General features: G+C 59.1%; 54 protein-coding genes and 2 pseudogenes (2 of these 56 running past the window's edge). 22 read left to right on the plus strand and 34 right to left on the minus strand.

Going from position 1 to position 56,642, the window contains the following annotated elements:
• Nucleotides 1-1,107 carry the 3' portion of an LLM class flavin-dependent oxidoreductase gene (locus IB248_RS11840; RefSeq protein WP_192240844.1) on the plus strand. Its footprint begins 249 nt before the window's first position, so only the last 1,107 of its 1,356 coding nucleotides appear in the window; its start codon lies off the left edge, out of view; it ends in the stop codon at nucleotides 1,105-1,107.
• Here IB248_RS11840 and IB248_RS11845 read toward each other — a convergent pair whose 3' ends face one another.
• From IB248_RS11845 to IB248_RS11855, 3 genes are all read right to left on the minus strand, one after another.
• The gene (locus IB248_RS11845; protein ID WP_025660810.1) at nucleotides 1,108-1,761 is read right to left on the minus strand and encodes a methionine ABC transporter permease; all 654 of its coding nucleotides are present in this window, start codon (nucleotides 1,759-1,761) and stop codon (nucleotides 1,108-1,110) included. It lies immediately after the preceding gene.
• A complete protein-coding gene (locus IB248_RS11850; RefSeq protein WP_192240845.1) occupies nucleotides 1,742-2,824 on the minus strand; it encodes a methionine ABC transporter ATP-binding protein in 1,083 nt (360 codons plus the stop codon). The genes IB248_RS11845 and IB248_RS11850 overlap by 20 nt, the downstream gene beginning before the upstream one ends.
• Before the next feature lie 93 nt (nucleotides 2,825-2,917).
• Nucleotides 2,918-3,751 carry a MetQ/NlpA family lipoprotein gene (locus IB248_RS11855; protein ID WP_192240846.1) on the minus strand — a complete coding sequence of 278 codons (834 nt, stop codon included), beginning with the start codon at nucleotides 3,749-3,751 and terminating at the stop codon, nucleotides 2,918-2,920.
• A 283-nt stretch (nucleotides 3,752-4,034) separates the two neighbouring features.
• Here IB248_RS11855 and IB248_RS11865 point away from each other — a divergent pair, with 283 nt between their 5' ends.
• A complete protein-coding gene (locus IB248_RS11865) occupies nucleotides 4,035-5,462 on the plus strand; it encodes an FAD/NAD(P)-binding protein (protein ID WP_192240848.1) in 1,428 nt (475 codons plus the stop codon).
• A 30-nt stretch (nucleotides 5,463-5,492) separates the two neighbouring features.
• Here the strand turns inward: IB248_RS11865 and IB248_RS11870 are convergent, their stop codons facing one another.
• Nucleotides 5,493-6,029, minus strand: coding sequence for a hypothetical protein (locus IB248_RS11870; protein WP_192240849.1), 537 nt, complete (start codon nucleotides 6,027-6,029; stop codon nucleotides 5,493-5,495).
• Between the two features lie 213 nt (nucleotides 6,030-6,242).
• On the opposite strand from IB248_RS11870, the gene IB248_RS11875 reads away from it, so the two are divergent.
• From IB248_RS11875 to IB248_RS11895, 5 genes are read left to right on the plus strand one after another with little or no spacing between them, the layout of a single operon-like run.
• Nucleotides 6,243-6,914, plus strand: coding sequence for an amino acid ABC transporter permease (locus IB248_RS11875; RefSeq protein ID WP_192240850.1), 672 nt, complete (start codon nucleotides 6,243-6,245; stop codon nucleotides 6,912-6,914).
• A complete protein-coding gene (locus IB248_RS11880) occupies nucleotides 6,914-7,585 on the plus strand; it encodes an amino acid ABC transporter permease (RefSeq protein WP_192240851.1) in 672 nt (223 codons plus the stop codon). Before IB248_RS11875 ends, IB248_RS11880 begins: the two co-directional genes overlap by 1 nt.
• A 1-nt stretch (nucleotide 7,586) precedes the next feature.
• Complete coding sequence (locus IB248_RS11885; RefSeq protein WP_018856164.1) at nucleotides 7,587-8,321, plus strand: amino acid ABC transporter ATP-binding protein; 735 nt, start codon at nucleotides 7,587-7,589, stop codon at nucleotides 8,319-8,321.
• Nucleotides 8,322-8,330: 9 nt separating this feature from the next.
• Complete coding sequence (locus IB248_RS11890; protein ID WP_169680352.1) at nucleotides 8,331-9,248, plus strand: N(4)-(beta-N-acetylglucosaminyl)-L-asparaginase; 918 nt, start codon at nucleotides 8,331-8,333, stop codon at nucleotides 9,246-9,248.
• Nucleotides 9,249-9,268: 20 nt separating this feature from the next.
• Nucleotides 9,269-10,060 (plus strand): transporter substrate-binding domain-containing protein, encoded by a 792-nt coding sequence (locus IB248_RS11895; RefSeq protein WP_192240852.1) that lies wholly within the window; start codon nucleotides 9,269-9,271, stop codon nucleotides 10,058-10,060.
• 38 nt (nucleotides 10,061-10,098) lie between these two features.
• On the opposite strand, the gene IB248_RS11900 is transcribed toward IB248_RS11895, so the two are convergent.
• Nucleotides 10,099-11,100 (minus strand): LacI family DNA-binding transcriptional regulator, encoded by a 1,002-nt coding sequence (locus IB248_RS11900; protein WP_192240853.1) that lies wholly within the window; start codon nucleotides 11,098-11,100, stop codon nucleotides 10,099-10,101.
• A 153-nt stretch (nucleotides 11,101-11,253) separates the two neighbouring features.
• Between IB248_RS11900 and IB248_RS11905 the strand changes: the two genes are divergently transcribed.
• Complete coding sequence (locus tag IB248_RS11905; RefSeq protein ID WP_192240854.1) at nucleotides 11,254-12,618, plus strand: M24 family metallopeptidase; 1,365 nt, start codon at nucleotides 11,254-11,256, stop codon at nucleotides 12,616-12,618.
• Nucleotides 12,619-12,666: 48 nt separating this feature from the next.
• On the opposite strand, the gene IB248_RS11910 is transcribed toward IB248_RS11905, so the two are convergent.
• The 9 genes from IB248_RS11910 to dgoD form a co-directional block, all read right to left on the minus strand.
• Nucleotides 12,667-12,921 (minus strand): DUF2934 domain-containing protein, encoded by a 255-nt coding sequence (locus tag IB248_RS11910; protein WP_192240855.1) that lies wholly within the window; start codon nucleotides 12,919-12,921, stop codon nucleotides 12,667-12,669.
• A 111-nt stretch (nucleotides 12,922-13,032) separates the two neighbouring features.
• Nucleotides 13,033-13,446: a VOC family protein gene (locus IB248_RS11915; RefSeq protein ID WP_192240856.1), complete on the minus strand. Its 414-nt coding sequence runs from the start codon at nucleotides 13,444-13,446 to the stop codon at nucleotides 13,033-13,035.
• Between the two features lie 3 nt (nucleotides 13,447-13,449).
• Nucleotides 13,450-14,547 carry a Gfo/Idh/MocA family oxidoreductase gene (locus IB248_RS11920; protein ID WP_192240857.1) on the minus strand — a complete coding sequence of 366 codons (1,098 nt, stop codon included), beginning with the start codon at nucleotides 14,545-14,547 and terminating at the stop codon, nucleotides 13,450-13,452.
• 10 nt (nucleotides 14,548-14,557) lie between these two features.
• On the minus strand, nucleotides 14,558-15,568 hold the full coding sequence (locus tag IB248_RS11925) for a Gfo/Idh/MocA family oxidoreductase (RefSeq protein WP_018856156.1): 1,011 nt from the start codon (nucleotides 15,566-15,568) through the stop codon (nucleotides 14,558-14,560).
• A gap of 329 nt (nucleotides 15,569-15,897) precedes the next feature.
• Nucleotides 15,898-16,968: an Abi family protein gene (locus IB248_RS11930; RefSeq protein ID WP_192240858.1), complete on the minus strand. Its 1,071-nt coding sequence runs from the start codon at nucleotides 16,966-16,968 to the stop codon at nucleotides 15,898-15,900.
• A gap of 314 nt (nucleotides 16,969-17,282) precedes the next feature.
• Nucleotides 17,283-18,044 carry a FadR/GntR family transcriptional regulator gene (locus IB248_RS11935; RefSeq protein ID WP_062368296.1) on the minus strand — a complete coding sequence of 254 codons (762 nt, stop codon included), beginning with the start codon at nucleotides 18,042-18,044 and terminating at the stop codon, nucleotides 17,283-17,285.
• A 110-nt stretch (nucleotides 18,045-18,154) separates the two neighbouring features.
• Nucleotides 18,155-18,934 (minus strand): SDR family oxidoreductase, encoded by a 780-nt coding sequence (locus IB248_RS11940; protein ID WP_192240859.1) that lies wholly within the window; start codon nucleotides 18,932-18,934, stop codon nucleotides 18,155-18,157.
• A 93-nt stretch (nucleotides 18,935-19,027) separates the two neighbouring features.
• The gene (locus tag IB248_RS11945) at nucleotides 19,028-19,918 is read right to left on the minus strand and encodes an aldose 1-epimerase (protein WP_192240860.1); all 891 of its coding nucleotides are present in this window, start codon (nucleotides 19,916-19,918) and stop codon (nucleotides 19,028-19,030) included.
• A gap of 76 nt (nucleotides 19,919-19,994) precedes the next feature.
• On the minus strand, nucleotides 19,995-21,143 hold the full coding sequence (gene dgoD, locus IB248_RS11950; protein WP_192240861.1) for a galactonate dehydratase: 1,149 nt from the start codon (nucleotides 21,141-21,143) through the stop codon (nucleotides 19,995-19,997).
• Between the two features lie 188 nt (nucleotides 21,144-21,331).
• On the opposite strand from dgoD, the gene IB248_RS11955 reads away from it, so the two are divergent.
• The 10 genes and pseudogenes from IB248_RS11955 to IB248_RS12000 all read left to right on the plus strand — a co-directional run bounded on the left by IB248_RS11955 (nucleotide 21,332) and on the right by IB248_RS12000 (nucleotide 30,672).
• On the plus strand, nucleotides 21,332-22,315 hold the full coding sequence (locus tag IB248_RS11955) for an arabinose ABC transporter substrate-binding protein (protein WP_192240862.1): 984 nt from the start codon (nucleotides 21,332-21,334) through the stop codon (nucleotides 22,313-22,315).
• A gap of 65 nt (nucleotides 22,316-22,380) precedes the next feature.
• On the plus strand, nucleotides 22,381-23,913 hold the full coding sequence (gene araG / locus IB248_RS11960) for an L-arabinose ABC transporter ATP-binding protein AraG (protein ID WP_192240863.1): 1,533 nt from the start codon (nucleotides 22,381-22,383) through the stop codon (nucleotides 23,911-23,913).
• A complete protein-coding gene (gene araH, locus IB248_RS11965) occupies nucleotides 23,910-24,860 on the plus strand; it encodes an L-arabinose ABC transporter permease AraH (protein WP_018856148.1) in 951 nt (316 codons plus the stop codon). Before araG ends, araH begins: the two co-directional genes overlap by 4 nt.
• 670 nt (nucleotides 24,861-25,530) lie before the next feature.
• The gene (locus IB248_RS11970) at nucleotides 25,531-26,403 is read left to right on the plus strand and encodes an LssY C-terminal domain-containing protein (protein ID WP_192240864.1); all 873 of its coding nucleotides are present in this window, start codon (nucleotides 25,531-25,533) and stop codon (nucleotides 26,401-26,403) included.
• A gap of 161 nt (nucleotides 26,404-26,564) precedes the next feature.
• Nucleotides 26,565-26,891, plus strand: a complete 327-nt coding sequence (locus tag IB248_RS11975) for a hypothetical protein (protein WP_192240865.1) — start codon at nucleotides 26,565-26,567, stop codon at nucleotides 26,889-26,891.
• Between the two features lie 441 nt (nucleotides 26,892-27,332).
• Nucleotides 27,333-27,616: pseudogene (locus IB248_RS11980) on the plus strand (helix-turn-helix domain-containing protein).
• A pseudogene (locus IB248_RS11985) lies at nucleotides 27,606-27,764 on the plus strand (type II toxin-antitoxin system HipA family toxin); the annotation flags it as partial. The pseudogenes IB248_RS11980 and IB248_RS11985, both read left to right, overlap by 11 nt.
• A gap of 350 nt (nucleotides 27,765-28,114) precedes the next feature.
• Nucleotides 28,115-28,681 carry a pilus assembly protein gene (locus tag IB248_RS11990; protein ID WP_312867213.1) on the plus strand — a complete coding sequence of 189 codons (567 nt, stop codon included), beginning with the start codon at nucleotides 28,115-28,117 and terminating at the stop codon, nucleotides 28,679-28,681.
• The gene (locus IB248_RS11995) at nucleotides 28,668-29,261 is read left to right on the plus strand and encodes a TadE/TadG family type IV pilus assembly protein (protein WP_192240866.1); all 594 of its coding nucleotides are present in this window, start codon (nucleotides 28,668-28,670) and stop codon (nucleotides 29,259-29,261) included. The genes IB248_RS11990 and IB248_RS11995 overlap by 14 nt, the downstream gene beginning before the upstream one ends.
• Before the next feature lie 22 nt (nucleotides 29,262-29,283).
• On the plus strand, nucleotides 29,284-30,672 hold the full coding sequence (locus IB248_RS12000; RefSeq protein WP_192240867.1) for a Tad domain-containing protein: 1,389 nt from the start codon (nucleotides 29,284-29,286) through the stop codon (nucleotides 30,670-30,672).
• Nucleotides 30,673-30,953: 281 nt separating this feature from the next.
• On the opposite strand, the gene IB248_RS12005 is transcribed toward IB248_RS12000, so the two are convergent.
• The 6 genes from IB248_RS12005 to IB248_RS12030 all read right to left on the minus strand — a co-directional run bounded on the left by IB248_RS12005 (nucleotide 30,954) and on the right by IB248_RS12030 (nucleotide 37,832).
• Entirely contained in the window at nucleotides 30,954-31,247 is a 294-nt protein-coding gene (locus IB248_RS12005) for a type II toxin-antitoxin system RelE/ParE family toxin (protein ID WP_192240868.1), read from the minus strand.
• Nucleotides 31,247-31,501, minus strand: coding sequence for a type II toxin-antitoxin system ParD family antitoxin (locus IB248_RS12010; protein ID WP_025660847.1), 255 nt, complete (start codon nucleotides 31,499-31,501; stop codon nucleotides 31,247-31,249). Before IB248_RS12010 ends, IB248_RS12005 begins: the two co-directional genes overlap by 1 nt.
• Before the next feature lie 102 nt (nucleotides 31,502-31,603).
• Nucleotides 31,604-33,085 (minus strand): caspase domain-containing protein, encoded by a 1,482-nt coding sequence (locus IB248_RS12015; protein ID WP_348648594.1) that lies wholly within the window; start codon nucleotides 33,083-33,085, stop codon nucleotides 31,604-31,606.
• Between the two features lie 286 nt (nucleotides 33,086-33,371).
• On the minus strand, nucleotides 33,372-34,643 hold the full coding sequence (locus tag IB248_RS12020; protein WP_192240870.1) for a hypothetical protein: 1,272 nt from the start codon (nucleotides 34,641-34,643) through the stop codon (nucleotides 33,372-33,374).
• A complete protein-coding gene (locus tag IB248_RS12025; RefSeq protein ID WP_192240871.1) occupies nucleotides 34,640-36,778 on the minus strand; it encodes a caspase family protein in 2,139 nt (712 codons plus the stop codon). Before IB248_RS12025 ends, IB248_RS12020 begins: the two co-directional genes overlap by 4 nt.
• A 601-nt stretch (nucleotides 36,779-37,379) precedes the next feature.
• A complete protein-coding gene (locus tag IB248_RS12030) occupies nucleotides 37,380-37,832 on the minus strand; it encodes an MEKHLA domain-containing protein (protein WP_192240935.1) in 453 nt (150 codons plus the stop codon).
• Between the two features lie 209 nt (nucleotides 37,833-38,041).
• Between IB248_RS12030 and IB248_RS12035 the strand changes: the two genes are divergently transcribed.
• Entirely contained in the window at nucleotides 38,042-38,329 is a 288-nt protein-coding gene (locus IB248_RS12035; RefSeq protein ID WP_246733601.1) for a hypothetical protein, read from the plus strand.
• Between the two features lie 236 nt (nucleotides 38,330-38,565).
• Here the strand turns inward: IB248_RS12035 and IB248_RS12040 are convergent, their stop codons facing one another.
• From IB248_RS12040 to IB248_RS12105, 14 genes are all read right to left on the minus strand, one after another.
• Complete coding sequence (locus IB248_RS12040) at nucleotides 38,566-39,306, minus strand: MOSC N-terminal beta barrel domain-containing protein (RefSeq protein ID WP_192240872.1); 741 nt, start codon at nucleotides 39,304-39,306, stop codon at nucleotides 38,566-38,568.
• Complete coding sequence (locus IB248_RS12045) at nucleotides 39,307-40,320, minus strand: GlxA family transcriptional regulator (RefSeq protein ID WP_192240873.1); 1,014 nt, start codon at nucleotides 40,318-40,320, stop codon at nucleotides 39,307-39,309.
• A 16-nt stretch (nucleotides 40,321-40,336) separates the two neighbouring features.
• Nucleotides 40,337-41,188 carry an ABC transporter permease subunit gene (locus tag IB248_RS12050; RefSeq protein ID WP_192240874.1) on the minus strand — a complete coding sequence of 284 codons (852 nt, stop codon included), beginning with the start codon at nucleotides 41,186-41,188 and terminating at the stop codon, nucleotides 40,337-40,339.
• Nucleotides 41,185-42,033, minus strand: a complete 849-nt coding sequence (locus IB248_RS12055) for a proline/glycine betaine ABC transporter permease (RefSeq protein ID WP_192240875.1) — start codon at nucleotides 42,031-42,033, stop codon at nucleotides 41,185-41,187. The genes IB248_RS12050 and IB248_RS12055 overlap by 4 nt, the downstream gene beginning before the upstream one ends.
• 23 nt (nucleotides 42,034-42,056) lie before the next feature.
• Nucleotides 42,057-43,148 (minus strand): glycine betaine/L-proline ABC transporter ATP-binding protein, encoded by a 1,092-nt coding sequence (locus tag IB248_RS12060; protein ID WP_192240876.1) that lies wholly within the window; start codon nucleotides 43,146-43,148, stop codon nucleotides 42,057-42,059.
• Nucleotides 43,149-43,231: 83 nt separating this feature from the next.
• Entirely contained in the window at nucleotides 43,232-44,083 is an 852-nt protein-coding gene (locus tag IB248_RS12065; protein WP_062368316.1) for a glycine betaine ABC transporter substrate-binding protein, read from the minus strand.
• Between the two features lie 81 nt (nucleotides 44,084-44,164).
• Nucleotides 44,165-45,511, minus strand: coding sequence for an FAD-binding oxidoreductase (locus IB248_RS12070; protein WP_192240877.1), 1,347 nt, complete (start codon nucleotides 45,509-45,511; stop codon nucleotides 44,165-44,167).
• Nucleotides 45,508-47,025, minus strand: a complete 1,518-nt coding sequence (locus tag IB248_RS12075; RefSeq protein ID WP_192240878.1) for an aldehyde dehydrogenase — start codon at nucleotides 47,023-47,025, stop codon at nucleotides 45,508-45,510. The genes IB248_RS12070 and IB248_RS12075 overlap by 4 nt, the downstream gene beginning before the upstream one ends.
• On the minus strand, nucleotides 47,018-47,932 hold the full coding sequence (locus tag IB248_RS12080; protein ID WP_192240879.1) for a dihydrodipicolinate synthase family protein: 915 nt from the start codon (nucleotides 47,930-47,932) through the stop codon (nucleotides 47,018-47,020). Before IB248_RS12080 ends, IB248_RS12075 begins: the two co-directional genes overlap by 8 nt.
• Nucleotides 47,929-48,645, minus strand: a complete 717-nt coding sequence (locus tag IB248_RS12085; protein ID WP_169680419.1) for a GntR family transcriptional regulator — start codon at nucleotides 48,643-48,645, stop codon at nucleotides 47,929-47,931. Before IB248_RS12085 ends, IB248_RS12080 begins: the two co-directional genes overlap by 4 nt.
• 387 nt (nucleotides 48,646-49,032) lie before the next feature.
• Nucleotides 49,033-50,379: an FAD-binding oxidoreductase gene (locus IB248_RS12090; protein WP_192240880.1), complete on the minus strand. Its 1,347-nt coding sequence runs from the start codon at nucleotides 50,377-50,379 to the stop codon at nucleotides 49,033-49,035.
• Between the two features lies 1 nt (nucleotide 50,380).
• Complete coding sequence (locus IB248_RS12095) at nucleotides 50,381-51,268, minus strand: dihydrodipicolinate synthase family protein (protein ID WP_192240881.1); 888 nt, start codon at nucleotides 51,266-51,268, stop codon at nucleotides 50,381-50,383.
• Nucleotides 51,269-51,422: 154 nt separating this feature from the next.
• Nucleotides 51,423-52,130, minus strand: coding sequence for a GntR family transcriptional regulator (locus tag IB248_RS12100; protein ID WP_169680423.1), 708 nt, complete (start codon nucleotides 52,128-52,130; stop codon nucleotides 51,423-51,425).
• Between the two features lie 243 nt (nucleotides 52,131-52,373).
• Nucleotides 52,374-53,261: a LysR substrate-binding domain-containing protein gene (locus IB248_RS12105; protein ID WP_192240882.1), complete on the minus strand. Its 888-nt coding sequence runs from the start codon at nucleotides 53,259-53,261 to the stop codon at nucleotides 52,374-52,376.
• A gap of 108 nt (nucleotides 53,262-53,369) precedes the next feature.
• Here IB248_RS12105 and IB248_RS12110 point away from each other — a divergent pair, with 108 nt between their 5' ends.
• The 3 genes in view from IB248_RS12110 to IB248_RS12120 are tightly spaced (at most 51 nt apart) and all read left to right on the plus strand, a layout consistent with a single transcriptional unit that may run on beyond the window.
• A complete protein-coding gene (locus IB248_RS12110; RefSeq protein WP_192240883.1) occupies nucleotides 53,370-54,623 on the plus strand; it encodes an aromatic ring-hydroxylating dioxygenase subunit alpha in 1,254 nt (417 codons plus the stop codon).
• On the plus strand, nucleotides 54,613-55,701 hold the full coding sequence (locus IB248_RS12115; RefSeq protein WP_192240884.1) for an FAD-binding oxidoreductase: 1,089 nt from the start codon (nucleotides 54,613-54,615) through the stop codon (nucleotides 55,699-55,701). Before IB248_RS12110 ends, IB248_RS12115 begins: the two co-directional genes overlap by 11 nt.
• Nucleotides 55,702-55,752: 51 nt before the next feature.
• Nucleotides 55,753-56,642: the 5' portion of a Xaa-Pro peptidase family protein gene (locus tag IB248_RS12120; protein ID WP_192240885.1), read on the plus strand. Its footprint extends 385 nt past the window's final position; 890 of the gene's 1,275 nt are visible here — the first part of the coding sequence; the start codon lies at nucleotides 55,753-55,755; its stop codon lies off the right edge, out of view.

The raw sequence follows: 56,642 nt of genomic DNA on the forward strand, positions 1-56,642 counted from the left end.
CCGCTGATGCCGATCTCGGCAATGGCCTATGTCACCAGGCATCTCGGCTTCGGGGTAACGGTCAACACGACCTACGAGCCGCCGTACCTATTGGCGCGGCGCATGTCGACGCTCGACCACCTGACAAAGGGTCGCATCGGATGGAACATCGTCACCGGCTATCTCGACAGTGCTGCGCGCGCGATGGGTTTCGACAAACTGCCGGAACACGACGCGCGCTACGACGCGGCCGAGGAATATCTCGAAATCCTCTACAAGCTCTGGGAGGGCAGCTGGGACGACGATGCGGTACTTGGCGACAAGGCGCGAGCCGTCTTCGCCGACCCGTCCAAAGTCCGAGCCGTCAAGCACGACGGCCAATACTACAAGATGGAGGGCATTCATCTCTCGCAGCCTTCGCCACAGCGCACGCCGCTGCTCTTCCAGGCAGGCGCGTCGACGCGCGGGCAGGATTTCGCGGCCCGACACGCCGAATGCGTCTTCATCGCGTCGCCGACCCCGCAGGCGGCAAGGCCGACCGTGGCGGCCCTGAAGCACAAGGCGGCGGCATCAGGGCGCGGGGCGGATGCCTTGCGCGTTCTCGGCCTTGTGACGGTTGTCGTTGGTCGCACCGAAAAGGAGGCATTCGACAAGCTCGAAGACTACCGCCGCCATGCGAGTGTCGAAGCTTCCCTGGCGCACTATTCGGCCTCGACAGGCATTGATTTCTCCAAATACCGCCTCGACGATCCGATCGAGCAGAAATCCACCAATGCCAATCAGTCTGCGCTCGCCGCAATCACCAGGGAAGCGCCAAAGCCGGTGACGCTGCGCCAGATCATTGATCAAATGGTACTCGGCAGCCGTATGAAACCGATTGTCGGCTCGGCCGAGCAAGTGGCGGACCGCCTGGCGGCATGGGTTTCCGATGGCGGTGTGGACGGCTTCAACCTGGCGCGCACGGTGGCGCCGGAAAGCCTGCGCGACTTCGTCGATCTCGTCGTTCCGGTGCTGCAGGAGCGCGGGCTGTTCAAGGCGGACTACACCGAAGGACCTCTCAGGCAGAAGCTGTTTGGCGGCAGCGGCAGGCTGCCATCCTCGCACCCTGCCGCTGCGTTTCGCCGCTGACTACCTGTGGTCAAGCCTTTCGACCAGTCGATCGCCGAGCCACTGTATGCCGCAGACAAGCACGATCAGGACGGCAACGACTGCCACCATGACGGTTGTCTCGAAGCGCTGGTAGCCATAGCGGATGGCAAGGTCGCCGAGACCGCCAGCGCCGATCGCACCGGCCATTGCCGAGGCCCCGATCAGGGTCACCAAAGTGACCGTGAAGCCGGCCACGATGCCGGGTAAAGCTTCCGGTACCAATACTTCGCGAATGATCGTCCAGCGATTGCCGCCCATGGCGCGCACCGCATCGATCAGTCCGCGATCGACCTCGCGCAGCGACACTTCCGCGATACGTGCATAATAGGGCGTTGCGGCAATGGCGAGCGGGACGATGGCCGCCCAGGTGCCAAGCGCAGTGCCGACGATCAGGCGCGTCACCGGGATCAGGGCCACCAGCAGGATGATGAACGGCACGGAACGGAACCCGTTGATGATGGCCCCAAGGATGCCGTTTATCCAGGCGTTCTCGGCCATGCCGCCTTTGTTCGTGAGAACGAGCGCGAGACCGAGCGGCAGGCCGAAGACCAGCGAAATCAGTCCCGATGCACCCGTCATCAGGATCGTTTCCCAGAGGGAACGAAGCAGAAGATCAAACATGATCGGTGTCATAGCCAAGGACCTCCACCCGCGCAGCGCGAGCCTTCAGAAACTGCAGAACCTTGTCCTTGAGCGCAGGGTCGCGCATCGGGACAGCAATGAAGAACCGCGCCACCGGCTGATTCTGGATATGGTCGATACCGCCGTGGACGAGCCGGAAAGATTGCGGCAGCGCCGCAGACAGGTCGGCAAAGACCGCGCCCTGTGCGGCGAGGCCCGCCATGTCGATGCTTATGATCGCTTCCTCCCCTGATGTCGGCGAAAGGCGGGCGGCGATATGCTCCGGCAATTGCGGGCGGCTGCCGGACAGCAGACTCTGGGTGATCGGCGCTTTTGGGTCAGCGAACACCGACCAAACCTGTCCTTCCTCCACGATCCGGCCGGCATCGATGACGGCGACGCGATCGGCAATGCTGCGGACGACTTCCATCTCATGCGTGATGAGGATGATGGTGAGGCCGAGCTTGCGGTTGATGTCCTTCAGAAGAGCCAGGATCGACCGTGTGGTCTCGGGATCGAGCGCCGATGTCGCCTCGTCGGACAAGAGCAAGGCAGGGCGTGCGGCAAGCGCGCGCGCAATGCCCACCCGCTGCTTCTGGCCACCGGACAGGGACGATGGATAAGCCTTCGCCTTACCCGCGAGACCGACAAGCTCCAGCAATTCATGTGCGCGCCTCAGGCGCTCGGTCCTTGCCACGCCGGCGATCTTCAGCGGCAGTGCGACATTCTCCTCGACCGTCCTGGAGGCCAGCAGGTTGAAATGCTGGAAGATCATTCCGACGCGGCGGCGAAGCGGCTGCAACTCATTTTCGTCGAGACCAACGATGCTGCGCCCCTCGATTTCGATTAAGCCGCGATCCGGACGCTCCAGGCCGTTGAGGCAGCGGATCAATGTGGATTTGCCGGCTCCACTGCGCCCGATTACACCCAGGATTTCTCCCTTGTGGACGGTGAGCGCTACGCCATCGAGGGCCGGGGTGGTGCCGAAATGCCGATGTACGTCGACCAGGCGGACCACCGCCTCAGCAGTTGCTTGCGGCGTCTCGATTACAGAGGCCGTTACGATTGAATTCATAGTCTTTCCCTTCGGAAACGCCCAAGGCGGCCCGGACAAGGAACGCCCGGGCCGCCTTGTTCAACGCGCCTAACCCCTCGGCGCGAATGTCGATCAGTAGGCGCTGAGGCCGGTTCCCTTATACACCTTGTCGAACTCCGCCTTGACCGCATCGTTCTGGTAGGACGAGACCAGCGTCTTCACCCAGTCTTCGTTCTCGCTGCCCTGCTTGACAGCGATGAAGTTGCGGTACGGATTGTCAGCGATAGGTTCCTGCGCAATGCGGTCGGCCGCCGAGAGGCCGGCCTTCAGGGCCCAGTCGGTGTTCACCACTGCCGCATCCAGATCATCGATGGCACGGCCGACCACACCGGCATCAAGCTCCTTGATCTCGACGTTCTTCGGGTTCTCGGTAATGTCGGTAACGGTCGCGAGGATGCCGGTACCGTCCTTGAGCTTGATGATGCCTTCGTTTTGAAGAACGCGGAGCGCACGACCTTCGTTCGATGGGTCGTTCGGAACGCCGATCGTCGCACCTTCGGCGAACTCGGCGATGGTCTTGTGCTTCTTCGAATAAAGGCCGATCGGCCAGACGCCGGTGTATCCGACCGGGACGATATGATAGCTATGCTGCTTTATCTGGTTGTCGAGATAGGGCTTGTGCTGGAAGGCGTTGGCGTCGATTTCGCCGCGCTCCAGCGCCTCGTTCGGCTGCGTATAATCGTTGAAGACGATCGCTTCGATCGTCAGGCCCTTCTTGGCGGCTTCGGCGGCCACAACGCGCCAGACGTCTTCGTCCTCGCCACTCATGATGCCAACCTTGATCGATTTGTCTTCGGCGAAGGAAGCGACAGGCGATGCAAATGCGATCAGGACGATCGTGGAGGCGGCGATCGCGGCAAGGCTTGCGCGACGCGTCAAGCTGGATTTGGACATCTTCTTGTTCATTGTGGTGTTTCCCGTCTTGAATTGATGAGGCAAGCCTCGAACGGCCAGATAATTTCAAAATCGCCGAGGATAAACCAAGCAAGCCCATCTCTATTGCGCTGCAGCACGGAAAAACTCTTCGGTGCTTTGGCGGGATAGCGGGATAAAAATTCTACTAATTTTGTAGAATATTGAAGTTGCTGTCCTGGCTGTGAGCCTTTAAATTGAACCATCGGGGCGCGAGGGACAAAACGCGCCTAACAAGGAAGGCGATCTGGGTCGCGGTCAAGTGAAGCAGGGCAGCGTGACAACTCGACAGGACACCCGTGGCAAGACGTGTCGCCCCGCAGTGGCGATTATCGGCGGAGGCATTTCTGGTGCGGGCGTTGCGTACCATCTGGCATCCTCCACATGCAGCCCGCCACCAACAATCGTGGTTTTCGAGCCACGAGAAGAGCTTGGCAGAGGGCTCGCCTACGACACCACCGATCCAACACATCGGATCAATGTTCCCGCCGCCCGCATGAGCCTGTTGCCGGATCGGCCGGAGGACTTCCTCGAATGGATGGCCCGCAACGATGCTGTCGCGGACGACCCGGACGCGTCCCGGCCGGATGGCAACCTCTTCCCCCGACGCCATGTCTTCGGCGCCTATATTGCTTCGGCGCTCGCTCCCCTGGTGCAAAGCGGGACCGTGCATCATCGCCGTGCGGCCGTTGTCGAGGTACGCCGGGACGGCAGGCGCTGGGAGATCTTCGATGACGAGGGCGGACGAACGGTTGCCGATTTCCTGGTGATCGCCACCAGCCATCCCGCGCCGTCAGCCCCTCGTGCTCTCAGCGTTCTCGAAGGACACCCCCGCTTTGTCGCCAACTCCACGGTTGCGGGCGCGCTCGAGGTTGTCCGTCCGGCGGACCGGGTGCTGGTCGTCGGCAACGGCCTGACCGCAGCCGACATCGTCGCTTCGCTGACGCGTACCGGCCATCGCGGACAGATCACATCGATTTCGCGCCGCGGATTGAGATCGAGAGGGCATGCTCCGTATCCACAGGAGCCATTCGGCGAGTTTAAGACCGCCCCGCCTCATAGCGCGACGGCGCTGCTGCGGGGGATCCGGCGGACCATTGCAGAAGCCACAGCCGCGGGATTGACGTGGCACGCCGTGATCGACCAGGTTCGCGGTCACGGCCACGCGATCTGGCAGAGCCTGCCGATTGCCGAACGCTGCAGGATCGTACGCCATATCAGGCCATATTGGGACGCTCACCGGTTCCGCATCGCTCCGCAGGTGGAAGAGGTGCTGGAGCGAGCGATTGCAGAAGGAAGGATGGAAGTATTGGCGGCCTCCGTCGCTCGGGTGCAACGTGACGGCGAGGCAATCCATGTGGAACTGAGACGGCGGTACGGCGCACCCCTACAGAAGACCTTTGATGCCGTCGTTGTCACAACCGGTCCCGCGCATGGGAGCATTTTGGAAAGCCAGGCGTGGCTCGCTCGCCTGCGCGATCAATCATGCTTGCAGCTCGATCCGACCGGCCTCGGCATTGCATGTACCGAACGATCGGAGGCGATAGGTGCCGATGGCCGTCCTGATCCGACCTTGCTGATTTCCGGCCCCCTGGCCCGTGGGACGTTTGGGGAGTTGATGGGACTGCCACAGATTACAGAACATGCCGTCCTTGTGGCCCGTGAGTTGGCCACAAAGGTGACGGAAGCCGGCGAATACGCTTAGGCTCGCCTGACCTCGACAGGATGCGGTCCGTCAGGACGCCGTTCGGCCGGTTGCGGCGAAGGGCTCGAGCTCTGGATCGAAGTCAACCTCCACGACATTGTTGAAGACCGCTGTTGCGAGCATGATGCCGGCAAAGGCCACGAGATCGACCAGCGTCTTGGCATCGTAGCGCCCTTTCAGCTGCGTCCAGATCTCGGCGGGAACCGCGTTGGAATTGGCAACGATCGCCGTGCCGAAGGCATCGAGCAGCGCCTCTTCCTCGGAAAGTACCAAGGCCTCCGGGTCGAAACCTGCATTGATCAGTGCCCGGCGAAAGAAAGTGATTGCGATCCTTGAGTTCGCAGCTTTTGAAATGGAATGCGAGAAGATCCAGATCGGTCGATCCGCGATTGCAGAAAGCTCTGCGCGCAGCGTGAACCATTCGGCATAGATGCGGTGGGCGGCGGGCGAATGCAGCAAGGTACGCTTCATGTTCGTCATGCGCCCCCGTACCCTCATCTCCTCGTCATGCGCGGCCCGAATCTCTTCAGAGGCTGTGGTGTAGTCGATCTGCGGAATATGGCTCATGGCGGTGCTCGTTCGGTGGGTAAATCTAAATGACGCTTGAAAAATCGGAAAGGCCGGTGCTGCCCAGCAGCTTCAAGCACGGTGCAAATCCGCCCGACGAGACGAATCTCTCCGTTCGCGCTGGATATAGCAGGAAATCTCCAGGGCGTTCTTGACAATGTTCGGCCATCGAGACACGATGAAACCGGTTTCACTCGTGCTCATGGAGAGATCGTGCGGCTCGACCTGTCGATTCTCTTGCCCCATCTTGGCTTTCTCGCACAAGGCGCGCTGCTGACAGCAGAAGCGTGTGTTCTCGCGCTCGTCGGCAGCGTCATCATGGGCGCCTTCGTGGCAATCGCGCGCACATCCTCGTCAGCGGCGCTGCGGCGGACTGCGTTCGTCTATGTCGATATCTTCCGCAACGTGCCATTCATCGTGCAGCTGTTTTTCTTCTACTACGGCCTGCCCGAGATCGGTCTTTACATCGATGCGTTCACGACAGGCGTGATTGCGCTGTCGATCGCAGGCGGCGCATACGCGTCCGATATAATCCGCGCCGGTATCCTGGCGATCGATCAGGGCATCATCGAAGCAGCAGAGGTGAGCGGCTTGTCACGCAGGGTAATCTTCACCCGCATTGTCCTGCCGATCGCACTCAGGACATCCGTGCGCCCGCTCGGATCGGTTCTGATCAACATGATCCTCACCTCTTCGATCCTGTCCACGATCACGCTCAACGAACTGACCGGCTCGGCGCAGATCGTGGTGTCGCAGACCTACCGGCCGTTCGAAGTCTATGTTGTGCTTCTCGTCGTCTATGCGGCTTTGACCTATCTCGTATCGCTCGCGATTGCGATCCTCCATCGCCGTCTCAACCGTGACATGATGGAGGCGGTTGCCTGATGCGCTTTGCCGATTTTACAGCCTTTGATCTGGTTCTTCTCGCACAAGGGCTCGGGGTCAATATCGCGCTTTTTCTCGCGACCTCGCTGATCGGCCTGGTGATCGGCATTGCCTGGGCAATTGTGCGCTACTACCGTGTGCCCGTCCTCAGCGAAGTGATCACCTTCGTTTCTGAACTCCTGAAGAATTCGCCGGTGCTGGTGCAGCTGTTTCTGGTGTTCTTCGGTCTGCCGGGGCTATTCCATATCCGGGTCACGCCGGTTACCGCGGCGACGATCACGCTGTCGGCCAATACAGCCGCCTTCATCTATGTCATCGCGGTTTCGGCAATCGAGTCCATCGGCCGTGATCAGATCGAGGCGGCGCGAGTCTTCGGGCTTACACGATGGCAGGTCCTTCGACATGTGCTCGGCCCGCAGGCTGCCGCCTTCGCGGTCGGGCCACTGATTGCACTTCTCGTCAACCAGTTGCAGGTCACATCGCTGATCTCGGTGATCGGCGTGGTCGACCTTACCAAGATCGGCAACATCCTCAACATGCGAACGCTGAAGCCGTTTGTTGTATGGACGGCCGTTGGCTTGCTCTATTACGCCGCCGCCAAGCTGGTTGCCTTGCTTGGGACGCGCTTCGAAAATCGCCTTCGCGCCCACAGCGCCTGGAGAGGGCTCTGACATGATCAAAGTTGAAAACGTAAAAAAGGCCTTCGGCCAGACCACCGTGCTCGATGGTATCGATCTGACGATCGAGCTGGGCGAGGTCGTCTCGATCCTCGGCTCCTCCGGCTCGGGAAAGTCGACGCTGATCCGGTGCATCAATGGCCTGGAGAAGCTGAACGGCGGCCAGATCACGGTCGATGAGTTCGATGTCGGCAAACCCCGGGAACTGGCGGAGGCCCGCAAGCGGTCAGGTACGGTCTTCCAGCTCTTCAACCTCTATCCGCATATGACGGTGCTCGGCAACATCACGCTGGCGCCGATCGAGGTGTTGAAGAAACCGCGCGCTGAGGCGGAGGCGACGGCGCGAGCACTGCTCGAGTCGGTTGGTCTCGGGAGCCGGGCTGATGCCTATCCGGCGCAGCTTTCGGGCGGTCAGCGCCAGCGTGTCGGAATATGCCGGGCGCTTGCCATGCAGCCGCGCTATCTGCTGCTCGACGAAGTGACCAGCGCGCTTGATCCGGAGATGACGGCAGAAGTGCTGGCGATCCTTGCAAAGCTCGCCCAGGAAGGCACGACGATGCTGTTCGTGACGCACGAGGTCGAGTTCGCCAGGCAGATTTCGGATCGTATCGTGTTCCTCGACAAGGGCCGTCTGCTGGTCGACCTGCCGACCAAAGAGTTTTTCGCCGCCGACGGCGGCATGGCACAGCCGCGCGTCGCCCAGTTCCTTTCCAAGATGCGCAAAGATTAGAGGTTCAAGATGCTGCTTTTGGCCAATAAAGAAGCGTGGCCGGGTTTCCCGACCTCCGTGGAGATGCTGCGGGACGGTGCAATCAGTCTTGATGCAATGGTCGCCGGGATCAGCAAGGTGGAGAGCGAAGTCAAGGTCCGCAGCGTCGGCTATGGCGGCTGGCCCAACATGCTCGGCAACATGGAGCTGGACGCTGCGGTGATGGACGGCAACACACGTGATGTCGGGACAGTCGGTGCCGTGCCGAATACGCTGCCGGTGGCGCGTCTTGCCTATGAGGTGATGAAACGCCTTCCGCACGTCATGCTGACCGGCGACGGCGCTCGGCGCTTTGCAACTGAAATCGGTTTCGCAGAGGACGACGTGTTGTTCGAGGACAGCAGGCGGGTCTGGTGGGAACGATTGGAAAGGGAACTTTCGCCGGAGGATCTCGCGAAGTTTCCCAATATTCCGCTCGCGCCGTTGAGCCGCGCCATCACTGATCCGGAGCGTGTGCGCGATACGACCGTCTTCCTGTCGGCTGATTCAGCGCGCGGCATTCACGCGGCAACGTCCACCTCCGGCTGGGCGTGGAAATATCCAGGCCGCCTTGGCGATAGTCCGATCCCCGGCGCCGGCTTTTATGCCGACAGTCGCTATGGCGCGGCTGCCTGCACCCACACGGGCGAGATGACGATGCGCTGCTCGACAGCGCGCACCGTTGTTCTTGCAATGAAGCTTGGCTATTCGCTCTCCGACGCGGTGAAGCTCGCCGTCGATGAGCTCGATGAACTCTCCACCGGATTTCTCGCCGGCGTCGTGATCCATGCAGTCGACGCCGAGGGAAACCATGAGGTCGTGAATTTCAGATGCGAGGGCGAAATTCGCTACTGGCTCTGGGAGGAATCGATGCCCGAACCGGAACTGCGGGCAGCGAAACTGGCATAATCAAAAGAGGGAATGAAACCATGAAGCGTATTCTGACTACCCTTGCCGCCCTCGCCATCGCGGCCGGCTCGGCATTTCCGTCCTTTGCGGGAATGATCGATGACATCCGCTCGCGCGGCACCGTTCGGATCGGCGTATCGCTCGGCGGCGAGCCGATCGGCTTCCGTGACGCGCAGAACAATCCTGTTGGTTACGATGTCGACGTTGCGACGCTGCTGGCCCAGAAGCTCGGCGTACCCGTCGAATTCGTCGACGTTTCGGGTGACGCCCGGATCTCGATGCTCGTTTCGGGCCAGATCGACGTTGCCGTTGCCAATACCTCGGCAACGCTCGAGCGCGCCAAGACGGTGAATTTCACTATTCCCTACAATCGTGCTGGCTTGCGCATCATCGTTCAGAAGGATGCGGCTATCAAGGAGTTGAAGGACCTGGCCGGCAAGAAGGTTGTCGTCGGACGCGGCACGACGGGCGAGAGCTTCCTGAAGACTGCCGTTCCCGATGCCCAACTCGTCTACGTCGATCAGTTTGCTCCCGATGGCGTTCTGCAGCTGCAGCAGAAGCGCGTCGATGCGGCCATCGAAGATTCATCGCTGCTCGATTATCTGGCTACCAAGAATCCGTCGCTCGTGACGCTGCCTGGCCTCTATTCCAACGATCCGATCGGTATTGCCGTTGCCAAGGGCGACCCGGAATTCGTGCGCTGGCTCGACATGTTCGTTTCCGACTACATCCAGTCGGGTTCTTATGCAGCGAACTACAAGAAGTGGTGGGGTCCTGAATCCAATCCCCCTGCCCTGAACCCCCTGTGGTAACTTGAACTTCGGGCTGCCTCCTGGCAGCCCGTTTTCGTTTAAGCGGTGAGGCGGGGCACAAAACGTGTGGGCACCGTGACCGGCGGTTGCCCCGGCGTGAAATTGCCGGGGTTGGCAACGGATTCAACGATATGGCGAACATAGAGCAGCTTGTCGTAGCCAATGGACGAGATCGGATAGGCGTCGAAATCGGTCAGCGACAGATTGTCGAAACCGTAGAGCCGGAACCGCGATGGCCGACCAGCAGGAAAATCGGTCCGACAGACGTCAAGGATGCCCATCGCCATGGCATCGGATGTACAGAAGACCGCATCAGGACAATCGGCGCCGGCCAATGTGTTGGCCGCGGCATGCCCGCTCTCATAGGAATAGTCGCCCTGGACCGTCCGGGTGAGATTGATGCCGGAGCGCGAAAACGCCTCGTGGTAAGAGCGAATGCGTGCCTGCTCCACGGGAGAGGAGGCGCGGCCGGTGACGAGCCCGGCTGTGCGCACCATCTTCGACGCAGCGTCGGCCACAGCTTCCGCGATGCCGGCATCTTCGTCCGGGATGATTGCGGGGGAGAACTCGTCGTGCAGACCGTTCAGCATGATAACGCTGTCGGAACGGAACAAGCGACGGACAGTCGGGGCGTCAGCAAAGTCGGAGAAGACCAGCGCTGCGTCAACATGGTAGGCGACGCCGTTGCGCAGGAACTCGTCCACGCGCGCCACCGAGCCGATCCGGATCAATATGACCTGCTTGCCAATCGACTGGACCTGATCAATCAGCCGGTCGAACAGGTCGAGATCCGACAGATCGTGGATGTGGTTGACGACGACGGCGACCAGGTTGACGGTTTTGGTGGTCAGGCTCTGCGCCAGGAGGTTCGGCTTGTAGCCAAGGTTTGCGGCGGCGGCGATTACGCGCTCACGCTTCTCGGACGATACCGGCCGCGGTTCGTTCGACAGCGCCCGGCTCGCGACGGCGCGCGAGACACCCGCCAAGCGCGCGACATCGGCAATCGTGGGAGGGGCGTCGCGGCTATTGTCGTGATTCATGATCGAGAGCTTTCCACCTTTGATAGGGTGATATCGCAACGTTGCGTGCTTCGGCTATGCTAATCTTTTGCTGCTTGGCGGTCGGGCCGCCGCTGTACACGTTTTTGCGCCTTTTATCTTTGACGGGTTTTGATTTTCGCTTGGAGGAACTTGATGTCGATTAGTCTAGCACCTGTTGCATTGCCAAATTTCGGACCACTTGGAGTGCAGCCGAAAATCCCGTCGACGACCTACGCCGCGCGCGCGGACGCAGCCCTTGAGGCCGCTGGCACCGATTGGCTGGTCGTTTATGCTGATCGCGAGCATTTCGGAAACATCATGCATCTTTCCGGCTTCGAGCCCCGTTTCGAGGAGGCGCTGCTACTCCTCGGTCCTGGTGGGCGCCGCATCATCATCACCGGAAACGAATCCGAGAGCTATACGGCGATTGCCGGTCTTCCAGGTGTCGACGTATTGCGCGCGCAAACCTTCAGCCTCCTGGGACAGGACCGCAGTCAAAACCCGCGGCTCAGCGATCGACTGCGCGAGGCAGGGATCAAGAGCGGAGATTCCATTGGACTGGTCGGCTGGAAATATCTCGCGGCCGAGGAGGACGAAGAATATGGGCAGAGTTTCTTCGTTCCCCATTTCATCGTGAATGCGCTGCGCCGGGCGATCGGTCATTCGGCGCGACTGGTCGATGCGACGCCTGTGCTCATGCACCCGGAAACCGGCCATCGCGCGATCATCGATGTCGATCAGCTCGCGGCCTTCGAATGGGCCGCCGTGCGGTGCTCGGACGCGCTCTTCAGGGTCGTTTCCGGCGCAAGGGAGGGAGATACGGAATTCGAGGCTCTTGGCCGCCTCGGCTACGAGGGGGACCCTGTAAACGTCCACACCATGTTTGCTTCCGTCAGTGCCGGCGAGAGCATCATTGGTTTGCGAAGCCCGACGACCCGCCGCCTGAAGAAGGGAGATGGCGTAACGACCGCACTCGGTTACTGGGGGGCGTTGTCTTCGCGCGCCGGCCTGCTCACCGACCATGACGAGGCATTCCTGAAGCCCTCGAAGGCCTATTTCGAAGCCTTGATCACATGGTATGAGACCGCAGATATCGGCGTGACCGGCGGTGATCTGTTCTCCGCGGTCACCGAAAAGCTCAAATCCGCGGGACTCAACTCAGCGCTGAATCCCGGTCACCTTGGAAGTCACGAGGAGTGGCTTCATTCACCCGTACGCCCCGGCTCGACCGAGCGCTTGCGATCCGGCATGCCGTTCCAGGTCGACGTGATACCGGTGCCGATGCCTGCCGGTTGGGCTCTCAATTGCGAAGACATGGTGGCCTTCGCGGACGTTGGGCTGCGCGAAGAGATACGCCAGCGCTATCCTGACATGCATGCCCGCATTGCCGCACGACGCACTTTCATGGAAGATCAGCTCGGCGTGACACTTTCCGACAATATTCTGCCGTTCTCTTCGACGCCGCTCTATCTGCCGCCATTCTGGCTGCGGTCGGGCAACGTCCTCGTGCGGAAATGACGGAGGCTGGCGCGGCGCCTGAGCGGTGATCGGGCGCCGGTTGGTTGCTCACGCAGATGCCTTTTGTTCCTCAGCGCGGACACCGACGCCGTTTTCAACCTCGCCCGAGTGCATCAACCGGCGCATGGTCCGCAGCCGCTCGATGAGGTCGCTGCCGTCGACCGAGGCGCGGGTCAGTTCGAGCTGCTGATACTCGCGTGCCGCCTGCCGCCAATGTTCGCCACCGCGCCCCTCCGGCCGTCCTTCGGCTTCCCAGAGTGCGTAAGCGCGCTGATTGATCCAGTCGTCTTTGCTGCGTGACATACCAAGCCCAGCCGTGAAGGAACCTATTGTTGCCTTCAGGCTGACAAACGAGCATTACGGAGTCGTTACCGCAGTGCAAAAAATACGCTTCGGGGGCCTTCTCGTTTGCGATCAGTCGAGCTTCGGTTCATGACGGCGTTCGGCGAGCTCGACGATGATACCGTCGGGGTCGCGAAGGAATGCCACCCGGTCCAGCACCTCCGAATTGACGGCTGGACGCGGTCGCTCCTTGATTGCCACTCCGGCAGCCTCCAGCTTCGCGAAGCTTTCATCGACGTTATCGACAAGGAAGGTAATGTGCAGCACGCCCGATGTTGCGGCTGGAAGATCAGAGGCAGGCCCCGCGCCGCCGGGCGGCGCAAAAATCTCAAGCATGCCATTGCCACTATCCAGGAATGCCACTTCAGTGCCGTTTGCCATCGTTTTCCGTAAATGAAGGCGCAGACCCAGGAGGTCGCGGTAAAAGGCCAGTGACCTGTCCATGTCGCCGGTGACCATGCCGACATGCTCGAAGCTCTTGATCATGGATCAGGCCCCGGCCGCCAGACGCCGCTCTTCTTCCGGCAGCCAGGAATGGTAGAGCGGATGATCGGAAAGGATCGGCAGCGGTGTCGGCTTGCCGGTGCGCTGCGAATGATAGGCCGCCGTGACGAGCTCCAGTGAGTTGCGAGCATCCTCCAACGTCACCGGCGGCTCGCCTCCCGATGTCAGCGCATGGTGGAGCAGTTCGAACTGTCTGGTATAGCCGTCTTCCTTGACCGCATAACCGGCCAGCGCCTCATCGACACGCTGCTGATGCTCCTCGGTCCCGGCAACGAAGCTCCAGGGGTCCCGGCCCATCGTGTAGGGCTCGAGAATGCTTTCCGCGACGAGATTTGAAAAGCAGAACCGCAGACGCGAGATTTCTTTCCGTGAGCCCAGTGTCATCGACAGCGTCGCCAGCGAGCCGTTCTTCATCATCACCGAAAGGGCTGCCGTATCCTCGACCTGGATCGGGTTTACGAGTGTCGCCCCATAGGAAAAGATTTCCGCGCAAGCGCCGTGAACATAGTTCAGCATGTCATGCGCATGGATCGCGTGACCAAGCAGACCGCCGCCCAGCTCGGTCACCCATTTTCCGCGCCACGGGACGGCATAGTAGTCGGGGCCGCGCCACCAATGTGTTTCGATCGTGGTGAGGAACGGCGTCCCGGTCAGGCCGAGGTCGATCAGCATTTTCAGCTTCTGAAGTCCCGAGCCATACCGGTACTGAAATATCGGCATCAGTTGCGGACCTTCGGCTCGCGCTACGATCCTAGCCATCTCGTCCACTTCGGCGATAGAACCGAAAAGCGGCTTCTCGCAAATGACATGTTTTCCCGCCTCGATTGCCTTGCGGCAGAGCTCGAAATGCGAACTTGGCGGGGTGCAGATATCGATGATGTCAAGATCCGCACGAGCGATCATCGTCTCGGCATCCTGGGTATATTCGGGAATGCCAAACTCCCCGCAAAGCGCTTGGCCGCGTTCCTCGTCCAGCGAACAAAGGACCGCAACCTCAAACAGATCCTTGTTCCAGGCAAAGCCTGTCAGGTGGCGCGAGGCGATCCCCGCTCCGATGATGCCGACACGAAACTTCTTGGACATGGCGGATTCCTCAACGATGACCCAGGCGCGCTGCCCTTGATTGTGCTTCCAGCGAAAGGCGGCAGACTTCGTAAACATGAGCCTGGGACATCGCCGTCTCCGTACGGTCGCGCACGTCGGCGGCGAAGGCATCGAAATAGTCGAGCTTTTCACCGCTGCAATCGATGTGCGTCATCTCCGTGCCGTTGACGAGGAAGAGGTGGTCCTTGCCGGGCCGTCCGGCGATATCGATGTATTTGCGCAGTTCGATGTAGCCTTCGGTGCCAAGGATGGTCAGGCGACCATCACCCCAGGTCGGCAGCGCCTCCGGGGTGAACCAGTCGACCCGCACATAGCCTGAGGCTTTCTCGGAGCGAAGCAGTACCTCGCCGAAGTCCTGAAAGGCCGGCTTGTCGGACATGCCGAAGTTTCCGACCGAGCTTGCGACAACCTCGCCGCTGGTCGAGCCCGTATAGAAGAGAAACTGGTCGACCTGATGCGAAGCAATATCCACGATGATGCCGCCGAACTGCTCCGGATCGAAGAACCAGGCGGGGCGTGTGGGCAACTGCAGCCTGTGCGGCCCCATGCCGAGCGTCTGGATCACCGTGCCGATCGCCCCCTCCTTGACGAGCTTGCCCGCCTTGACAGCGGATCGCACGCAATGGCGCTCGGAAAAGCAGATCGAAAAGATGCGACCGGTGTCGGCGACGGTGCGCTTGACTTCCTCGAGTTGGGCAAAAGTCGTCACGCCTGGCTTGTCGGTCATGACATCCTTGCCGGCCTTCATCGCACGGACGGCCAATCCGGCGCGGTCGCGCGGGATTGCGGCGATGCAGATCACGTCGATCGAAGGATCAGCGAAGATCCTATCGCGATCGATCTGCGGCGTATCCGGATAGGTCTTCTTGAAGTTTTCCAAGAGCGCTGGCACTGAGGTCTGCGGGCAGTATCCAACGAACTCGGCACCGGCCGCAAGCAGGCCCTTCACATGATCAAACGTGTGCCCATGATCGATCCCGACGACGGCAAATCTCAACATAACAGCAATGTCCTCCTGGAAATTTCTAGCGTGCAGTCTTGAGCCCTACGCGGTCTCCTCTGGTCGAAGCAGACAGCGAAACTCAGAGGCTGTCAAGCTTGGACAGGCAGTGGAATTTCAGCGAAATCAGGCTAACATTAGGAAAATAAACGATAAAATTTTGTATCTAAATAGTTATTTAATTGATTGAGGTGAGGTAAGGCATGTCGGCAGCGGCGGCTCGCTCGTATCAGGTATCTCCACACGCCATCGATGCTAAAGATTCTCGGAAAAATCCGACCGCGGCGCAAATGCCACTTATCGGACTGAGCAGGCACTCGCTTTTGAGATTAGTATCGCCGGTGGGATCGAACGATGGTACCGGTCGGGGCGCCTAGCGAATCAACGCCGACAACCAAGCGAACCAGCGGCTCTTGAAGCACCTTTATTGAGTCCGCGAGGGAGTGAGCTTCGTTCAGGATCCGCCAGCCGTCCGGCTTAACGTGAGACTTGATCACATCCCGAACATTGTACGCTGTCAGCAAAAGCAGGCTTTCCTCCGCTTTCGACCTCTCGCTAACAAATCTTATGACGTCAAATATAGTGAATGCGGCCTGGGGAACGCCCTCGGCATCTACATATACGATCGCAGGATGAGCGTAGTCTATCTTGTGGAATATCTCATCGATTGTCGTCGTCGCATCCACTCGCAAAAACGTCCTATCGAGCTTCGAACTCAATCTCGTGCCGCCCGTGCCCGACCGGGTGGGACGCGTCCGGAGTACCTCGCCGACGGTGGTGTGATGACGCATCCACTCCCTTACAACGGGATTACAATAGCCAACGAGCTTTAGAATCGTTGCCTGAACAGTGGGTGCATTCTCCGATAAGATCGGTTCATGATGTGCAATGCGGTTTCGAAAGTTGTTCACCAACTTCACCGCATCCTGGATATTCTGACGCGTTGTTCCGATGGGCATGTGTGGAAATGCCACGTTCAGGGTAAATCGCCAGATGTCACCGTACTCTGGCCGGAAAAGGTTGGACCAGAAATCGAAAGTAAGCGCGGCGACGGTCTTGCTTGTCCCCTGCCCTTGCGACCGCGAGACCGCCAAGTCGAGGGCTCGAATACCATGCACGGGATCTAACAGCCCTCGAAAAACCGGATTACTGGGCCAGTCTTCGCCAAAATCCTTGGTCAGAATTTGGTTCACCCTATTTCTGAGGGTAACTTCCACGACGTTCAGCGGAAACAGGAACGCCTTTGCAAGCCTACTGTTGTAAAGATAGAGAGCGGCTGCATAATCTGCATGGTTACCGGCCAATCTTAGATACGTTCCGAAACGCGGTTCAGACAAACTGTCTCGCAGTTCTTTCAGTGATGGTCCGTCGTAATGATACGGGACTTGACTTTCAGCCATGTTTGATACACGTTCCACCCAGAGCAGTCGACGAGGCCTCTCTGGCAGATGCTGAAAAGCATTTCGCTACGCGCCCACGACAACTTATTTAGTGCACCAGGTCAGGCTAGCCCTCACCTGGTGTTTCTATTTCAAGCACCTGATTCGACTGTAGGCGCCAAAGCTAAAGCATTTATTGCGATCAGCGCAAGCGCAAGATCTGGGCACCGCGACCGCTGCGCCACCAGCGTCGGCCCGCCGACGACACGACGAGCGGACTTCCCGATTGGACCTCCTCGATGCGTCGCTGCTCGCGACGAGTCGTGAGCCAGATACTAGTCCTCGCCCTTTGAATTCTTGGCCTTGCGTCCGGCAAGATCGATATCGTGGGCTGCCTGTTCTATGAGCTTGCTCGCAGCCGCTCCGGCGCCATCGACATCGCGCATGCGCAACGCTTCCACCACGGCGTGATGACACCGAACGGCATCATCGCGATTGAAGACGGTCTTGTTGGAGGTCTCGAACGAGTACGTGAGGGCTGCATCGATCAGGCTGCTGATCTGCCTCAGAACAGGATTGTGGCTGGCTCGATACAGAATACGGTGAAACTCGACATCGGCAGATGAGAACTTCTCGACGTCCTCGCTGGCTTCTTTCATGAGTTGCCAAGCGCCATCCAGGTCAGCGATCTCGCGGAGGGTCGCACGCTCGGCGGCCAGACTGGCGGCGAGCGGCTCAAGCACACGTCGGGTTTCCAGGACCGCGCCAAGGAGGTTGGCATCGAAGAGCCCTGGTCCGTGCCAGCTGATCACCTGAGGATCCAGCAGGCTCCAATTGTCCGGGTCAGAAACGACTGTGCCCACCCGGGGCCGCGTCACCACCAGACCCTTAGCGGCGAGAACCTTGATCGCCTCTCTTATGACCGTACGACTGACTCCGTACGCAGTCCCCAATTCGTTTTCAGTGGGAAGTGCAGTGCCGGGAGCGTATTTTCCCGACAAAACTTCCTCAGCTAGCGCTCTTGTCACATCGGGCATCACCCGGGGGCGCTGGCCTCCAGAAGCGCTCGTTTCTCCGATGTTTTGCGCCGAGCGCATCACGATTCTCCTCACTCTTTGACGCCACTTTTCTATCAGATCGCGGAGTCGGGAAACAAGCTAGTTAGGCCAGCGATATAAATTCATCGGACAAGCCTGACCGCGGGGACTCACGCCGGATGCTGCTGGACACTCAAGCCCCCATCTACGGTCAGGCAGGTAGCGTTCATGAACGGGCACTCGTCGGAGATCATAAAAACCGCCGCCATTGCAATCTCTTCAGGAGACGCAATTCTTCCGCCGGGATGAAGCTTCATCGTCTCGGCCTTCGCCGCCTCGGGATCGGGAAAGCTATTCCAGTAGTCGATAACCTTCTGCGTGGCGACATAGCCAGGAGCCAGCGCATTCACGCGAACGTTCTTCGCCGCATATTCCAGGCCCAGCGACTTCGTCATGCCGAGAAGCGCGTGTTTGGCCAGGGGGTATGGAAACGTATGTGGAATGATCGTGAAGGCATGGGTGGACGCGATGTTGAGGATCACCCCACCCCCCTGCTCGATCAGCCCGGGTAAAACCGCCTTCGAGCAGTTCCATGCCCCTTTCAGGTTGATGTCGAAGCAACGGTTCCATTCGTCGTCTGTCGTTTCCAGCGGCTCCGAGAAAACATTGACCCCGGCATTGTTCACCAATGCGTTTATCTGGCCAAAATCGTCGGAAGCTTGGCTGGCAGCCTGTCTGATCGCGGCGCCATCCGTGATGTCCACCGCGTGTGCTATCACTCGATAGCCCTCTTCTCGCAGCTTCAATGCCTCGGCGTTCAGGAGAGCCTCGTCACGGTCGATGAGAAGTAGGCTTGCGTCTTCTCGGACAAATCCTTTGGCAATGGCAAGGCCAATGCCCTGTGCCGCGCCCGTTATCATGATGCGCTTGCCTGACAGCCGCTTCGACATAAGTGTTTACTCCTCCGACTTTCCTGTGATGCCGCCATCCGGTTCACACCTGATGTGCGGCAACCGTTGTATGCCTGTACCGTATGCCATCCGTCAGCTTGTCTCGACCCGCAAACGGAAACCTCCCATAAGCGACTCGCCCGGTGCGAGAACCCTAAGCCCACCAAGGCCCGGTAAATTGTGCCCGTTCGCCAGGTGAGACATGGGCTCGAAGCAGAAATAATCCCGCTTGAACCCGGGATCGAAGGTCGTGTCCGACAGGAAAAGGATAGCGTGCCGAAGTATCGGATCAGCCTCCATACTGAGCGCGACGCCATGCTCGGGCCACGAGATTCTCGCGTGGCCGTTCCAGTTCTCAAATCCGTTGTTGACCCATCGATGAGGCAGACCGATGGCTCGGCTGAAGTCCAGATCCGCTGGAATGCTCGTCCGCTCTCCTGGCAGCCATCCCTCGACCTCCGTCCAGAATGCCTCGGCGCGGGCCTCAAGTGTGGTCTGGGGCGTCAACGGGAAATATGGATGCCAGCCGAGACCGAATGGTAATTTTTGACGACCGCGATTTTCGACCGTCATCGCGATTGTCAGGCTGTCGTCGTCGATCGTAAAGCACTGGCTCGCCAGATACTCATAGGGCGTGTGCCCGCCCCTGTGCTCAAAGCTCATCTCGATCGACCTGTCGGTCTGCCCGCCGAGGTGCCAGTCAGCTAGCCAACCGTCTCCGTGGAGGTAGTGAGCGTCCCATTCGGTATTCGGGCTAAGGGTAAACACAGCTCCGTCGAAGACAAATCTGTTGCCCCTAACGCGATTACCGAAAGGGACAAGCGGAAAGCAGGACGCTTCGGGTGCGCCTGCATCGACGTTGGGTGCAGGTCTGAGCAGCGGCACTCTCCGGCCGTCGCCCTGCTTCCACAGGCCAAGGATCGATCCCCCATGGGTGCTTACCCGAAGCGAAAGTGATCCTGAGCCGATATCCACGAGTGTCACAGCTTAGCCCTCTGGACCCTGATCCATAACCGTCGATCGAGAAGTGTCCTCAGCTGGGCTTGAGAGGTTCGCACCATCACCACTCGGCAAAGCTGCCGTCTTCGTGACGCCAAATCGGATTGCGCCAGCGATGACCTTCCTTGGCACGCTCGATCACGTACTCCTCGTTCACCTCGACACCCAAACCTGGGCCTTGCGGAATGCTGACGAAACCGTCGGCATAATGGAACACCTCCTTGTTGGAGATGTAATCCAGAATATCGTTGCCCGTGTTGTAATGGATACCCAGGCTCTGCTCCTGGATGAAGGCGTTGTAGCTGACAGCATCGACCTGGAGGCACGCAGCAAGCGCGATCGGACCGAGCGGGCAATGCGGCGCGACGGCGACATCATACGCTTCTGCCATCGCGGCGATCTTTCTACACTCTGTGATACCGCCAGCGTGGCTGAGGTCCGGCTGTATGATATCGACATACCCGTCCGCCAGCACGGACTTGAAGTCCCAGCGCGAATAGAGACGTTCCCCAAGCGCGATCGGGGTCGAGCAATGGTTGGCGATTTCCTTCAGCGTCTCGCGATGCTCGGAGAGCACGGGCTCTTCAATAAACATAAGCTTGTAGGGCTCCAGTTCCTTGGCAAGAACCTTTGCCATCGGCTTGTGAACGCGACCATGGAAATCCACACCGATTCCGATGTGCGGGCCGATTGCTTCCCGGATTGTCGCGATTGTCTGGACAGCCTTGTCGATTTTCTCGTTCGTATCGACGATCTGCATCTCTTCGCAGCCATTGAGCTTGATCGCTTTGAACCCGCGAGCGACGACGTCCCTGGCATTTGCTGCAACATCTGCCGGGCGGTCCCCACCAATCCAGGAGTAGACCTTGATCCTATCGCGTACCTGGCCGCCGAGCAGCGAATGGATCGGCTGCCCCAGCGCCTTGCCCTTGATGTCCCAGAGTGCCTGATCGATTCCCGCAAGCGCCGACATGTGGATGGCTCCGCCGCGATAGAAGCCGCCGCGGTACATCACCGTCCAGTGGTCCTCGATCAGGAAGGGGTCCTTGCCGATGAGGTAGTCTGCCAGCTCATGCACTGCCGCCTCGACGGTTAGAGCACGCCCCTCGACGACCGGTTCACCCCAACCGACAATGCCCTCGTCGGTCTCGATCTTCAAAAACAACCAGCGCGGCGGAACCATGTATGTCGTCAGCTTCGTAATCTTCATCCGTACTCTCCTCAGCGCGTCGAAGTCAGCTCAAACGCGGTTCTATAGTCACGTCGACGCGGCATTCCTCCCGCTACCAAGGCATGTAGCCAATTTTTCATACAATAGCAATTGACTGGTATGATAAATTGAAATAGTTCATCTACATGCCAGGGAGGCATAGTGTTTCCACCAGGAGGGAGAGAGAAATGCGCATTTTTCGTGCAGCAGTTTTGTTCGGGACCGTGGCCCTGATGGCCGCAAGTTCTGCTTTCGCGGCTGACGTCAAGATTGGCTTCATCGTCAAGCAGCCCGAAGAACCGTGGTTCCAGGACGAATGGAAGTTCGCCGACGTAGCAGCCAAGGAAAAGGGCTTCACGCTCGTCAAGATCGGTGCGGAAGACGGTGAGAAGGTTCAGTCCGCCATCGACAACCTGGGAGCACAGGGTGCTCAGGGCTTCATCATCTGCACTCCTGACGTCAAGCTTGGACCAGGCATCGTAGCCAAGGCCGCGGCCAATGACCTCAAGATCATGACCGTCGACGACCGCCTGGTAAACGCCGATGGCAGCCCGCTTGAGGACGTGCCTCACATGGGTATCTCGGCGACCAAGATCGGTGAGGCCGTTGGCCAGACGATCGCCGACGAGGTCAAGAAGCGTGGCTGGGACGTGAAGGAAGTGGGCGTAATCCGCGTCTCCTACGACCAGCTTCCGACTGCCGTTGACCGTGTGAACGGTGCCCTCTCTGTGCTCAAGGCTGCCGGGTTCCCGGAAACCAACATCTTCGACGCCCCTCAGGCCAAGACCGACACGGAAGCCGCCCTCAACGCAGCCACGGTCGTGCTCAACAAGAACGCTGGTATCAAGAAGTGGGTCGCAGTCGGCCTCAATGACGAAGCCGTGCTTGGTGCTGTTCGCGCCACCGAAACGGTTGGCATCCCCGCCGACAGCATGATCGGCGTCGGCATCGGCGGTGCGGATTCGGCAATCAACGAGTTCAAGAAGCCGACGGCAACGGGCTTCTTCGGCACTGTGATCATCTCGCCGAAGCGCCATGGCTACGAAACCGCGCTCAACATGTATGAGTGGGTAGCCAACGGCAAAGAACCTGAGAAGCTGATCCTGACGGCTGGCCAGCTCGCGCTGCGCGACAACTACGAGGCAGTCCGCAAGGAACTGGGTATCGAATGATCAGCTACTAAGATGAATTCAGTCCGGCGGCTTTTTGTCGCCGGACCTTCTCATGGGATGCTGTCATGCAGGACTTTCTCGAATTCAAAGCGATATCCAAGGGATATCCCGGCGTGCAGGCGCTCGCCGATGTTTCGTTCTCTGTAAAGAAGGGAGCGGTCCACGGCCTGATGGGCGAAAACGGAGCTGGCAAGTCAACGCTCATCCGCGTTCTCTCAGGTGACCAATCCGCCGATACCGGCGAAATCTCGATCGATGGCTCGACCCAGCACTATCGCTCGGTTCGTGATGCCTTCGATGCGGGCGTTATTGTCATTCACCAGGAACTGCAGCTCGTCCCCGAACTGACGGTAGCGGAAAATCTCTGGCTCGGGCGCTTTCCCGGGAAGGCCGGGGTCATCGACCGCAGCCGCCTTACGAACGTCGTTCGAGAAAAGCTCAGCGAGATCGGGATTGAGATCGAGCCCGGTGCCAAGGCGGCCTCGTTATCGATCGGCGAACGCCAGATGGTGGAAATCGCGAAAGCCGTGATGGCGGATGCTCGCGTAATCGCACTCGATGAGCCGACGTCGTCGCTGTCCTCGCGGGAGAGCGAAATTCTCTTCTCCCTGATTGAACGCCTACGCTCTCAGGGCAAGGTCATCCTTTACGTATCGCACCGCCTCGACGAGATATTCCGTCTTTGCGACAGCCTAACGGTCCTTCGTGACGGCAAGCTTGCAGCACATCACGCGGACATCACCGCTGTTACCCGCGAGCAGATTATTTCGGAAATGGTCGGGCGCGAGATATCCAACATCTGGGGATACCGGCCGCGCGAGTTCGGCGACGTCCGTCTTGAGGTCAAGGACATTGCGGGCCGCAAGCTCCGCACACCAATCCGTTTCTCGGTTCGCCAAGGTGAAATTCTCGGGTTCTTCGGCCTGATTGGCGCGGGCCGCAGCGAGATGACGCGCCTCGTGTATGGCGCGGACACACGCTCGCAAGGCACGGTCAGTGTCGACGGCGTAGAGGTAGTGGCCGACAGCCCTCCGCACGCAATTCGCGGGGGAATTGTTCTGTGCCCGGAGGATCGGAAGTTCGACGGCATTGTGCAAGGCCGCAGTATCGAAGAGAACATGGCGATCTCCTCTCGCCGGCACTTCTCGCCGTTCGGGATCCTTCAGCCCAAGAAGGAAGCCGAACTCGCCGAGCAGTTCATTGCCAAGCTGCGTGTACGCACGCCGTCCAGGAAGCAGGACATCGTCAACCTGTCCGGCGGCAATCAGCAGAAGGTGATCCTTGGACGCTGGCTGTCCGAACAGGGAGTGAAGGTTCTGATCATTGACGAACCAACGCGCGGTATCGACGTCGGTGCGAAGTCTGAAATCTATGAAATTCTCTACGAGCTTGCTGCACAGGGCATGGCAATAGTCGTTGTCTCAAGCGAATTGCCGGAAGTGATGGGCATCACCGACCGCATCGTCGTGATGTGCCAGGGTCGCGTCGCAGCAGATATCAGGCGCGACGACTTCGATGAGCGGCGAATTCTCGCCGCCGCCCTCCCCGATGTGGCCAATGCCAGCGAACTCCCCAACCAGCAGGTCCAGTCGCGATGACGTCTTTGAAAAAACTCCTACTCGGCGAGCAAGGCCTCGTCGTTATTTTTGCCATCGCTTTCGCCATCGTGGCAGCAACGGTTCCAAACTTCCTCACCGAGCGAAACATGCTTGGGCTGCTGCAGTCGGTCGTCACGATCGGCATTGTCGCCTGCACCATGATGTTTTGCCTTGCATCCCGCGATTTCGACCTTTCGGTCGGATCGACCGTCGCGTTCTCGGGGATGATAGCCGTCATGGCCTCGAACGCCACCGGTTCGATCGTCCTTGGACTTATAGCAGCGCTCCTCTGTGGTGGTGCTGTTGGTCTCGTGAACGGTGTGGTTATCGCCCGTTTTCGGATCAACGCCCTTATCACCACGCTGGCGACGATGCAGATCGTTCGCGGTTTGGCGCTGATCGCATCCGATGGCCGCGCAGTCGGTATCAACGATCCCGGCTTCTACCAGTTGGCACTCTCGAAGTTCTTGGGCATCCCAACTCCGATCTGGGTCATGGCGATCTTCTTCGTGATCTTTGGCTTCGTACTGAACCGGACGGTCTTCGGGAAGAACACGCTGGCAATCGGCGGCAACCCGGAAGCGTCGCGTCTCGCGGGTGTCAATGTCTCCAGAATGCGCATCTGGATCTTTGCGCTGCAGGGACTCGTTTGCGCCGTGGCGGGTGTCCTGCTTGCGTCGCGCATCACATCGGGTCAGCCGAATGCTGCAACCGGGCTGGAACTGTCGGTCATTTCGGCCTGTGTTCTGGGTGGCGTATCGCTCGCGGGTGGTCGTGCGGCTATGACCGGAGTGATCGTCGGTGTCCTGATTATGGGCATTGCAGAGAACGTGATGAACCTCCTCAATATCCAGGCTTTTTATCAGTATGTCGTGCGTGGATTGATCCTTCTGCTCGCCGTTCTGTTGGACAACCTGAGATCCGCTGCGGCTGGGAGGCGCGGCTGATGTGAGGCGGCGCATTACGGCAATCTCAGACCGATTCCAGCGCAAGCCAACCACGGCACCGCGTCCGAAGGCCTTTTGTGGTAAACAAGGTTGTTAAAAGCGCACGTTGGGAACGGGCTTGTCGAAATCGCCTCCACCCATATCCGCTGGGCCTTCGTCTCCTGATAACCGATCATATTGATTATCGGATGCCAAGTACAACAGCCCATCCCGGAACTGAGGGCGAAGGTAGCAGCTCCTGAGGTTGCTCCCTCTCGCAGTTTGACGGACCATACATTGAATGGGAACGGCGTGCGCGGATCTCATCATGGCCTGGCTGCAACAGCAGCCCTCTCGGGAGGGGCCGGATAGATTTACGCAACTGGAATCGTCAGTTTGCGATGTCGCGGTCCCCTCGCACCGACGAGGCGGACCATACATTTTTTGCGAGAAGCTCGCGGAGCGCGCTGCATCCAACATCTGTTCGGCGAGCCGCTTCTTCAGCCTCGCACTCTCGTCCTCGAACGCCTTCAGCCGCTTCGCCTCTGATACCTCCATGCTGCCCGCTCGATATTGCCCACAATGAGCGAGGGCGACGCTATCATTTGCATACTCTCGGGTGCTAAAATCCCCGCGACGAACAGCGAGGGCGACTGCCAGCCCATCAAACGCCAGACGAGGAGCCCGTGTCTTGAGATTGCTGACGCGCCTTTTCCGGAGGTTTCTGGTTTTCTGTCTGGGTGTACTCAGCGTTTGGCTGATCGTCTTCGTTGTTTTCGATACTGCGGACCACAGGTTTCCATGGCTCGTTGCGGTGTGCCTCACATATGGCCTGGCTGCTTACGTCATTCTTCCGAACGTGGTCCGATTGTCCCTGAAGGTTCTTCATCGGGGGCTGATCCCCAGATACACGATCACGGCGGATGGCCTGCCCGGCGACCCTATAAATTTCGCCCTCATCGGCGATCTTCAACAACTCCACGAGGCCTTTGCAACGGCGGGCTGGACCACGGCCGACCATTTGGGGATCGCAAGCACGTTGCGAATGATACGCGCTTTCCTGATGAACTCTGCCTATCCCACCGCACCTTTCAGCACCTTCTATCTCTTTGGAAGACGGCAGGACATAGGATTCCAGGAGCCCATCGACGATAGCCCCCGCAAGCGCCATCACATCCGTTTCTGGGCTCTTAGTCTTGCCCATTCCGAGGACGACATGAGCACGGCGAGCTTCTGGTTGAATACCGACAGGCCATCGCCCGAGGAGCGCGTCCTATGGGTTGGGGCGGGCACCAAAGATACCGGGCTTTCTCTGACTTGGCTGACATTCCAAGTCACACATAAGACCGATGCCGATACGAACGCCGAGCGCGACTACATAGTCAATGAACTGAGGGCAAAGCAAGTAATCGGGGAGGTCGCGCGGCACCAATCCGGCTCTCGTTTGAACACCGGAAAGGTCAACCATTACATTACCGATGGTGAGATCGCGTTTGCCACCTTGACTGTCAGTGTCACGGGCGCCGGTCACGCCGGTGCCGTTGTCGGGCCGGATACACCCTGATCCGACCAACGAATGAGTTCAAAGTGCCGGGCGCTCTTGATCGAGAGAAAGACCGAACTTGACTAAGACTTAACAAGAGAACAAAATGTGAACACACCTAATTAACCTGACCGTTCGACTGCATTCTCCACGAGAGCGCCGTCGCGGCGACGGAGTTTCCCATGCTAATGCGCGTTCAAAAACGGACCACTGAAACGGAAACAGCCTTTAACGACTGGTGGTCGGCGCAATCCAGCGATTTTAAAGCGCTTCACAATATGGATGAACTCCTGCGGGGTTTCAAAGCTGGATTCGCTGCCGGACGGAGAAAGAAGGTTCGCCGCTTCACGTTCACTGCCGGTAAAATGAGGGTCACCGTCTGGGCCGCGAACCAGGCCACGGCAAAGGCCATGGCAATGAGGGAGGCAGACAGAAGAGCGCAGGCCATCGGTATTTCACCGCCAAAGGCTGGTTGGACATTGCGCATTGTTGGGATCGCCGCGCCGTGAGTATCGACGGACGCAGCAGCGCGGCAGCAGCAACCATTCACGTGAACCATTGGTGTTCCGTTGCTGGCTGCGAGACATGGGGCGGTTTTGGCCATGCTTCATCGAAGTCGATTGAGACGCAATGGTGGTGCTGGGAGCACTATCCCTACAAGCCTAGTGCAACGACAGCTGCTCCAGATGACCTTGCCACTCAGTTGCAGCAACCTGGCGACTGACAATTTTCTCGTCGTTTCTTTTTTGCTGCTGCAACGAGTCATCGGACGTCTCGACGGGTTAGCCGTGCCCGGTCGGCCATCAAGTCCATCGACCGACAATGTTCGGCGCCCATCATGTACAAAATTCTGGACGCGAACCGCCTTTATGACCAATCAAATGAACAAATCAGGTATAACTGTGCCCCGTCAGAGAAGCTACTCTCGGGTCACGCGCCAGGCCCTCACGATGCTCGGCAAGCTGATCCGCGTCGCCCGCGCCAAACGCGGCCTAACCGCGCAGGAACTGGCCGACCGCGCCGGCAGCAGCCGTACAACGCTCTCCAGCATTGAAAAGGGCGTGCCGGGCCCTGAGATCGGTATCGTCTTCGACTCGCTTCGCTCGTCGGCGTTCGCCTGTTCGACCACGACGAGCGCACCCTAGAGATGCATAATGCCCGCCTCGACGAAAAACTGACCCTGCTGCCCAAGAGCGTCCGCTACGCCGTGAGGGAGGTCGATGATGACTTCTAAGGAGGATACTACCGAAGCCTTTGTCTGGAATAGGCTGCCGGGGGCGACGGAACCGGTGGTCGCGGGCCGCCTCGATCAGGACGGCGATCGCCTGCTCTTCACCTATGGCGCCAGTTACCGGCGCCGTAAGAGCGCCATTTCCCTCTATTCTCATTCGCTGCCGCCCGGGCTGCGCTGATCGCCAACGGAGGCGTCCAGGGATGAAACGCCCAGGCAGCTCAAAGAACGCGCATGGCCGGGAGACTTCCCCACGACCCCGCTGCGTGAGGTCGTTGTGGATACCTCGGGGGGCATACCGGGCACGAGCTTGGATTTTCATGGGAAGTTCTCCATGAAACCGATCGCCATACTCAAACGCCTCCAGCTCGGCCGGAATGTAGCCAATTGCTGATAAAAGGCACAGTTGCATAGAATTTTATCTATCGCGTTACATTCCTATGAATGTTTCGGCGCTAGAACACCCAAAAGATCGCGGAATGGATGCGAATGGGGTGTTTCGTGAGGGGACTTGTATTGACGCGCTTCCGCACCTCGGTGGACGGAGCGACCGCAGTCGAATTCGCAATCATCGCTCCCGTTCTTATTTTCCTGACATTCGCTATTGTCGAGTCCGGTATTGCCTTTGCTGCCGACATCGTTCTCAAAAACGCTACCTATGACGCAGCGAGGACCGGCCGAACGGGGTTTGTGTCGGAGAACTCGACACAGGATGCGACCGTAAAGGCGAAAATTCGCAACCAGGCGGGCGTATTCATGGATGCCGACAAGCTCGTCATCACCAGCCTGTCCTACAAGGGCTTCGATGCTCTCAAAAAGCCCGAGCCATTCACAGACAAGAATGGCAACGGCGTTCGCGACGATGGAGAAAACTTCACCGACGTCAATGGGAACGGTGTCTACGACATCGACCAGGGGGCGAACGGCTACGGCGGTACGGCACAAGTCGTCCTCTACACCGTGACCTACCCATGGACCTTCCACACTCCCGTCCTCAAACAGCTCGTTGGCAACGACGGCACCGTCGAACTGACGGCAACAGCGGTGGTGCAGAATGAGCCGTACTGACCTGATCTCCAAGCCCTTGCGCGTTCTCTCTTCCATAACCCGTCGGCTGGCGGTAAACGACGAAGGCGTCGCAGGTATCGAAATGGCGATCATCACGCCCGTGCTGCTGCTCCTTCTCTGCGGCGGCAGCGAAGTCAGCCTCTATGCCCGCTCGCACTTCCAGACAGCGCAGATGGCATCGACGGTAGCGGATGCGGTTGCGCGCTACGAAGCGATCACGTCGTCGGACATCACTTCGATCTTTTCGGTGTCATCCGAGGTCATGGGAAACGAAGACTTCAAGGAGAACGGTTACGTGATCCTGACGTCGGTTTCCCGCACGGGCGGCGCTGCACCGGTCGTTGCGTGGCAGTGCAAAGGCGGCTCTGACGCCCAGACGAGCAAGATCGGTGTCGTCACCAAGGCCGCCACACTTCCGGGCAACCTCACACTCGATGCGACCGACAATGTGATCGTCGCCGAGGTCTTCTATCACTACACCCCGCTATTTTCCAATTTTACGCCGGTCGAGACGCAGCTCTACAAGACGGCGGTCTTCCGCCCCCGTCTCGGCAGCCTCACGAGCGCGCCCGGTTGCTAGTCCACAAGGAAAGGATGATCCAATGTCGTTGATGTCCATGATCTCCCGCTTCCGCAGGGCCGAGGAAGGTGCCGTCCTCCCCTTCGTCGGCATCGTCAGCCTGGCGCTGATCGGGGCGACGGGGTTCGGCATCGACGCGGCCCGCCTGATGCTTCTCCATTCGAGCCTTCAGCGCGCCATCGACGCCGGCGCTCTTTCGACCGTCGCCAAGCTGGACACCGCCACCATCGACGTGGAGCTGCGAAAGTTTGCGGTCGCCAATTTCAACAATGGGGAGATTGGCGGGACGCTCGACAGCCTGACCTGGACCATCAGCTCGGACAACAAGACACTGACCGTCAAGGCATCAGCCAGCGCTCCCGCGACGTTGATGAAAATCCTCGGCGTCCAGACGATCAGCACCAGCGCGGAAAGCGTCATCGAACGATCGACCAATGGCCTTGAACTGGCACTTGTTCTCGACAACACCGGCTCCATGTCCGGAACGCCGCTCGAGAGCCTCAAGTCTGCGGCCAACACCCTGGTGAACATCCTCTATGGCGACGACGCAGTTGCCGAGAACCTCTATGTGGGCATCGTTCCGTTCTCGCAGTCGGTCAATGTCGGCACGAGCCATGCCGGCTGGATGAAATCGGGCTCCATCGCCGCGCTCGATTGGGGATCGACATCAACGGGTGGCTCATGGGGTGGCTGCGTCGAGGCGCAGGCCGTCAAGGCCGACGACATTTCTGACGCCGTTCCCTCCAGCAAGCCAATCACGCCCTATTACTGGCCAGACAGGACGGATAACAACTGGATCAGCGTCAACAAAAGCGGCCAGAAGAAATACTCCAACCCTCTCACCACGTCCCTCGGTCCCAACAAGAACTGCCCCGCCGAGGTAACGCGCCTGACCCCCAAGAAGGCGACGGTCGTTGCCGCCATCGCGGCAATGAAGGCGGTGGGCAACACCCACATCAACTTCGGGGCCGTGTGGGGCTGGCGGATGTTGTCTCCCAAATGGCGTGGTCTCTGGGGCGGCGACATGTCGACCTACAATCTGCCTCTCGACTACTACACGAAGAACATGAACAAGGCGGCAGTCATCATGACCGACGGCGAGAACACGATGTCGGCAAACGTCTACAGCGCTTATGGCTGGCTGGCCGACAAGAAACTTGGGACGAGCAACGAGACGGATGCGGAGACGGAACTCGACAACCGTCTGTCCTCGGTCTGCACGGCGATGAAGAACTCCGGCATCATCATTTACACAATTGCCTTCAATGGGCCCAGCGAAGCCACCCAGGACCTCCTGCGCAACTGCGCCAGCCAGAACGCCTTCTTCTTCAACTCGCCGACAACGGCCGCGCTTCAGTCGGCCTTCAAGCAGATCGGGGATTCACTCTCCAACCTCCGTGTCAGCAAATAGATATCGTGCGATAGTGACGAATGCCTCTCCATCAGACCCGGATCCACAATATGTCCGACTGCAGGAAACAGATGCTGGCTGCCGATAGGCACCCTTCACTACTGAGAGCAATACGCTCACATCTTCGGCTGTGTTATCCGGCTGTCCCTTTGGGAAGATCGTCCTGATCAGTGTTGGAGCGGATCGACGTAAGTCGAGGCGGCGGCCTATAGTTTGCGGTTGGGGAGCTCTGCTACCGGGAAGTCCAAAGCCTTAGTTACAAAACGCAATACTGCGGCGCGTTAGAGGGAGTCTCCAATCCAATCTTCGTGACCATGACGGATACGGATCACGAGAACGCTCCCATCATCGTTGATCCGATAGATTACCAGGTGAGCCTTGAATGTATGGATTCTGACAGGCGGCGAAATCTCCTGGCGCTCACGCGTCATTCGAGGACTCGCGGCTATGAGATCGAGCACATCAAAAAGCTCATCGTGATATCGTTTGGCGGCCAAGGATCCGAAGTTGCGGATACCTTGTTCGGCGATTGAGACGATATCCTCTTCCGCTTCAACAGAGAGCCTGAATGGCATCAATCACGTCTGCGGGTGATCTCGGCACGCGCAACGGCAGCGGAAAACAACTCGTCCTTCGAACGGCCTCCTACGCCGCTTTTGATTCCGTCATCGACGAAACGTTGCATCTCCGCAATTTTGTTAGTCCGGGCCTGGTCTCTGCGGATAAGGTCTCGAACGTAGTCACTCGCGTTCGAGTATCGACCGGTCTTGGCTTGCGCTTCGACCCAGTCTTTCATCGGGTCCGGAAGGGATACATTCATGGTTGCCATTAGAGTCTCCTTGAGGTCTCAGGCTACCCTGTGATGGCAAAGTTTGTCAAACTATTGAAGCCCACTAAGAAAGCTCCTGAAAGGGGTTCTGCGATTGGCGGCCTAACCCCAACTGCAAGTCCAGCGCATTCCGCGGCCAGGACGGCGACAAGTAAGGTCGCGGCCACAGGAATGCGTAAAGGTCATTGCGGTTCGCCCACGTCCACTGCCGCGCGGAATTGCCTCGCGTGCAGCGATGTGAGCGTCCGCGGGGCAGGTGCCTGAGCTTGCCTTTTGAGTTTTTGTCGGTGGGGTGACTGGGTTTTTAATTGTGCGTTTTGCGGGTGCTGTTATTGCCACGCAAAGACCGTCTCGTTCTTGGTAATTTTGAGCACAGACGAGCGGGCAGATCCGGATCTTCTGCGTGCGAAGTTGCTCAAGGAGAGTCATTGATGGCTCCAAGGCTGAAACTTCGAACTTCCTAATCTCGGCGAACTGTGCAAGAGCCCTTCGACTTGCGGCGCCCCAGAGCCCGTCCTCAATGCCTGCTCTGCATCCGAGCCGATTGAGTTCCTTCTGAATCGAACGCGCCAGATCACGATCCCGCTCATCTGGTTGAGCTTCTTGCGGGGGGAGCGCGGCAAATCGCTCTTCCGAAGCCGGCAAACCCACGCCTGGAGTAGGCGGTTGGGCGGCCTCTGGAGCGCCCTTCAATTTAGCGACTGCCCCATCGGAAGCAAGACGCTCAATGTTGCGGATTTTTGCCTTTGCAAGCGCTACGAAGGCTCCGTTCGGGTACTGCTGGAGATAGGCATCGAATTCACCGCGGTCAGACGATTCCTTGATCGTGTCCCAGAAGACAAGCTCGGCCGCATTGTCAGGCTTGGAATCGGGGACTGTTGCTGCTTCTTGCTTTGATAGCGGTTTTAGCACTACCTCGCCGGTGAGCGACGAACTATCCCAAGGCACCTGTCTGCCGTCAGTGGCGTCGAGCACATCCCGGCGAACGTCTATCAGCTCGCGCGTGATGTCGCGTCCTGGTTTTCCAAGGTGGCGTACGAGGGCGGCGGTGAACGGTGAGTTGCGGCCCACTCCATCGAGCGCAACATTCCCAGGTTGGGTTGCGAAGGCGATGAGGGAACCGATGCCGCTCCCGACCTTAGCCAGACCTCGTCCGATCGAAAAGGAACGGGTGCCCATGGACCGAGCGAGATTGATCGCGAGTGGATTATCTCTGCAGGCATCGAGAAAAACCAAGTTCACGTGCGTCTGCCGCTCCATGGCGGACAGGACCATGTTCATCGGAACGGCTTCGAATTCCAAGTCGATATAGGAAAGAAGCTCCGCATCGACTGGAGCGATGTAGTTTTCGCCATTCACCTGCAAGCCATGCCCCGCATAGTAGAACAGAGCGATGTCGGCGCCTTCAAGTTTCGCGTTGAACTCGCGGATTGCCGCCCTGACGCCAGCAAGATCCAGGTCACGCCCAATGATTACATCGAAATCGAGACTACGCAGCTTGGTCGCCATGTCGCTGGCATCGTTAGCTGGGTTCGGCAATACAGGAACGTTGCGATAGGCGGAATTTCCAATCACCAGTGCCACGCGTGTTTCCGCAAGCGCCTCTGCGCACGTAAACATCACTAGGATTGTCAGGGCAACTAAAAGGCCCCGCATAGGCCGCCCCCTTGAGTCCTTTTCGTTATGGTCTGCGCATTGCAGCAGGCGCTAATTTAAACAGTCCTACCGATTTCCGGTTGTGTCAACGGGGACTTCCACGTTGCGTATCTAACCTAAGCCCGAAATTCCGATTACAGCTCCAACGACTCCAGGCCGATCTGATGTTTTCATGGGATCAGTCAGCACCTCCTAGTTTCTGGATCGAGTTCGATCAAAGCGAGAATCCGAGGCGCTCCGCTTCTGATTTCGTGACAATGCCAGTTACGGCGTCCCCCTTATCCTTCTGCCACGAAAGGTAGTTGCCGAGAGTCGCGCGTAGAAAATTTCCGTCGATGTTGTCAGGTGCCATTTGCAGCTTTTCCTGAAGCGCCTCCACTGCAGGTCCCGACGAGCCATATCGAAGAGCTCTAAACTCAAGATCTGGGCGAGAAGTAATAAGAGAAGCCTCGTCCCCTGTTAGAAGGAAATAAGTGAATGTCCTTCCGTCGTCGCTCGTTGCTCCACGGCTTCCATGAGTTATGACAGGCGGATGGACAAGCCCTGCGTCTTGGCGAAAATTCGCCCAGGCTCCAATTGGGACACCATTCTTGTAACGCCCCGCAATAACCTGACACCCCGCTGAAGAGAAAAATGGCGGCTTGGCGCGGTAGTTGAGTATTGCGGCGTGAATGTTGTCGAACGGCAGATTACCGTTGAGATCATCCCAGATTGCGGATCGGTCATTGGCCGCGTAACTACGACTTTTCGGTGACCGCAAGACCCAGAGAGGTTGCTGCTGACGAAATGCGCCCGGCTGTCTGTTTCCCCTATGGGGACCCACCTTATATCTATGGACGCCAGTGGGAAGCATGTTGCACCCTACGGCGCCTCGAACGTAGGCATCCATAAGATCCACGTTTGGAACCGTTGATCCGCGGCACAAGGAAAGCGTGTCATCCGAGCGATTCCACACACCTATCAGGCACTTCATGTTTAAGTGGTCGGGTCGCGTCGTGACCACTCTGTGCTTGGAAGATGCAGACGAGTAGTCCTTTCCGGACGAGACCGTGCATCCTCGCAGCCCAAAAAGGATGATAGGGCTCTCTCCAAGATCGAAGGCATTTCGATCGGCGAGGACTTTGAGAGTTTCTCCTGACAGCTCAAATTCCGTTCCGGCGGCGGCAAAACCCGCAAGCGGCCGATAGTCAAAAGACACGTCGTCGGATGGCCAATGTGGGGAAGGCCGTTCGCTGGACGGTTGCTGAAACCAAAAGTTCGAGATCGTTGCGCGAGCAGCGAAATCGGGTTCACCTTCTTCCTTAAGTAGTTCAACGATTTCAGCGTCCGAAAGCGGCTCTCCGGCTTGAGGCAACTCATCTGCGGTCACGCCGGTCTGCATATCGAAGCTCAATGGCAAGACTAGTGCTCCAACGGCAGCAGTCACGCCTCCAGAAAGCAGATTTCTTCGCGACAGTCGTGCGTTCGCGCTGTCATCGTCGGTCATGGATCCAATCTCCCTCTAGTCCCTGTCACCGGATCATGCATGAATGCTTCACATAACTGTGGCTCGCAGGCGTCCGGCCCGGCTAAGGAACTTCCCGCACGCTGACGGACACGAATGGGAACGCTGGTCATCGTCCATGTCGTATCGTCGCCTTCGGCGGCCGAGATTTGGCCCCTTCCCCCGCTTAAGTACCGATCAAGCGTCCGATGCAGCGTCCCGACGTTATGGTCCGGCGCGCGCCGACTTGTTAAAGTTAGATCACTCCACCTGACAGGGTTCCTTTCCTGCGTGCCAAAAACCAGGATCTGGTCCTGTAAGTCGTATGGACTCGTCGCGATTAATCGTTCATCTCGAGCGCGAAACTCGTAAGTCGATCCCGCGGGAACCAGTTCCAGTCGTCCGTTGCTCGGGAAACCAATAATGCTGCCGTCGGAGGACAGAACGAGCCCGCCGATCAAGAGCGGATAGGGAGAGTTCGGATCGACCGCAACCCTGATATGGGTTTCGTAGCATTCGGGTACGATCTGCTCCGTGTTTGGCGGGGCCTGCAACCAGGTGCCGGCGGCGCAACTTGTTTGTCTTGCCTCTGGAACGACTTGAACCTTCAGAGTCTCTTGGTCGACAAAGTCGCTGCCACCCTCACCTTTCAGACGCAGGAGAATACGTTGTCGCGCATGTAATCTCAGTATGTCCGCCAATTGCGCCGCCTGTCTGTCTGGCGGCCCGGACGGTATGATATTGCGGATCTCGTTTGTTGGGCCCCTCAAAACGATGGCGTCGTCTCGATCGAGACTGGCCTCCAGTTCCCCGTCATCCGAGAGGCTCACAAATCCTCTCATCTCTTCGTTAGATGAGATTGCTTTTCGAAGTGTCGCGGCAAGATCGGCGGGGATGCCGCCGGCTTCCACTTGAGGCATCAAACTGACAGTCAAGGCGTGATATTCACTGGAGGGCCGAACCAAAATCGCGATATCGCCCTCTACCAAGGGAGGTGCTTCTAGCGGTTGAACCACCGTTGCAGTCGCGTTGAGCCCGGTGAAGGATCTCACCACTGCAAGTCCCTTGGCCTTCGTCGGATCCAGTAGTTCTTGGCTATCTTTCGCCCCCTCGTATATCCGCAATTCCGCGTTCGGGCCGATTCCAGGCAATGGCGGACCGGTCAGCTCGACTTGTGGCGCCCGGGAGCGGTCGCCAGGTGAGATTGATCGTATGCTCCAGGAAATCGGTGTCTCTCGGTCAACATTCCTGAAGACGAGGCCGTCGATATCCCCCTGGATAGAGGGGATCTGGGGGGTTCCAGCCGCGCGCAGCAATGGCGGAAGACGTTTGGCTAACTGCCCATAGGTCTGATGAGGAGAGCCAGAAAGAATGTCGATAAGCGCCTGCGTAAATAGGCCTCCGCCGTCCTCCTCCATCGCCGCGGTGCCATCGATCGCAGCGGAAAGTACGGTCAGGCCCGAGAACGAGGTCGGTGTCCAGTCGGTCGCATCACCATCGCTTACCTTAACAGGGCTACCGGTCAAAGGATGAGCCCACCGCTTCTTGAACGCAGAGCGCCCCCTCGCAGCGCTTCCTGAATTACAAGAATCGAGAATTAGCGTTACGTGGGAGGATTTTCCGTTGAGCTTTGTGAGCCACCGATTGAGGTCATCGTCTAAGAGGTCGCCATGACCATTCACCCGTGAATCATGAAGAACGATTGTTTCGTCTCTGCCATCGGCCTCGTCACCATTGAGGTCGTCGGTCTGTGATCCATGGCCGGCGAAATAGATGACGACGACGTCATCCGTGCTCGCAATGCGCTCGAGCATTTTCTCGAAAGCATCTTCGATGGCGACAAAAGTCGCGTCCTCATCCGTCAGTATGCAAATATTCTCGCGGGGAAATGCGTAACTGTTCATAAGGAGGTCGCGCACTCTGTTCACGTCGTTGACGGGTCCAACGAGCCTGCTAATACCGGGATCGAGATACGTTCCTACGCCGATGAGGAGTGCTAGCCGGACCTGGCCACCCACAGAAATTGGTGGAGCAACAGAGCAGTTTTCAGATGCGAAAGAAAGCCTCGGACAAAATGAGCCTCCGAGTGCCACGAGCGCAAGCACAATCGTTACGACACGTGGTCCCTTGTGCCCCATCGCACCCTCCGACGCTGCCTAGGTTATCTGAAGGTCTACAAGTAATATCAAAGGAATTACCACATTGCAACTTTGCGTTACTTTCTGGGCTGGCGACCTATCGGAGTTGTACTTCAGGTTCGCAGTCAATCCCCATTAATGGCGAGCTACCTAGAGCGGATCATTGCGACAAGGCCGCCATCTCTCTGTCGCAAATTTAGCTTGCGCACATCACCGATTCTTGACCCATATGTGTCAAAGCCTCTTGCGCGATTTGTAATGCGTTCGCGCCGAGGGCTAGGCCGCACGTCTTCTCATCGTTCCCGGCCGCCATCAACCCCTACGGCAGGCACGTTGCTGATCCGATCACAACCGCCTCGATCTCGACTCCATTTCCGTAGATTCTGCAAAGGCGTCTCGTGGGCAATTCGACGTCGCGTGGTTGGTAAAGCAGGAAGCAGAGACGGAGTCGCAATTGCACGAGGAGACGAATGGGTAAGTGTCGTCTCGCGAGTTTCATGCCGACATCAAACGGCGCAACACCAGACGATTGCCGTGGAACTCCAAGTCGCTGACCGGGCAATCCGGCATGCCATTGGTCCCGGTGCGCTCCCCAATAAGCTTACGCTTCCGTCCAGCTGTAGAACGTGGCAGCCTGCCCCAGCCGCATTCCGGCTTCTGACCGCAGTTCCCAGACGAGCCCGTCCTCCATCCAAAAATGCGCGCCGGACTTGCGAACTCTAAGCCCACGATAATTCGCGATAAATCCGTGCCGTGCGACTTCATCGAGAAGCGCCTGGCGCTCCAGTCGATCCGGAGCTTCAGCAGATAATCGAGAAGGCAATTTCGTAAACTCGTCCCACGAGTATCCGAAACATCGCTGTGCCGTGAGATTTGCATAAATGAACCGAGGATCCGGCTCGGTATTGTGAGCGACGACCACAAAAGGGGCGTCGAAGTAGAGCCATTCGGCTCCCTGCCCTGGCTCGACAAGCGGTCGGCGGACTGCACGCAAGAAGCTTTGCGCAAGGAGTTCGAAGAAGGCTTGACTGGTTGAAGGCTCATCAAGCGACATTTGGCTATCCTTACTCCCGTTTAGGCTCTTGTTGAGGCGCGCCATGATGCCGCCGACTTTGACACCAAGAACCAGGATAAGGTCGCCGGCATTTGATCCGGCCACCTTGAGCAATTTTTTCAGATCCACTACCCGATATCGGAGTTGCAATGAAAACGATACTTACCTGGGCAGTCATGGCCTCTTGCGGCGTTGCCGCTCTATTGCCGATGGCCGCGCCTGCGTCTGCCCAGGAGTGGCGAAGGCCACATTATGACGATCCGCCGCCTCCACCGCGGCGCCATCACCATCACGACAACAATGGCGCCGCGATTGCCGGTGGTCTGGCTGCCGGCGTCATCGGTGGGTTGATCGGTGGCGCGATCGTAAACAACAGCGAGCCGCGCTACATCGATCCGCCGCCTCCACCACCGCCGCGTTGCTGGTTCGAAGACCGGCGGGTGCCGAATGCCTACGATGGTGGATGGCATATGGAGAGCATGCGCGTCTGCCAGTAGCAATTGGCTGATTTTTTCTCAGGTCTCAGCGCCTCGTTGCAACGCCAACGTGGCGCTGGCCACGGCCTTGGCGAGGACTGCAAGCGGGTGCGAGCTTGAAAACTACTCACGTGCCAAGGCGAAGTTTCCATCCTGCTGGTTTCTCGTTCAGTGTCGGTCGGTCATGTCGGCCTTCGCTGGCGGCCCAAAGGTTCAACGAGGATGACGGCCTTAAGCTGAGGGATGCAGCCGGACGGTCATGCGGAAATGAAAACGGCATCTCCAACACGGACGACCCCTGGCTCGTTGGGTCGGCAGTAGACGCCCATGTTACGGTTACCAAACTTCATCACATTTCGAAGGATTTCCGGATCGTTCTCCAGTCCGTCCTGAGCGATGATCGTAAACCCGCATCGTTTGGTCGGTGCAATCACCGTTGCGGGGACATGTCCGAGACGGACAGGTGCATCGACCCACTGCAGTTCGGCGAAGCCGGAGAGATCCGGCCCGGTTTCAAGAAAAATGTTCGGGCGAAATCTGCGCCGGTCGGGATCTCCGTTGGGATGGATGGCCTTCAGATGGTCGACCGACGCGCTTGTCAGAAGGTGAAGCGGCGAAACGTCATACCGGTCGATGGCGAAGTTGGTTCGATCATCCGCCGGCCTTGCGCGTTCATATGGCATTACAGTTACCTCGAACTCGAAGAACCCCGTGAGAGCTTCCGTCAACCCCGGCGCATCGACGGACAGCCAGTCGTGGCCCGGTAACTTGATTTCCACGGTGCCATCCGAGATGGTCCTCGATCTGATGAAGATCGCTTTCTGCCATCGCTTGTCGCGCTCAGGATGAGCAACGACACCCGTCGCTGCATCAACGAGCGCAAGCCGACGATCGCCGACGACACCGGTCGCCGTGACCTCGCATTGCTCGATCAGTTCGCCTGCGGTGGAGCTGACTGGGTAGCGCCACAACTCGCTGATTGTCCCGACCTTGCGCATCTATTGAAACCCCAGTGCAGAAGCCCGAAGTTGCGTTGGCGTCTGGCCGAATATGCGTTTGAACGTTCGGGTGAAGTGGGAGGCGTTCTCGTATCCAACATCGAGCGCGATTTCGATCAGAGAGGCCTTCGATTGCACAAGCAGCGCGCGTGCCCTCTCCATTCGAACGCGGGTATAGGCTTTCGCGGGAGACATCCCTGCCTTCTCCAAAAACAGTCTTTCGAGCTGTCGCCGCGACAGGCGAACCGACGTCGCGAGCCTGGGAATGGTCATGCCCCCCTCGACATGCTGCTCCATCAGGATCATTGCAGCCTTGACGCGGTTATCTTCGTAGTCGTCGTGTAGCGGGCGCCGAGGCTGAATGTCGCCGGCGGAACGCGCCTTCTCGATCTGGAGGACCTCCAAGGCATTTCTCTCAGCCTCCCGGCTGATGTACCGCCGCACCAGGGTTGCCGCGATATCGGCTGCACTGCTGCCACCGGCACAGGAGCCGCGTTGCCGATCCAGATTGAATATCCGATCCGACCGCACGGCGAGATCGGGAAAGCGCTCGCGAAACTCCTTGTAGTGAAGCCAGCTCACGCAGGTCTCGTGGGCGTCCATCAGCCCCGCATCGGCAAGAATGAACGATCCGGTGCAGAGACCGATCAACGGGATTTTGGCGGCATCCGCACGCTTGAGAAACCTGACCGTATCGTGATCGACCGGGTCTCTCGCGGTGAGAAGCCCACCAACGACCACAATGTAATCGAACCTCGCCGGGTCCACGAAATCCGACGTCGGGGCCACCTGCACGCCACAGCTGGAGGCGATCAGATGCCTCGTACTTCCGAGCACCTGCCAGTCCGCCATCACCCGTCCGGAACGATCATGCTCGTCGCTGGCAAGCCGCAGCGTATCGACGAAGAGCGCGAACGCCGAAAGCGTGAAAGACCGGGCAAGAACAAAACCAACCTTCAGTCGGCTGGCGGATTTGCCGACGGCTCCTGCCTGCCGATAGTCTTCTGGTCGCATCTCAATCTCCTTCATGTCAGGCCGCCCGAGGTCCTCTGTCGCGATCGAGGAGACCGCGGCTCACTCGATCGAGCAAGAGCGCAACAGCCACGATTGCGAGACCCGCGCGCAAGCCCAGTCCCATTTCCATGCGGGTCAGACCGCGCGTCACCTCGGCGCCAAGGCCACCTGCCCCGACCAGGCCCGCCAGAACGACCATGGCCAGGGAAAGAAGAATGCATTGGTTGAGGCCGACCAACAGAGTCTGCTTGGCGAGCGGAATCTCAATCTTCCAGAGCACGGAACGAGGGGGCGCTCCGATGGCGCTGCCAAGCTCGACGTATTCGTGCGGCACCTGGTTGAAGGCCAAAGTCGTCAATCGCAGCATCGGCGGAATACCGTAGACGATCGTTGCGATGATGGCCGGCACCCGCCCAAGGCTGAAGATCATCACAGCGGGGATGAGATAAACCCACGGCGGCACGGTCTGCATCACATCGAGGACTGGGCGCACGAAGGCTTCGAGGGTCTTGTAGCGCGAGCAGAGGACGCCAATCGGAAACGCGATGAGCACGGAGATCAAGACGGCGACCGTCACCAGTGCGACGGTCTGCATCGATGCCGTCCAAAGCCCCACGATCAGGCAAAACCCCAGGCACAGGCCGGCAAGGATGGCCGCGCGAAGATTGACCGCAAGGAAGGCCGCGACGACGACAATCGCAATAAGGGCGAAAGGCGGGACGAACAGGAGCGCTGCCTCGATTGCCGACAACACTGCCTCCACCACATAGCTGATTGCAGCGAACAAGGGATGCAGGTTCGTGTTCAGCCAGTCGACCGCCGGAGCGAGGAAAGCCCCTGGCGAAAACTTGAGTATCGAAGGGTTCATGAATACCTCCCTGCGCCAAGCCGGCCCGCACTTTGGGTCATGCGGTCGATGACCATGGTCAGAACGACGATGGCGATCGCCCCGTTGATGGATGTCGCAATGTCGAGCGTGCGGATCGCGCCGTAGATCGTTTCGCCAAGGCCGCCGGAGCCGACGATACCGGCGATGACGACCATGCCGAACGCCATCATCAGGCTCTGGTTGATGCCAGCCATGATGCTGGGAAGAGCAAATGGCAGGCGGATCTTGAAAAACATCTGGCTCGGGCGCATTCCGCTTGCCTCACCAAGCTCGATGAACTCCCTTGGCGTCATGCGGATACCAAGCGAGGTCAGCCGGATTGCCGGCGGCATGGCAACCACGATGGTGGCGATAAGCGCTGTCGCCGGGCCGTAGCCCAAGAGCGCGATGGCAGGCAGGAGATAAATGTACGGCGGAAGCGTCTGGATCAGGTCCAGACCCGGTTCCATGAACTGGTCGAGTGCCGTAAAGAAGCCTGCCAGTATCCCGACAGGGATGCCGACCGCGAGCGCAATCACCGTCGCCGTCAGAACCAGTGCCAGGGTGCTCATTGTTTCGGACCAGAGCCCCATGGAAAAGCACAGGAGAAGCGCAGCGCCACTGAGGATCGCAAACCAGGCGTTCACCAGCCGCCAGCCCACCAGCGCCACCACGATTGCGACGACGTAGAATGGCGGAAGCTGCAGCAACCAGAGGATCCCATCGTAGAGGCCCTCAAGAACCCACCTGACGTAGTCGAAGAGGGATTCTCCGTTTTCGCTTACCCACTCGAGCGCGGTGTCTGTCCATTCGTCGAAGATGTCTGTGAAGCTTGATATGTCCATGTCACTCAGCTCCCGTTCTGCGATCAGGCGGCCACGCGATCGCTGTTGGAGGTGCCCTTGACGCCCATGAGGAGGCTGCGCGGCGTGACGACGCCGACAACCTGATCGTTGTCGACGACGGCGATAGCGTCGCGGTCTGTCTGCATGGTCAACGTGATCAGTTCGTCGATGTCGGCGTCCGGAGTGGTTCGCACCAGCGATGAGATGTCGTTGTGTGGCTCGCTGCGCTGAAACTCGCTGACGCTGTGCATCACGGAGTGCGCTTTGATCAGGTGAAGTCGCGATATGCCTGCGACGAACTCGGCGACATAGTCATCCGCCGGATTGAGAATGATCTCCTCGGCGGTACCCGTCTGGATAATGACGCCATCCTTCATGATGGCGATGCGATCGCCGATGCGGATCGCTTCGTCGAGGTCATGGGTGATGAAGACGGCGGACTTGCCGAGCGATTTTGTGAGTTGGCGAAACTCGTCCTGAAGCTGACGACGGATCAGCGGATCAAGCGCGCTGAAAGGCTCGTCCATGAGGATGATTTCCGGATCTGAGGCAAGCGCGCGGGCAAGGCCGACGCGTTGCTGCATGCCGCCGGACAATTCCTTCGGGTAACGGTCGACCCAGTCTGCCAGCCCGACCGTCTCCAGCGCAGCCTTGGCGGTCTTGTTGCGCTCGGGCTTGGGGATGCCCTGAACTTCCAGCCCAAAGGCCGCATTTTCGAGCACCGTACGGTGCGGGAGCAGCGCAACGCTTTGAAATACCATGCCGATGTTCTTGGCGCGCATCTGCCGGAGGTCGCCCGGAGACAAGGCGGCGATATCCTTGCCCTTTACGAACACCTTTCCGGCGCTTGGCGTGATCAGCTTGTTGAGCAATCGGATGAGCGTCGACTTTCCACTGCCTGACAGGCCCATGATGCAGAAGATCTCGCCGCGCCGGACCTGCAGGCTGGCGTTGGAAACGCCGACGACGCAGTTGAACTCCTTCAGCACGTCCTTCTTGCCAAGTCCGCGCTCGGTGATCGATTTCATGGCGGCGGCGGACTTGTCTCCAAAGACCTTCCAGAGGGATTGGCAGTCAATCAGGACTTCATTGGTATCGGCATTTGCGGCTTTCATAGCGATCCCCTTGAGCCAATTGGTGCTGGCTTTTCTCGTTGGGCTTCAAAGGCCGTCCGACCGGATCGGACGGCCCTGCGCAACTAGTTCTTCTTGATGTTTTCCCAGCGCTTGATCAGGTCAGCGTGCGCTGCGATCCAGCCCTCGACGGCCTGATCCATTGTCTTGCCGTCCTTCACCTCGCCGTTGATGGCGGTGATGTCGGCGATCGGAACGTAGACGCTTGCCATGACCTCACGGGCGTGAGGGTTCTCTTCGGAAAAGCCTTTCTGGCCGATCCAGTAGTAGCTCTGCGGCGGCGGGAAGACGCCCTTCGGATCCTTGAGATACTTCACCTCGTATTTCTGGACCATCCATGACGGCTCCCAGATCGTGACGGCGATCCACTCCTTGCGGTCATAGGCCGACTTGAGCGCCGCCGTCATTGCAGCCGTGCTGCCTTCGACAAGCTGCAACTTGATATCGTAGTCCTTGACGGCGTTGGACGAGTCCCGCATCAGGCCGGCGCCCGGCTCGATGCCGATGATCTTGCCGCCAAACTTGTCGGCGTTCTCATTGAGCTGTTCCAGAGAGTCGATCGGAACGTATTTCGGGACGGCGATGCCCTGGTAGAGACCGTGCGAAACCGGTGAGATCTTCTCCAGCCGGCTCTTGTTCTTGTTCCAGTAATCCTGAGCGACATAGTCCGTCTGCGAGGTGAGAACCTGGATGTCGCCCTTGGCAAGAGCAGCATAGGCGATGCCCCATTCGGAGAACTCGGTCACCTTGACGGTATAGCCGGCGTCTTCGAGAACCTTCTTGGTGATACCGGTGATGGGCGTCAGGTCTTCCCATGACATCGTGCCCATGGTGATCGTCTTTTCCTCCGCCCGGGCAGGAAGAATGCTGATCCCGACCATCGCAGCCGCGCAGAGCGCTTTCCACAAAGCCTTCATTGCTCTTACTCCTAGTTCTTTGTTCCCATTTTCATTGAAGACGTGCGGGTAGCCTCAGTCTTCACATTGCGCGGCGAGGGATCATCCCTCGCGGCCTGCACGCAATTCCTGCAACCGGATCACAGAATTGATCCCCAGCCATGCCAGCGGCTCGGGCGGCAGTCTCGTGGGCGCCGCATGATCCATGTATTTGTCGAGTTGTTCCGAGCCGGTTCCTGTCGCCAGCTCGGCAGCCAGCACGCCGGCAAGCGTGCTCTTCACGGTCCCAAGGCCATTTTCGCAGCAGGCCGAGAACAACCCGTCGTCGATTTCGCCGAAGGCCGGCACATGATTGCGACTGAGGCAGAGACGTCCGGCCCAACTGTATTGGAACGGCAAATCGGTCAATTTCGGAAAGCGCGCATCCAGCGACCGACGATGAGCGGCCGCGAGCTTGGCAAGGCGCTTGTCGGTGACGGTGATCGTTCTGTCATAGGTGTATCTCGTCCGAAGCACGATCCGCGAAAGGCCGTTCGATGTGATCTTGCGAACCGTCGCCCCCATGGCATCGGCCGGGAGCAAGGCCCACCGGTCTTGTCCGGAAGCTGCGTGCGCGGCATCGTCCGCGGCGAACGGAGCCGTCATCGAGGCGTAGGCAAATATATGGATCAACCGTCCGCGAAAGTGGCCAAAGTCCTCGATATGCCCGTTGACGCCCAGGATGACCTTCGGCGCGGTGACCGTCCCGTTTGTCGATTTGGCGGTCCAGGTCCCTCCCTCACGCCGGAGTTCCGTCACAGGCGAGCGCTCGAAGATCGTCACACGTTGCCCGACCCCGGCCGCAAAGCCGCGGACGTAGTCAGCTGGCTGGATCATGACCGCGCCGGGCGTGTAGAGGCCGCCAAGGTAGTAGTCCGAGCCTGTGAGCTCGCGCATTTGGGATCGATCGAGAAACATGTGCTTTTCGCCGATGCGCCGGAGCGACTCGCCATAGCTGACGTTCAGCCTCATTCCCCTCGCCGTTGCAGCGGCATTGATCTTGCCCGACGGGTCGAATGTTTCCCGGGACATCCCGTATTCGTCCGCGGCACTTTTTGCGAAATCGATCGCAAAGCGGTTTTGCGCCATCTCAAGCGTCGTTGCCGCCTCGCTGGCGCCGGAATATTCGCCAGCCGAGAGGTTGTGCGGCACATCGATCATGTAACCGGAATTTCGGCCTGCCGTGCTCTTTGCCACCTCACCGGCTTCCATGACGACGATCTTGTCGTGCGGTCGGATTTGCGAAAGTCGTCGCGCCGCGGACAATCCCGCAAACCCCGCGCCGACGATGAGCCAGTCGGCCGTCACGCTGCCCTCGAGCGTCCGCATGGGGGCAATGCGGTTGCTGATCGCCTCCCAGCCAGAGACGCCGGATTCAGCAGGAAGCCGTCTGACCACAGTCTTCGTCATCGGATCGTCTCGTCGACCGAGCGATCGGAAACGTCGATCCAGATCGTCTTCAGCTCACAATAATTGTCGTGGGCGAAGATGGACTTGTCGCGACCGCCGAAGCCGGACTCCTTGTAGCCTCCGAACGGCGTCGTCGCATCCCCCTCTCCAAAGCAGTTGACTGTCACAACGCCTGCGCGGATTTCGCGTGAGAGCTTGATCGCGTTCTTGAGACTTCCGGTATAGATCGAAGCCGTCAGACCATAATTCGTATCGTTGGCGAGGGCGATCGCCTCGGCGATGGAATTGAAAGTCGTGACCGAGAGAACCGGCCCGAAAATCTCCTCCTTGAAAAGCCGGCTGGACGGGGTGACGCCTTCGACCACCGTTGGCTCGACGAAGATGCCGTCGCGCGTCTTGCCGCCGTGCGCGACAGAAAGCTTTTCCTTCTTCGCATCGTCGAGGAAGGTAGCGACCTTTTCGAAATGAGCCTTGTTGACGAGGGCACCGATGCGGTTTTCCGGGTCGAGTGGGTCGCCGGTCTTCCATTCACGCATGTAAGCGCCGATCCGGTTGAGCAGCTCGTCCTTGACGCTTTCATGCACGATCAGCCGCGATGTGGCCGAGCAATTCTCGCCCATGTTCCAGAAGGCGCCATTGACGACCTGCTCGGCGACAAGGTCGAGATCTTCAGCGTCGTCGAGAACGACTGCCGGATTCTTGCCGCCGCATTCGAGTACCACGCGCTTCAGATTGGAGTCCGCCGCATAGCGCAGGAAGCGACGTCCCGTCGGCGTCGAACCTGTAAAGGCGATCATATCCACGTCCATGTGCAGGCCGAGTGGCTCGCCGACATCCTTGCCGCTTCCGGTGACGACGTTGAAGACGCCGGCAGGGATGCCCGCCTCATGAGCAAGCTCGGCGATGCGAAGCGTCGTCAGCGTCGTGTCCTCAGCGGGTTTGACGACGACGGAGCATCCCGCCGCCAGAGCGGGGCCGATCTTCCATGCAAGCATAAGGAGGGGAAAGTTCCAGGGCAGAACGCAGCCGACGACGCCGACAGGCTCGCGCACGATCATTGTCAGCGTATTCGATCCGACGGGCGCCGTGTTGTCGTAGAGCTTGTCAACCAGCTCGGCATGCCAGCGCAGCGTATGAATGGTATCGGGCACGTCGACTGTCTGGCACTCGCGGATCGGCTTGCCACTATCGAGGCTTTCCATCACGGCAAGCTCGTGACGATTGCGCTCAATCAGCTTGGCAAGCTGCAAGAGCACGCCTTTGCGCTCGGATGGCGAGCGCAGCCGCCAGCGGCCATCATCGAACGCCTCCCTCGCCTTGAGTACGGCACAATCGACGTCCGTGCTGTCACAGGCTGCAACGATGGCAAGGGTCTCGCCGGTCGCGGGATTGCTGGACTTGAAAGTCTTGCCAGAGCTTGCCGGACGAAATGCGCCGTCAATGAACGCGTTCGTCGGAAACTGTAAGTCGGCTGCGATCGCCCTGTATTCGGCGGCGGTCAATGGTTCATGCATGACAATTGGCTCCCGACGTGATCTGGCCGACCGTGCGCTTCAAGGTGGCAACGACGGTCTGGAGTGTTCGCTTTTCTTCCGAATTGAGCGGGCGAAGCGGCGCGCGCACCGAACCGGCCCCAAGGCCGATGATCTCGCAGCCGTGCTTGATCGACTGGACGAACTTGCCGCATTCGAGGAAGTCCATCAGCGGCAACATCGCGGTCATGATGGCGCGGCCCTTGTCGAAATTCCTCTCGACCACACAGGCCTCATAGAGAGCGACATGCTCTTTCGGCAGGAAATTCGATCCCGCGCAAACCCAGCTTCTTGCGCCCCATGCGAAGAACTCCAGCGCCTGGTCGTCCCAGCCACAGGAAAGCGCGATATGCGGGAACTTCCTGGCGAGCAGATGCAGGTTGCTCATGTCGCCGGAACTTTCCTTGATGGCGACGACATTCCTCGACTTGCCGACGCGCGAGAAATACTCCTCGCCCATCACCACACCCATGCGAGCCGGGTAGTTGTAGAGCATGATCGGCAGATTGGCCGCACGGTCGATGGTGAGCGCGTGAACCGCATTTTCCCGCTCGGTCGGGAGCGCATAGGGAGGCGTGGAAACGAGGATCGCATCGGCGCCGATTTCCTTGGCGGCCTTCGCGTATTCGACCGAATCCTCAGTCCTGGTCGCGCCCGTTCCGATGATGAGCGGCAAGCGGTTTGCGATGACGTCCTTCGCCTGGGACGCCAGGTCGAAGCGCTCCTGGCTTGTCTGGGCGTAGTACTCGCCGGTCGATCCGCCGACGATAATCCCGTGAACCCCGGCCTCGATCAGAGACTCCAGCACCGCCGCGAAAGCCTTCCGGTCAATCTGTCCGCTTGCATCGAGCGGCGTGATGGCCGGGGTATAGATCCCCTCGAACTTCACTGTGATTTCTCCAATGTTTTGGCGGCGGGACCGCCGATCAGGACGTCCGCCTTGAGCCCCTGCGGCGCGATGAACATCTCCATGTTCTCGCGGGACAATTCCCAGTGCTCGAAGACGAGATCGACGACGGCATCTTCGTCGTGCGCCGAAAGCGCTTCGATGAATGCGTCATGGTGTTCGACCGCCAGCTGAAGCCTGCGCTTCATGTCCTCGTTCTTCGGTCGGAAGAAGGTGTGGCCAATTCGGGCGTGGTCGATGAGCAGACGGCCGAGGCTTGGCTGCAAGTACACGTTTGCCGACATCTCACCGAAGATCTCGTGGAAACGATTGTTCTCGAGGACCATGTCCAGCGCATCGCCGTTCGCGCTCGCCTTGCGGAAGCGATCCTGCGTCCGCTTCAAGTCTGCCAGCTGCTGTGACTTGAAGTTCTGCACCGCCAGACGCCCGATGGCCGCATAGATCATCGGCGCAACCAGGAAGAAGTTTCTGAGCGTGGCGTGGTTCATCGGAATGACGCGCGCGCCGCGGTTCTCACGAATATCGACATAGCCCTCGCCTGCCAGCCGCCGGAAGATGTCCCGCACCGGCGTCCGGGAAAGGCCATAGCGTTCGCTCAGGCTGGCTTCATCGAGATCGGCGTCTGGATCGAGCTCCATTGTCAGGATTTGACGTTTCAAGTCCTCGTACAGGTTGCTCTTCACGGTCTTCGCCATGCGTCACTCCACGCCGTTGGTTGGGCTATGGCTAAAACATGGCACGCATCTAATATGCTGTCAATAAATTGTGTACTTTGCGTACACAATAAAAGTTTAATGGAAATACAATTTCAGGGGAGCGTGTCTATATGTAATTGATATTCCTTGGTGTTTTTCTATTTCATCGTTCGCAAAACCGGGAGCGAGATGTCCAATATTGGCCTTGGAAAAGCGGGGAGAGGCGCAGATCAACGATGGCGACCGGCTGGGACTCTCGTCGTCCAAGAGCGAATGATCGAGGACCACAAGCGGTGGTGCGCACCCAGCTCCAGCGCGGCTTTCTCCGACGAGGCCGGTGGCTTAGCGCTTTAGAGTACTAAGAAACCCTTAGGTCGGACCCGGCGATCACTCTGCCCCGGCACGCCATTCGCGATATGCAAGATGGAGCTTCGCGCCGATCGTTGTGAGCGGCTGCGGCGGCAGTGCCGTCGGCGCGGCCAGTCTGGCGTAGACCCGGCCGAGTTCGGACTCGTGACCCAGAGCGAGTTCGGCGGCAGCAATTCCCGATGCCGTCGAGTTCGAGGCCCCAAGGCCATTGCAGCCGCATGCGGCAAACACGTTGCGCGCGATTTCGCCAAAGGCCGGGACATGATTGCGTGTCAGAGCCATGGCGCCCGCCCAGCGATACTGCATTCCCACACCATGTAGGCTGGGGAAGCGCTGAACAAACTTCCCGTCATGCAGGTACCCGGCCCGCACGATCGCGGCGTCATTCACCTTGATGCCCGGATTGTAGCTGTAACGCGAGCGGATCAGAATCCGGTCACCGCCTGTCGTGTTGATACGGCGAACGGTGGTTCCCATCGGCAGAGCTGGCGTTGCCGCCCATTTCCGTTCTCCGCCAAGGCGAGAGGGATCGAACTCTTCTGTAAGCGAGGCGTATGTGAAGACATGCAAAAGCTGCCCCCGGAAGAAGCCGAAGCTTTCTGCGTGACCGTTGTTTGCCAGAATGATCTTTTCCGCCTGCACCGAGCCCTGCGGCGTCTTGATGAGCCAGCCGTTCCCGAAACGCTCGAACGAAAGCGCCGGCGTCTGCTCGTAAAGTCTGATCGACTCGTTCAAGCCGTCGGCAACAGCGCGAATATAGGCGGCCGGTTGAACAATAACCGTACCGGGCATAAAGAGACCGGACGTGTAGGCGAACGATCCGGTCACGGCCGCAATGTCGCCGGCACTCAGCAATCGGTGATCCTCGCCCATCTTGGAAAGACGCGCTGCGTAATCCGTGAGGTGCTTGTCGCCTTCGGGACTGATCGCAACACTATATCGCCCGCACTGGTCGAAAATGTCGCTGCCCCAGCCATATTCGACGGCCATTTCCGTGGCCAAGGCAATCGCCGAGCGCTGTATCAGGACGGACTGGCTGAACCTGTCCTCGGATTCTCCATTGAAATCGTCGGCAGAAACCTCGTGCGGAAGGTCGATGATGAAGCCCGAATTCGCACCTGCCGGCCCCTCACCGACGATCCCTGCTTCCAGGATCGCAACACGCACGGCGGGGTCGAGGCGCGAAATCCGCCGGGCCGCGGAAAGGCCGGCAAAGCCGGCGCCGATGATCGCGACATCAGCGGTAGACGAACCATGCAGCGCTGGATGCGGCCTTCGCGACGGGAGCGTCGCCACCCAGCCTGAAACACCGGCGCGTTTCGGAAGCCTGGATGCGACGAAGACCTCGTTGGAAGTGCGCGGCACGTCAAATCGCCTCCCGCTCGATGAGCGTTTCGATCGACTGCCGCAGCGCCGGAATGCGATCGGACGAAAGCGCGCGCAGGGGCTTTCTCGGGGACCCGGCACCGTATCCAGCCAGATGCGCGGCAGCATAGACGGTTTGAACGTAGTCGCCCTTTGAAAGAAGGGCCATCACCGGCTCGAGCAGCTTCCAGAGCTCACGGGTCTCAGCCCAGTTCCCCCTGGCGGCGGCATCGACGATTGCGAGGCATGTTCTGGGCGCAAAGTTCGCGCCTCCCCAGATCAGACCGTGGCAGCCGGCATAAAGCGCGTAGGGAACGAGATTGTCGGCGCCATTCATGACGAACTTGCCGGTGCGAATGAGTTCCGCCTGCTTGCCGAGATCGCCACCGCTATCCTTGACGGCGCAAAAGCCGGGAATTTCGCTTAACTTGAGCAATAGCTCCGGCGTGATCGCGACACCGACAGCCTGCGGAACGTTGTAACCGATCACCGGAAGGCCAACCCCGGCAACCTCGGCGTAGAAGTCGACGATGCCCTGGTCGTCGGTCGGCCCTTCGAAGAACGGCGGAAGAACCATCACGCCTTCGGCGCCGGCATCGCGGGCGCGCGCCGTGCGCTCCACGGCCTCTTCAACGAGAAGCGCAGAGGTTTGGGCGATGATCTTGGCCCTACCATTCACGATCCGCGCCCCACGTCTGATCAGCCCCTCGGATTCCTCCTTGGAAAGATAGACGTGCATGCCTGTTCCCGAACTGAGGAGGAAGCTGCGAACGCCAGCCGCCAGATATCGCTCAATGTTGCGCTCCAGACTGATGTAGTCGATCCGCCCCGCGTCGTCGAAAGGCGTGGTGATCGCGAGATTGAGGCCTGGAAACTGGAACTCTGACATTCGTTTGATCCTCCTGAGGTAACCTGTCGCAAGCTCGTGCAAGATTGCCGTGAGCAGCCCGCATTGTTCGGCCGCGCGAACATCGAATGTCGCGCGCCGCATGATCAGAATCTTACCCCCGGCAAGCGCGCCGATGAGGTCGCGATGTCGGCCTCTAGAGCGTCGGCGCCTCGAGACCCTCCGGGGTGGCATACATCGCCATGTTTCTGCGAGAGAGTTCGAGATGCAGGCGCGCAAGCTCACCCGCAGCGTCGACGTCGCGCCGTTCGACGGCTTCGATCATTTCCTCGTGCTGCCTGGAAGCAAGTTCGAGCTCCTCCTGCATACGCGGCGTATTTGGATGCGTGTAGAAGATCTTCCCGATCCGGGCGTGGTCGATCTGAAGCCTGCGGAGGCTCGGAACGAGATAGACGTTGTGAGCCATTTCGCCGAGCTGGCGATGAAACTGATCGTTGTAGAACACGCGACCGTCCACATCGTTGGCATCGATCGCCTTCTGGAAGGATTGCTGGATCTGCCTGAGAGCGTCGAGTTCCGCCCGGGTCCGGTTCTCGGCGGCAAGCTTGTTTGCCGTGATGTAGATCATCGGCGCCAGAAGAAAGAAATCCCGCAGGGATTGGTAGCTCATCGAGCTGACCCGCGCAGCCCGGTTGGCCTCCAACTCGATGTAGCCTTCGCCGGCCATCTGGCGCATCAGTTCTCGCACCGGCGGGCGCGACAGGCCGAACTCCTCGCTGAGCGCCACCTCGTCCAGGACCGCGCCCGGAGCAAGCTCCATGGTCAGGATCCGTTGTCGCAGCGCAAGACCGAGGCTGGCCTTGCGGTCGATGTTCGGAGGGTCGGTGATCATGCCGTCAATCATTGGATCTCCTTTTGGAAGACATTATGTAGACATATGATAGACAGTCAAGTCACACGTCAAATTTCCTCTTCCTGGATCTGCTCAAGGAAGCTCGGACGCTAGATATCAACGACAGTTTCGGGATGGCTTCGAACGTGCTCTTGGTGCCCGGCCGGCGCGCTTGGCTGCGCAAGAAATGGCTGGGAGTCAGATTTCTTGCACGACTGGAGCCAATGGCCATTGTCGCTCAGGACGGCGGCACAATCACTTGTGAAGCGCAGCGGTAAGCCACGACGAGGCCCGGTCGATCGCCACCGTCCTTCTGGATTTCAATGGCAGCAGGACATTGTACCGGCCTTCCGGGGACAGTCTCGTCTCATCGAGCGCCACCAACGTGCCGTCATCAAGGAATGTCTGAACAAGGGTGCCCCAGCCAAGCGCAACCCCCTGACCGGCGCGCGCAGCGAAGATCGTCTCCGTGTAGTGACTGAAGCGCAGAGACGGCTTCACCTCGAAGTGCACGCCAAGTTCGGCGAGCCATTGGCCCCACGACAGCCAGGATCGGTCTTCAGCATCGGTCTCGATGAACTCGTCAGTCGCGGCCAATGGGCCGTTGCCACGCCGGTCGAGGTAGTCAGGCGAGCAGACGAGCATTATGACGTCGCCGCGCGAGGCGATCACCGTTGCGTCGTTGAAAGGTGGCAGCCCGAAACGGATGGCAAGATCGACGGCACCGCTGTCCAGATCGATTTTCGCATCCTGGGAGATGACGCGGATCTGAATGCCCGGATTCTGATCGCGAAAATCGGCGAGCCGCGGAAGCAGCCAGAACGACGAGAAAGCCACGGTCGCGCCGATGGTGACCACATCCTGGGCCGCCCCCTTGATGGCATCGATCGCATCGGAAATGTTCGAGAAGCTCTGCGCGAGCGACGCCCCCAGCACGAGGCAGGCGGCAGTCGGCTCGATCGCGCGGTGCTTGCGCACGAACATCGGCTGCCCCAGCTCTTCTTCCAGCAGCGCGATTTGCCTGCTGACGGCCGCCTGGGTAACCCCGAGCTCGCCTGCCGCAAGGGTAAAACTCTTTCGGCGAAGGACCGCTTCCAGCATGATCAGCGCCGTCATCGACGGCAAACGCCTGCGAAACTGCATTTCATGCCCCGTCACATTACCATTCATTATGCGAACTTGAGAATTTATGCCGTTGAAGAGCCTTGGGAGCAAGAGCAGTCTGCAGGAAGGCAAGCATAAGGGGCTCTCATGCTAAACAAACTTCCCTCTTCCATCTCCGCCCTTCTCGACGCTCGCACGAACGGGCACTCGCTGCCCGCCGGTCTCTATACGCGTGAAGACGTCTTCGAAGCGGACATCGACGTTTTCTTCCACAAACACTGGATCTGCATCGGTCTCGACTGCGACGTCCCGGAAGCTGGCGATGCCACTGTCATCGACATCGGCAAGACGAGCCTCATCCTTCTGCGAGATGACGACGGCGACATCCGGGTGCTGCACAACGTCTGTCGCCACCGTGGCTCGCGCCTGTTGGACGCAGGAAAAACGATCGTTTCAAAGCTGGTCTGCCCCTATCACACCTGGACCTATGAGCTTACGGGAGAGCTCAGCTATGCTCCCCACATGGGCAAGGACTTCGACAAGGACTGTCACGGACTGAAGCCTGTGACCTTCAAGTCGATCGGCGGGCTCATTTATGTCTGCCTTTCCGACACCCCACCAGAGGACATCGACGTCCTCGAAAGCACGATGGTCGAGCGCCTTGCTCCCTACGACATTCGCAATGCGAAGGTCGCGCATCAGACTGATGTGATCGAGGAGGGCAACTGGAAGCTGACGATGGAGAACAATCGTGAGTGCTACCACTGTTCGGCAAACCATCCCGAGCTCTGCGTGTCCTTCGTCGACCTCGACTTCGGCTTTGACCCGGAAACCTTGAACCCTGAGGATCGCGCGCAGGCTGAAGAGCATTTCCGGCTGTATGAGGAGCGGACCAGGGCATGGGAGGCGGATGGCTTCCCATCTGCCGCCGTCGAGCAACTCTCCGACTGCGCCACGAATTTCCGCACGCAAAGGCTGATCATCGCCGGCGCAGGCGAGTCCCAGACCCATGACGCCACCGCCGCATCATCGCGGCTGCTCGGCCAGATGACGCGGAAGGACCTGGGGGACACCCATCTCTGGGGTCACAACTCCTGGAACCACTTCATGGGCGATCATGCTGTGATCGCCATCGTGATCCCGCTGTCCGCGGGCAAGACGCTCGTGCGGACGAAGTGGCTGGTGCACAAGGATGCAGTCGAGGGCGTCGATTACGATCACGACAAGCTCACTGACGTCTGGATTGCCACAACCGACCAGGACGCTGACCTGGTGGCGCGCTCCCATGCCGGCGCGCTCGATCCTGCTTATCTGCCGGGCCCCTACTCGCAATTCTCGGAGACGAACCTCGACAAGTTCGCAACCTGGTATATCGATCGGATGCGCGCAAATGGATATTGATTTCGCACTGAAGCAGGACGGCTCAGTCTCGCGCGATACATGGGATCCCGAGCACGACGACACACTGGTGTGCCTGGACGTCCATCAGGAAACTCATGACGTCAAGAGCTTCACCTTTGCGTCGCCGCAAGGCAAGCGCTTCAGCTTCGACGGCGGGCAATACTTCCTCTTCGACTTCCCGATGGGCGATGACGCCGAGGCCCGCTGCTACAGCATCTCCTCGTCACCGCACCGCTCCAACGCTTTCACCGTGACGGTGAAGCGCGTCGTGAACGGAAGAATATCGAACTGGCTTCATGACAACATGCAAAGCGGGATGACCGTGAAGGCTCAGGGCCCGCTCGGCTATTTCGTCTGCCCGCGCGTTGCCGCGCCGAAGCTTCTGCTTCTTTCCGGCGGCTCCGGCATTACGCCAGTGATGTCCATTCTGCGCGGTCTTGCGGATCGCTGCGAGCCTGCCGACATCGTCTTTCTTCATGCCGCCCGCTCGCCGGTCGACCTGATCTTTCGCGATGAGTTGAGCTGTCTTGCGGCACGAATGAAGGGTCTTCGCCTGCAGTTTCTGCCCGAAAGCGTCGATGGAGAGCCATCCTGGCCGGGGCTGACGGGGCGCATCTCGCCCGAATTCCTGAAGCTCGCCGTGCCGGATATCGCGGAAAGAACCGTAATGTGCTGCGGTCCAGCACCTTTCATGGCCGCGGCACGCTCGATCACCGCGCAACTCGGCGTGCCCCAGGGGAGCTACATCGAAGAGAGCTTCGACGCCGCCATCATCGAGGAACCGGCGGCCATCGGCGAGGCCACGATCCCAAACAAGGTTTTCCAGGTCGAGTTCGCCAAACAATCGAAAAAGATCGAGGTCGCAGACGACCAGACGGTGCTTTCCTGCGCCAAGAAATCGGGCGTGCGGCTGCCGTCATCCTGCTCCAACGGCGTCTGCGGTACCTGCAAGTCGAAGCTGGTTTCCGGTGCGGTGGATATGAACCACAATGGCGGCATAAGGCAAAGAGAGATCGACGCCGGGTTGTTCCTGCCTTGCTGCTCCAAGCCTCTCAGCGACTTGGTGATTGACCGCTAGGGCCGGCACAGGCCCGGCACCCTCTCCTTCGACAACAATTAGGGATCGACCATGCTGCTTAGCGACAGCATTTCCGACCAGGGCTCCTCGGTATTCAAGGACGAACGCAAGCAGGCCTATCTCAATCCAGCAGGAACCGACCGGCCGCTCATCAGTCCGATCCCCCTCCAGACGCTCGATACCGCGCGACGATATCGTCTGACCCGCCTTCGATCGAAAATGCGGGAATGGGATTGTTCGGCGCTGCTCTTATACGATCCCGTCAACATCCGTTATGCGTTCGATTCATCGAACATGAGCATCTGGACGATGCATAACCCCTCCCGATATGCGCTCATTCTGGCTGATGGCCCGGCAATCATGTTCGAATTCGAGGGCGCAGAGCACGTCAATGACGGACTTCCCGGTATCGATGAAATCCGGACGTCGAAATCCTTCCTGTTCTTCACGTCAGGCAATCTGGTCGAGCAAAGGATGCAGGACTGGGCCGACGAGATTGCAGATATCCTGACGTCCCACGGTCGCAACAAGAGGCTCGCGGTCGACAGGCTGGAACCAGCGCCGGCATCCGAGCTTCGAAAGCGCGGTTTTCAGTTGCTCGACGGCCAGGAACTGGCCGAACGAGCGCGCTCGATCAAAAGCCCCGAAGAAATCGAACTGATGCGCTGGACGATCCGTGTGTGTGAAGCCGGCATGGCGCGCATGTACGAGATGTCCGAGCCCGGACGAACCGAGCGGGAAATCTGGGCGGAGCTGCACTTTGAAAACGCCCGAAGCGGCGGCGAGTGGCTCGAGACGAAGCTGTTGACCGCCGGCCCAAGGACCAATCCCTGGTACCAGGAGTGCTCCGACTACGTGACAAAGCGCGGCGAGATGATCTCTTTCGATACCGACATGATCGGACCGTACGGATATTGCGCCGACCTCTCGCGCTCGTGGAC

This window comes from Rhizobium sp. RHZ01, from assembly GCF_014851595.1.
Classification (GTDB): Bacteria; Pseudomonadota; Alphaproteobacteria; order Rhizobiales; family Rhizobiaceae; genus Rhizobium; species Rhizobium altiplani.

Excerpts from the sequence above, each read along its gene's own strand:
- IB248_RS11845 (WP_025660810.1), bottom strand. The coding sequence starts at position 1,761 with ATGACACCGATCATGTTTGATCTTCTGCTTCGTTCCCTCTGGGAAACG.
- IB248_RS11850 (WP_192240845.1), bottom strand. The coding sequence starts at position 2,824 with ATGAATTCAATCGTAACGGCCTCTGTAATCGAGACGCCGCAAGCAACT.
- IB248_RS11855 (WP_192240846.1), bottom strand. The coding sequence starts at position 3,751 with ATGAACAAGAAGATGTCCAAATCCAGCTTGACGCGTCGCGCAAGCCTT.
- IB248_RS11870 (WP_192240849.1), bottom strand. The coding sequence starts at position 6,029 with ATGAGCCATATTCCGCAGATCGACTACACCACAGCCTCTGAAGAGATT.
- IB248_RS11880 (WP_192240851.1), top strand. The coding sequence starts at position 6,914 with ATGCGCTTTGCCGATTTTACAGCCTTTGATCTGGTTCTTCTCGCACAA.
- IB248_RS11885 (WP_018856164.1), top strand. The coding sequence starts at position 7,587 with ATGATCAAAGTTGAAAACGTAAAAAAGGCCTTCGGCCAGACCACCGTG.
- IB248_RS11890 (WP_169680352.1), top strand. The coding sequence starts at position 8,331 with ATGCTGCTTTTGGCCAATAAAGAAGCGTGGCCGGGTTTCCCGACCTCC.
- IB248_RS11895 (WP_192240852.1), top strand. The coding sequence starts at position 9,269 with ATGAAGCGTATTCTGACTACCCTTGCCGCCCTCGCCATCGCGGCCGGC.
- IB248_RS11900 (WP_192240853.1), bottom strand. The coding sequence starts at position 11,100 with ATGAATCACGACAATAGCCGCGACGCCCCTCCCACGATTGCCGATGTC.
- IB248_RS11905 (WP_192240854.1), top strand. The coding sequence starts at position 11,254 with ATGTCGATTAGTCTAGCACCTGTTGCATTGCCAAATTTCGGACCACTT.
- IB248_RS11910 (WP_192240855.1), bottom strand. The coding sequence starts at position 12,921 with ATGTCACGCAGCAAAGACGACTGGATCAATCAGCGCGCTTACGCACTC.
- IB248_RS11915 (WP_192240856.1), bottom strand. The coding sequence starts at position 13,446 with ATGATCAAGAGCTTCGAGCATGTCGGCATGGTCACCGGCGACATGGAC.
- IB248_RS11920 (WP_192240857.1), bottom strand. The coding sequence starts at position 14,547 with ATGTCCAAGAAGTTTCGTGTCGGCATCATCGGAGCGGGGATCGCCTCG.
- IB248_RS11925 (WP_018856156.1), bottom strand. The coding sequence starts at position 15,568 with ATGTTGAGATTTGCCGTCGTCGGGATCGATCATGGGCACACGTTTGAT.
- IB248_RS11930 (WP_192240858.1), bottom strand. The coding sequence starts at position 16,968 with ATGGCTGAAAGTCAAGTCCCGTATCATTACGACGGACCATCACTGAAA.
- IB248_RS11935 (WP_062368296.1), bottom strand. The coding sequence starts at position 18,044 with ATGCGCTCGGCGCAAAACATCGGAGAAACGAGCGCTTCTGGAGGCCAG.
- IB248_RS11940 (WP_192240859.1), bottom strand. The coding sequence starts at position 18,934 with ATGTCGAAGCGGCTGTCAGGCAAGCGCATCATGATAACGGGCGCGGCA.
- dgoD (WP_192240861.1), bottom strand. The coding sequence starts at position 21,143 with ATGAAGATTACGAAGCTGACGACATACATGGTTCCGCCGCGCTGGTTG.
- IB248_RS11955 (WP_192240862.1), top strand. The coding sequence starts at position 21,332 with ATGCGCATTTTTCGTGCAGCAGTTTTGTTCGGGACCGTGGCCCTGATG.
- araG (WP_192240863.1), top strand. The coding sequence starts at position 22,381 with ATGCAGGACTTTCTCGAATTCAAAGCGATATCCAAGGGATATCCCGGC.
- araH (WP_018856148.1), top strand. The coding sequence starts at position 23,910 with ATGACGTCTTTGAAAAAACTCCTACTCGGCGAGCAAGGCCTCGTCGTT.
- IB248_RS11975 (WP_192240865.1), top strand. The coding sequence starts at position 26,565 with ATGCTAATGCGCGTTCAAAAACGGACCACTGAAACGGAAACAGCCTTT.
- IB248_RS11995 (WP_192240866.1), top strand. The coding sequence starts at position 28,668 with ATGAGCCGTACTGACCTGATCTCCAAGCCCTTGCGCGTTCTCTCTTCC.
- IB248_RS12000 (WP_192240867.1), top strand. The coding sequence starts at position 29,284 with ATGTCGTTGATGTCCATGATCTCCCGCTTCCGCAGGGCCGAGGAAGGT.
- IB248_RS12005 (WP_192240868.1), bottom strand. The coding sequence starts at position 31,247 with ATGCCATTCAGGCTCTCTGTTGAAGCGGAAGAGGATATCGTCTCAATC.
- IB248_RS12010 (WP_025660847.1), bottom strand. The coding sequence starts at position 31,501 with ATGGCAACCATGAATGTATCCCTTCCGGACCCGATGAAAGACTGGGTC.
- IB248_RS12020 (WP_192240870.1), bottom strand. The coding sequence starts at position 34,643 with ATGACCGACGATGACAGCGCGAACGCACGACTGTCGCGAAGAAATCTG.
- IB248_RS12025 (WP_192240871.1), bottom strand. The coding sequence starts at position 36,778 with ATGGGGCACAAGGGACCACGTGTCGTAACGATTGTGCTTGCGCTCGTG.
- IB248_RS12030 (WP_192240935.1), bottom strand. The coding sequence starts at position 37,832 with ATGTCGCTTGATGAGCCTTCAACCAGTCAAGCCTTCTTCGAACTCCTT.
- IB248_RS12035 (WP_246733601.1), top strand. The coding sequence starts at position 38,042 with ATGGCCGCGCCTGCGTCTGCCCAGGAGTGGCGAAGGCCACATTATGAC.
- IB248_RS12040 (WP_192240872.1), bottom strand. The coding sequence starts at position 39,306 with ATGCGCAAGGTCGGGACAATCAGCGAGTTGTGGCGCTACCCAGTCAGC.
- IB248_RS12045 (WP_192240873.1), bottom strand. The coding sequence starts at position 40,320 with ATGCGACCAGAAGACTATCGGCAGGCAGGAGCCGTCGGCAAATCCGCC.
- IB248_RS12050 (WP_192240874.1), bottom strand. The coding sequence starts at position 41,188 with ATGAACCCTTCGATACTCAAGTTTTCGCCAGGGGCTTTCCTCGCTCCG.
- IB248_RS12055 (WP_192240875.1), bottom strand. The coding sequence starts at position 42,033 with ATGGACATATCAAGCTTCACAGACATCTTCGACGAATGGACAGACACC.
- IB248_RS12060 (WP_192240876.1), bottom strand. The coding sequence starts at position 43,148 with ATGAAAGCCGCAAATGCCGATACCAATGAAGTCCTGATTGACTGCCAA.
- IB248_RS12065 (WP_062368316.1), bottom strand. The coding sequence starts at position 44,083 with ATGAAGGCTTTGTGGAAAGCGCTCTGCGCGGCTGCGATGGTCGGGATC.
- IB248_RS12070 (WP_192240877.1), bottom strand. The coding sequence starts at position 45,511 with ATGACGAAGACTGTGGTCAGACGGCTTCCTGCTGAATCCGGCGTCTCT.
- IB248_RS12075 (WP_192240878.1), bottom strand. The coding sequence starts at position 47,025 with ATGCATGAACCATTGACCGCCGCCGAATACAGGGCGATCGCAGCCGAC.
- IB248_RS12085 (WP_169680419.1), bottom strand. The coding sequence starts at position 48,645 with ATGGCGAAGACCGTGAAGAGCAACCTGTACGAGGACTTGAAACGTCAA.
- IB248_RS12095 (WP_192240881.1), bottom strand. The coding sequence starts at position 51,268 with ATGTCAGAGTTCCAGTTTCCAGGCCTCAATCTCGCGATCACCACGCCT.
- IB248_RS12100 (WP_169680423.1), bottom strand. The coding sequence starts at position 52,130 with ATGATTGACGGCATGATCACCGACCCTCCGAACATCGACCGCAAGGCC.
- IB248_RS12105 (WP_192240882.1), bottom strand. The coding sequence starts at position 53,261 with ATGCAGTTTCGCAGGCGTTTGCCGTCGATGACGGCGCTGATCATGCTG.
- IB248_RS12110 (WP_192240883.1), top strand. The coding sequence starts at position 53,370 with ATGCTAAACAAACTTCCCTCTTCCATCTCCGCCCTTCTCGACGCTCGC.
- IB248_RS12115 (WP_192240884.1), top strand. The coding sequence starts at position 54,613 with ATGGATATTGATTTCGCACTGAAGCAGGACGGCTCAGTCTCGCGCGAT.